At 71.9% G+C, this 55,639-nt stretch carries 51 protein-coding genes and 3 pseudogenes (1 of these 54 cut by a window edge); 34 read left to right on the top strand and 20 right to left on the bottom strand.

The features are described from left to right. The 4 genes from OKJ99_RS33095 to OKJ99_RS33080 form a co-directional block, all read left to right on the top strand. Positions 1 to 333, top strand: the 3' portion of a protein-coding gene (locus tag OKJ99_RS33095; RefSeq protein WP_326021764.1) for a DUF6643 family protein. 111 nt of this gene lie to the left of the window's left edge; the window shows 333 of its 444 coding nt (coding positions 112-444); its start codon lies off the left edge, out of view; it ends in the stop codon at positions 331 to 333. Positions 334 to 409: 76 nt separating this feature from the next. Next, a complete protein-coding gene (locus OKJ99_RS33090) occupies positions 410 to 1,234 on the top strand; it encodes an MOSC domain-containing protein (protein WP_326021763.1) in 825 nt (274 codons plus the stop codon). A gap of 176 nt (positions 1,235 to 1,410) precedes the next feature. Beyond that, positions 1,411 to 2,016, top strand: a complete 606-nt coding sequence (locus tag OKJ99_RS33085; protein WP_326021761.1) for an Rv1733c family protein — start codon at positions 1,411 to 1,413, stop codon at positions 2,014 to 2,016. Positions 2,017 to 2,176: 160 nt separating this feature from the next. Beyond that, positions 2,177 to 4,594, top strand: a complete 2,418-nt coding sequence (locus OKJ99_RS33080) for a right-handed parallel beta-helix repeat-containing protein (protein ID WP_326021760.1) — start codon at positions 2,177 to 2,179, stop codon at positions 4,592 to 4,594. Here the strand turns inward: OKJ99_RS33080 and OKJ99_RS33075 are convergent. After that, positions 4,564 to 7,005, bottom strand: coding sequence for a hypothetical protein (locus OKJ99_RS33075; protein WP_326021759.1), 2,442 nt, complete (start codon positions 7,003 to 7,005; stop codon positions 4,564 to 4,566). The genes OKJ99_RS33080 and OKJ99_RS33075 overlap by 31 nt on opposite strands. Before the next feature lie 237 nt (positions 7,006 to 7,242). On the opposite strand from OKJ99_RS33075, the gene OKJ99_RS33070 reads away from it, so the two are divergent. Both OKJ99_RS33070 and OKJ99_RS33065 read left to right on the top strand, forming a co-directional pair. Further along, on the top strand, positions 7,243 to 8,070 hold the full coding sequence (locus OKJ99_RS33070) for a DeoR/GlpR family DNA-binding transcription regulator (protein WP_326021758.1): 828 nt from the start codon (positions 7,243 to 7,245) through the stop codon (positions 8,068 to 8,070). A 117-nt stretch (positions 8,071 to 8,187) separates the two neighbouring features. Further along, positions 8,188 to 8,670 carry an SRPBCC family protein gene (locus tag OKJ99_RS33065; RefSeq protein WP_326021757.1) on the top strand — a complete coding sequence of 161 codons (483 nt, stop codon included), beginning with the start codon at positions 8,188 to 8,190 and terminating at the stop codon, positions 8,668 to 8,670. A 65-nt stretch (positions 8,671 to 8,735) separates the two neighbouring features. Here the strand turns inward: OKJ99_RS33065 and cds1 are convergent, their stop codons facing one another. After that, positions 8,736 to 9,923 carry an L-cysteine desulfhydrase Cds1 gene (gene cds1 / locus OKJ99_RS33060; RefSeq protein WP_326021755.1) on the bottom strand — a complete coding sequence of 396 codons (1,188 nt, stop codon included), beginning with the start codon at positions 9,921 to 9,923 and terminating at the stop codon, positions 8,736 to 8,738. Positions 9,924 to 10,247: 324 nt separating this feature from the next. Here cds1 and OKJ99_RS33055 point away from each other — a divergent pair, with 324 nt between their 5' ends. Continuing rightward, positions 10,248 to 10,562, top strand: coding sequence for a transcriptional repressor LexA (locus OKJ99_RS33055; protein WP_326021753.1), 315 nt, complete (start codon positions 10,248 to 10,250; stop codon positions 10,560 to 10,562). 206 nt (positions 10,563 to 10,768) lie between these two features. Continuing rightward, on the top strand, positions 10,769 to 11,281 hold the full coding sequence (locus OKJ99_RS33050) for an ATP-binding protein (protein WP_326021751.1): 513 nt from the start codon (positions 10,769 to 10,771) through the stop codon (positions 11,279 to 11,281). Between the two features lie 29 nt (positions 11,282 to 11,310). Here OKJ99_RS33050 and OKJ99_RS33045 read toward each other — a convergent pair whose 3' ends face one another. From OKJ99_RS33045 to OKJ99_RS33035, 3 genes are read right to left on the bottom strand one after another with little or no spacing between them, the layout of a single operon-like run. Continuing rightward, complete coding sequence (locus OKJ99_RS33045; protein WP_326021750.1) at positions 11,311 to 13,872, bottom strand: ABC transporter permease; 2,562 nt, start codon at positions 13,870 to 13,872, stop codon at positions 11,311 to 11,313. Beyond that, positions 13,869 to 14,651 carry an ABC transporter ATP-binding protein gene (locus tag OKJ99_RS33040; RefSeq protein WP_326021749.1) on the bottom strand — a complete coding sequence of 261 codons (783 nt, stop codon included), beginning with the start codon at positions 14,649 to 14,651 and terminating at the stop codon, positions 13,869 to 13,871. Before OKJ99_RS33040 ends, OKJ99_RS33045 begins: the two co-directional genes overlap by 4 nt. After that, entirely contained in the window at positions 14,648 to 14,989 is a 342-nt protein-coding gene (locus OKJ99_RS33035; protein ID WP_326021748.1) for an SHOCT domain-containing protein, read from the bottom strand. The genes OKJ99_RS33040 and OKJ99_RS33035 overlap by 4 nt, the downstream gene beginning before the upstream one ends. Positions 14,990 to 15,251: 262 nt before the next feature. On the opposite strand from OKJ99_RS33035, the gene OKJ99_RS33030 reads away from it, so the two are divergent. The 7 genes and pseudogenes from OKJ99_RS33030 to OKJ99_RS33000 all read left to right on the top strand — a co-directional run bounded on the left by OKJ99_RS33030 (position 15,252) and on the right by OKJ99_RS33000 (position 19,453). Continuing rightward, positions 15,252 to 15,947, top strand: coding sequence for a DUF998 domain-containing protein (locus tag OKJ99_RS33030; protein ID WP_326021746.1), 696 nt, complete (start codon positions 15,252 to 15,254; stop codon positions 15,945 to 15,947). Positions 15,948 to 16,049: 102 nt separating this feature from the next. Beyond that, positions 16,050 to 16,187 (top strand): annotated as a pseudogene (locus OKJ99_RS33025) (TetR/AcrR family transcriptional regulator); the annotation flags it as partial. Positions 16,188 to 16,381: 194 nt separating this feature from the next. Further along, complete coding sequence (locus OKJ99_RS33020; protein ID WP_326021745.1) at positions 16,382 to 16,993, top strand: DUF4352 domain-containing protein; 612 nt, start codon at positions 16,382 to 16,384, stop codon at positions 16,991 to 16,993. 59 nt (positions 16,994 to 17,052) lie between these two features. Next, positions 17,053 to 17,319: pseudogene (locus tag OKJ99_RS33015) on the top strand (DUF4865 family protein); the annotation flags it as partial. Further along, positions 17,319 to 17,468, top strand: a pseudogene (locus OKJ99_RS33010) (phosphotriesterase); the annotation flags it as partial. The pseudogenes OKJ99_RS33015 and OKJ99_RS33010, both read left to right, overlap by 1 nt. An 86-nt stretch (positions 17,469 to 17,554) precedes the next feature. After that, positions 17,555 to 18,151, top strand: a complete 597-nt coding sequence (locus OKJ99_RS33005) for a TetR/AcrR family transcriptional regulator (RefSeq protein ID WP_326021744.1) — start codon at positions 17,555 to 17,557, stop codon at positions 18,149 to 18,151. Positions 18,152 to 18,259: 108 nt separating this feature from the next. Next, complete coding sequence (locus OKJ99_RS33000; protein WP_326021743.1) at positions 18,260 to 19,453, top strand: MFS transporter; 1,194 nt, start codon at positions 18,260 to 18,262, stop codon at positions 19,451 to 19,453. On the opposite strand, the gene OKJ99_RS32995 is transcribed toward OKJ99_RS33000, so the two are convergent. From OKJ99_RS32995 to OKJ99_RS32985, 3 genes are all read right to left on the bottom strand, one after another. After that, complete coding sequence (locus OKJ99_RS32995; RefSeq protein ID WP_326021741.1) at positions 19,440 to 20,699, bottom strand: ROK family protein; 1,260 nt, start codon at positions 20,697 to 20,699, stop codon at positions 19,440 to 19,442. The genes OKJ99_RS33000 and OKJ99_RS32995 overlap by 14 nt on opposite strands. 78 nt (positions 20,700 to 20,777) lie before the next feature. Continuing rightward, entirely contained in the window at positions 20,778 to 21,422 is a 645-nt protein-coding gene (locus tag OKJ99_RS32990; protein ID WP_326021739.1) for an alpha-ketoglutarate-dependent dioxygenase AlkB family protein, read from the bottom strand. Positions 21,423 to 21,501: 79 nt separating this feature from the next. Further along, a complete protein-coding gene (locus tag OKJ99_RS32985) occupies positions 21,502 to 22,353 on the bottom strand; it encodes a polysaccharide deacetylase family protein (protein ID WP_326021738.1) in 852 nt (283 codons plus the stop codon). 296 nt (positions 22,354 to 22,649) lie between these two features. Here OKJ99_RS32985 and OKJ99_RS32980 point away from each other — a divergent pair, with 296 nt between their 5' ends. The 8 genes from OKJ99_RS32980 to OKJ99_RS32945 all read left to right on the top strand — a co-directional run bounded on the left by OKJ99_RS32980 (position 22,650) and on the right by OKJ99_RS32945 (position 31,776). Continuing rightward, positions 22,650 to 24,320: a putative glycoside hydrolase gene (locus OKJ99_RS32980; RefSeq protein ID WP_326021736.1), complete on the top strand. Its 1,671-nt coding sequence runs from the start codon at positions 22,650 to 22,652 to the stop codon at positions 24,318 to 24,320. 174 nt (positions 24,321 to 24,494) lie between these two features. Beyond that, positions 24,495 to 25,082 (top strand): helix-turn-helix domain-containing protein, encoded by a 588-nt coding sequence (locus OKJ99_RS32975; protein WP_326021735.1) that lies wholly within the window; start codon positions 24,495 to 24,497, stop codon positions 25,080 to 25,082. Between the two features lie 142 nt (positions 25,083 to 25,224). Then, positions 25,225 to 26,502 carry an MFS transporter gene (locus OKJ99_RS32970; protein WP_326021733.1) on the top strand — a complete coding sequence of 426 codons (1,278 nt, stop codon included), beginning with the start codon at positions 25,225 to 25,227 and terminating at the stop codon, positions 26,500 to 26,502. 34 nt (positions 26,503 to 26,536) lie between these two features. Further along, positions 26,537 to 27,937 carry an FAD-dependent oxidoreductase gene (locus OKJ99_RS32965; protein ID WP_326021731.1) on the top strand — a complete coding sequence of 467 codons (1,401 nt, stop codon included), beginning with the start codon at positions 26,537 to 26,539 and terminating at the stop codon, positions 27,935 to 27,937. Continuing rightward, on the top strand, positions 27,934 to 29,121 hold the full coding sequence (locus OKJ99_RS32960; protein WP_326021730.1) for a CaiB/BaiF CoA transferase family protein: 1,188 nt from the start codon (positions 27,934 to 27,936) through the stop codon (positions 29,119 to 29,121). The genes OKJ99_RS32965 and OKJ99_RS32960 overlap by 4 nt, the downstream gene beginning before the upstream one ends. Continuing rightward, positions 29,118 to 29,936 carry an enoyl-CoA hydratase-related protein gene (locus tag OKJ99_RS32955; protein ID WP_326021728.1) on the top strand — a complete coding sequence of 273 codons (819 nt, stop codon included), beginning with the start codon at positions 29,118 to 29,120 and terminating at the stop codon, positions 29,934 to 29,936. Before OKJ99_RS32960 ends, OKJ99_RS32955 begins: the two co-directional genes overlap by 4 nt. 32 nt (positions 29,937 to 29,968) lie before the next feature. Then, positions 29,969 to 30,880, top strand: a complete 912-nt coding sequence (locus tag OKJ99_RS32950) for a dihydrodipicolinate synthase family protein (RefSeq protein ID WP_326021726.1) — start codon at positions 29,969 to 29,971, stop codon at positions 30,878 to 30,880. Positions 30,881 to 31,002: 122 nt separating this feature from the next. Further along, positions 31,003 to 31,776 (top strand): SDR family oxidoreductase, encoded by a 774-nt coding sequence (locus OKJ99_RS32945; protein ID WP_326021725.1) that lies wholly within the window; start codon positions 31,003 to 31,005, stop codon positions 31,774 to 31,776. Between the two features lie 18 nt (positions 31,777 to 31,794). Here OKJ99_RS32945 and OKJ99_RS32940 read toward each other — a convergent pair whose 3' ends face one another. The 3 genes from OKJ99_RS32940 to OKJ99_RS32930 are packed head-to-tail and all read right to left on the bottom strand — an operon-like array spanning position 31,795 to position 34,904. Beyond that, the gene (locus tag OKJ99_RS32940) at positions 31,795 to 32,193 is read right to left on the bottom strand and encodes a nuclear transport factor 2 family protein (RefSeq protein WP_326021724.1); all 399 of its coding nucleotides are present in this window, start codon (positions 32,191 to 32,193) and stop codon (positions 31,795 to 31,797) included. A 9-nt stretch (positions 32,194 to 32,202) separates the two neighbouring features. Further along, on the bottom strand, positions 32,203 to 33,729 hold the full coding sequence (locus tag OKJ99_RS32935; protein WP_326021722.1) for a class I adenylate-forming enzyme family protein: 1,527 nt from the start codon (positions 33,727 to 33,729) through the stop codon (positions 32,203 to 32,205). Between the two features lie 56 nt (positions 33,730 to 33,785). Next, positions 33,786 to 34,904 carry an alpha/beta hydrolase gene (locus OKJ99_RS32930; RefSeq protein ID WP_326021721.1) on the bottom strand — a complete coding sequence of 373 codons (1,119 nt, stop codon included), beginning with the start codon at positions 34,902 to 34,904 and terminating at the stop codon, positions 33,786 to 33,788. 126 nt (positions 34,905 to 35,030) lie between these two features. Here OKJ99_RS32930 and OKJ99_RS32925 point away from each other — a divergent pair, with 126 nt between their 5' ends. From OKJ99_RS32925 to OKJ99_RS32915, 3 genes are all read left to right on the top strand, one after another. Beyond that, positions 35,031 to 35,621, top strand: coding sequence for a VOC family protein (locus OKJ99_RS32925; RefSeq protein WP_326021719.1), 591 nt, complete (start codon positions 35,031 to 35,033; stop codon positions 35,619 to 35,621). Between the two features lie 4 nt (positions 35,622 to 35,625). Next, positions 35,626 to 37,128 (top strand): class I adenylate-forming enzyme family protein, encoded by a 1,503-nt coding sequence (locus OKJ99_RS32920; protein ID WP_326021717.1) that lies wholly within the window; start codon positions 35,626 to 35,628, stop codon positions 37,126 to 37,128. A 190-nt stretch (positions 37,129 to 37,318) separates the two neighbouring features. After that, positions 37,319 to 37,987 carry a TetR/AcrR family transcriptional regulator gene (locus OKJ99_RS32915; RefSeq protein ID WP_326021715.1) on the top strand — a complete coding sequence of 223 codons (669 nt, stop codon included), beginning with the start codon at positions 37,319 to 37,321 and terminating at the stop codon, positions 37,985 to 37,987. 10 nt (positions 37,988 to 37,997) lie between these two features. Here the strand turns inward: OKJ99_RS32915 and OKJ99_RS32910 are convergent, their stop codons facing one another. Next, positions 37,998 to 38,849 (bottom strand): class II fructose-bisphosphate aldolase, encoded by an 852-nt coding sequence (locus OKJ99_RS32910; protein ID WP_326021713.1) that lies wholly within the window; start codon positions 38,847 to 38,849, stop codon positions 37,998 to 38,000. A gap of 34 nt (positions 38,850 to 38,883) precedes the next feature. Continuing rightward, positions 38,884 to 39,786, bottom strand: a complete 903-nt coding sequence (locus OKJ99_RS32905; RefSeq protein ID WP_326021712.1) for an SIS domain-containing protein — start codon at positions 39,784 to 39,786, stop codon at positions 38,884 to 38,886. A gap of 157 nt (positions 39,787 to 39,943) precedes the next feature. Between OKJ99_RS32905 and OKJ99_RS32900 the strand changes: the two genes are divergently transcribed. The 3 genes from OKJ99_RS32900 to OKJ99_RS32890 all read left to right on the top strand — a co-directional run bounded on the left by OKJ99_RS32900 (position 39,944) and on the right by OKJ99_RS32890 (position 42,843). Then, positions 39,944 to 40,723: a DeoR/GlpR family DNA-binding transcription regulator gene (locus OKJ99_RS32900; protein ID WP_326021711.1), complete on the top strand. Its 780-nt coding sequence runs from the start codon at positions 39,944 to 39,946 to the stop codon at positions 40,721 to 40,723. Between the two features lie 62 nt (positions 40,724 to 40,785). Further along, positions 40,786 to 42,027, top strand: coding sequence for an MFS transporter (locus OKJ99_RS32895; protein WP_407700814.1), 1,242 nt, complete (start codon positions 40,786 to 40,788; stop codon positions 42,025 to 42,027). A 69-nt stretch (positions 42,028 to 42,096) separates the two neighbouring features. After that, positions 42,097 to 42,843, top strand: coding sequence for a maleylpyruvate isomerase family mycothiol-dependent enzyme (locus OKJ99_RS32890; RefSeq protein ID WP_326021710.1), 747 nt, complete (start codon positions 42,097 to 42,099; stop codon positions 42,841 to 42,843). A gap of 22 nt (positions 42,844 to 42,865) precedes the next feature. Here OKJ99_RS32890 and OKJ99_RS32885 read toward each other — a convergent pair whose 3' ends face one another. The 3 genes from OKJ99_RS32885 to OKJ99_RS32875 form a co-directional block, all read right to left on the bottom strand. Next, a complete protein-coding gene (locus OKJ99_RS32885) occupies positions 42,866 to 43,531 on the bottom strand; it encodes a response regulator transcription factor (protein WP_326021709.1) in 666 nt (221 codons plus the stop codon). Continuing rightward, complete coding sequence (locus OKJ99_RS32880) at positions 43,528 to 44,775, bottom strand: sensor histidine kinase (RefSeq protein ID WP_326021708.1); 1,248 nt, start codon at positions 44,773 to 44,775, stop codon at positions 43,528 to 43,530. Before OKJ99_RS32880 ends, OKJ99_RS32885 begins: the two co-directional genes overlap by 4 nt. 77 nt (positions 44,776 to 44,852) lie before the next feature. Beyond that, positions 44,853 to 45,578: a TetR/AcrR family transcriptional regulator gene (locus tag OKJ99_RS32875; protein ID WP_326021707.1), complete on the bottom strand. Its 726-nt coding sequence runs from the start codon at positions 45,576 to 45,578 to the stop codon at positions 44,853 to 44,855. Positions 45,579 to 45,723: 145 nt separating this feature from the next. Here OKJ99_RS32875 and OKJ99_RS32870 point away from each other — a divergent pair, with 145 nt between their 5' ends. Next, positions 45,724 to 46,176 (top strand): nitroreductase family deazaflavin-dependent oxidoreductase, encoded by a 453-nt coding sequence (locus OKJ99_RS32870; RefSeq protein ID WP_326021705.1) that lies wholly within the window; start codon positions 45,724 to 45,726, stop codon positions 46,174 to 46,176. A 3-nt stretch (positions 46,177 to 46,179) separates the two neighbouring features. Here OKJ99_RS32870 and OKJ99_RS32865 read toward each other — a convergent pair whose 3' ends face one another. Further along, the gene (locus OKJ99_RS32865; RefSeq protein WP_326021703.1) at positions 46,180 to 47,478 is read right to left on the bottom strand and encodes a geranylgeranyl reductase family protein; all 1,299 of its coding nucleotides are present in this window, start codon (positions 47,476 to 47,478) and stop codon (positions 46,180 to 46,182) included. 83 nt (positions 47,479 to 47,561) lie between these two features. On the opposite strand from OKJ99_RS32865, the gene OKJ99_RS32860 reads away from it, so the two are divergent. Then, positions 47,562 to 48,923, top strand: coding sequence for a dipeptidase (locus OKJ99_RS32860; RefSeq protein WP_326021702.1), 1,362 nt, complete (start codon positions 47,562 to 47,564; stop codon positions 48,921 to 48,923). Positions 48,924 to 48,995: 72 nt separating this feature from the next. Next, positions 48,996 to 49,760: an MBL fold metallo-hydrolase gene (locus OKJ99_RS32855; protein WP_326021701.1), complete on the top strand. Its 765-nt coding sequence runs from the start codon at positions 48,996 to 48,998 to the stop codon at positions 49,758 to 49,760. On the opposite strand, the gene OKJ99_RS32850 is transcribed toward OKJ99_RS32855, so the two are convergent. Continuing rightward, positions 49,730 to 50,725 carry an NUDIX domain-containing protein gene (locus OKJ99_RS32850; protein WP_326021700.1) on the bottom strand — a complete coding sequence of 332 codons (996 nt, stop codon included), beginning with the start codon at positions 50,723 to 50,725 and terminating at the stop codon, positions 49,730 to 49,732. The two genes, OKJ99_RS32855 and OKJ99_RS32850, sit on opposite strands and share 31 nt — an antisense overlap. Positions 50,726 to 51,369: 644 nt before the next feature. Between OKJ99_RS32850 and OKJ99_RS32845 the strand changes: the two genes are divergently transcribed. Beyond that, positions 51,370 to 51,786, top strand: a complete 417-nt coding sequence (locus OKJ99_RS32845) for an anti-sigma factor antagonist (protein WP_326021699.1) — start codon at positions 51,370 to 51,372, stop codon at positions 51,784 to 51,786. Positions 51,787 to 51,824: 38 nt separating this feature from the next. On the opposite strand, the gene OKJ99_RS32840 is transcribed toward OKJ99_RS32845, so the two are convergent. Next, entirely contained in the window at positions 51,825 to 52,787 is a 963-nt protein-coding gene (locus tag OKJ99_RS32840) for an ROK family protein (protein ID WP_326021698.1), read from the bottom strand. Between the two features lie 150 nt (positions 52,788 to 52,937). On the opposite strand from OKJ99_RS32840, the gene OKJ99_RS32835 reads away from it, so the two are divergent. After that, positions 52,938 to 53,978, top strand: a complete 1,041-nt coding sequence (locus OKJ99_RS32835) for a LacI family DNA-binding transcriptional regulator (RefSeq protein ID WP_407700813.1) — start codon at positions 52,938 to 52,940, stop codon at positions 53,976 to 53,978. Between the two features lie 100 nt (positions 53,979 to 54,078). Here the strand turns inward: OKJ99_RS32835 and OKJ99_RS32830 are convergent, their stop codons facing one another. Then, positions 54,079 to 55,377, bottom strand: coding sequence for a DUF6986 family protein (locus OKJ99_RS32830; protein WP_326022007.1), 1,299 nt, complete (start codon positions 55,375 to 55,377; stop codon positions 54,079 to 54,081). Positions 55,378 to 55,639 lie beyond the last annotated feature (262 nt).

Here is a 55,639-nt window from a genome sequence, read left to right as displayed (position 1 = left end):
CCGATCCGGGTTCCCTCCGCGTACGACAGCAACAGCCACCTGCCGGCGCTGCCGGCCGCGCTGCCCGCCCTGCCGTCGGCGCACTCCGCGCCCGCGCCGCAGTACGGCTATCCGCACCCGCAGACCGCCCCGATGCAGGCGGCCCCCATGCAGGCGGCGCCGACCGCGTACATCCCGCAGCAGGCGGGCGCCCCGCGCGGCTATCCGGGCCAGCAGGCCCAGCAGCCGCAGCGACCCGCGACCGGCTACGAGGCGATGCGCCCGGCCACGCCGCGGCCCGCCCCCGCGCCGTACGAGGATCCGTACAACCGCCAGCAGTACCGCGGTTACTGACCCGACACGGCCGGAACGCTCCGGCCCACCACAGCAGCCACGGGCGATGTCCGTGGCTGCTGGCAGAATTACCGGCATGTCGCAGCCAGCACTCAGTTCGATCCATGTCCACCCGCTCAAGGCGGTCCGGGGGCACGCTCCGCGCGAGGCCGTCGTGGAGCCGTGGGGCCTGGCCGGAGACCGGCGCTGGGTGCTGGTGGGCGCGGACGACAAGATCGTGACCCAACGGCCGCATCCGCGCCTGGCGTTGGCCGCCGCCGAGCAACTGCCCGGCGGCGGCGTTCGCGTGTCCGCGCCGGGGACGGACGCGCTGACCGTCGCGGTGCCCGAGCCGCGGGAGACGACCACGATCGAGGTCTGGTCGGACAAGGTCGAGGCGGTCCCCGCCGACCGCGCGGCCCACGCGTGGTGGAGTGCGTACCTGGACACCGAGATACGCCTGATGCATCTGGACGACCCGGCGGCCAGACGCCCCATCGACCCGGACTACGCGCGCCCGGGCGAGACGGTCAGTTTCGCCGATGGCTACCCGCTGCTCCTGACGACGCTCTCCTCCCTCGACGCCCTCAACTCCTTGATCGCTCAAGGTGACCACGCCGACGAGGGCCCCCTGCCCATGAACCGGTTCCGGCCGAATGTCGTCGTCTCCGGCACGCCTCCGTGGGCGGAGGACGACTGGTCGCGCATCGCGATCGGCGACGTCACCTTCCGGATCGCCAAGAAGAGCGGCCGCTGCGTGGTCACGACGACGAACCAGCAGACCGCGGAGCGTGGCAAGGAACCGCTGCGCACGCTCGCTCGCCACCGCCGCTTCGGTGACCAGCTCTGTTTCGGCACGAATCTGGTGCCCGAGTCGACGGGCACGGTGCGTGTCGGAGATCCCCTGACGATCCTCGAATAACCGTCATCCGGTCGGGGAACCCGGCGCCGCGACATGCTCGTTGAGAGACAATGGCAGTGTCGGAAGCGCCAGTGAGCAGGGGCGGGCAAGTCGGGTGATGTCGCTCTCTCTTCTCTTCTCCGGCATGCGGGCGCTGCCGTTCGGGGTTAAGACAGACCCGGAAGGGGGTGCAGACCGTGCGAGCGTTGATCGGGCTCTGGCGCTGGCGCCACAATCCGGTGTGCCGCGGGACCGACCTGGCAGAGGCCTGGGTCGCCGTGATCGCACTGTTCCTCATCGTGGTCGCCGCACCGGTGGTCGGCGTCGTCGCGGGCTCCGTGTCGCGTGACGCCCTGTACCGCTCCGTGGAGGAGCAGCGCAGCATGCGCCACGAGGTGACGGCGACCGTGGTGCACAAGGTGGCGCAGCCGCCGCTGGACCCCGACCCGGAGACCTCCACGGCGCGTGACGCGCACACGCGCGTGGTGGCGACCTGGAGGGCGCCGGACGGTTCGCTGCGGCAGGACCGCGTCGTCGCCGCCCTCACCACCCCGCACCGCGGCGACAAGTTCACCGTGTGGACCGACGACCAGGGCCGTGCCGTCGGCCGGCCCCTCGACCGGCCCACCGCCGCCACGCACGCGGCGCTCGCCGGATTCGGTGCGGCCGTCGCCGTCACCGGCCTGGTGGAAGGCACCCGGCGCCTGGTCCTGTGGCGCATGATGCGCCGCCGGTACGCGCGTTGGGACAGCGCCTGGGACATCGCGGGACCCGACTGGGGCAGGACCGGCACGGGCAGCTGACCGCCGTCCACAGGCTCGCCGCTCTGGTCAACTGCCGTGCTCCGCGCACGCTACGGTGGAGCCACCTTTTGGCAGGCAGAGTGCAGGAAGAAGCCAGGAACGGCGCCGCGCGAGGCGCGCACACTTCCTGCGTAGGACGAGGTGGGGGCAGATCAGCGCCATGGCACAGGGCTCGGTCCAGGTGACGCACACCGGCACTTCGCGGTGGCGGCGCCGCACGGGTGAGTACGCGTCGCTGGCAGCCGCCCTGGAGGCGGCGACCGACGGCGACGTGCTGACCGTGGCCCCCGGCACGTACCGGGAGAACCTGGTCCTACGGCGGGCAGTGACGCTGCGTGGCCCCGAGGGCTCCCCCGGCTCCGTGCGGATCGCGCCGGCGGACGGTGTCCCCGTGACCGTACGGGCCTCCGCGACCGTGCGTGACCTGCACGTCGAGGGGCAGGACGCGGCGGCGCCCGCGCTGCTCGTCGAGGAGGGCGCCCCGGAGATCATCGGCGTGCGCGTGGTGACCCGGTCCGCGACCGGCGTCGAGGTGCGCGGCGGCGCCCGGCCCACGGTGCGCCAGTGCACCGTCGACAACCCCGGCGGCATCGGCATCGCCGTGCTCGACGGCGGGGGCGGCGTGTTCGAGGAGTGCGAGGTCGTCGCCGCCGGACAGGCGGGCGTCGCGGTACGTGGCGGCGCGCATCCGCGGCTCGAGCGCTGCCGGGTGCACCACACGTCGGGTTCGGGCCTGTCGGCGACGGGCGAGAACTCCGGCCTGGAGGCCGTGGGCTGTGAGGTGTACGAGGTCAAGGGTTCCGGTGTGCAGATCACCGGGCGGGCGGCCGCGCACCTGACCGACTGCGATGTGCACCGCACGACGGGGGACGGCGTCACGCTCGACACGGACGCGGTGCTCACCCTCGCCGACTGCCGTGTGCACGACGTTCCGGAGAACGCGATCGACCTGCGCTCCCGGTCCGTGCTCACGCTGACGCGTTCCACCGTGAGCCGGTTCGGGCGCAACGGCCTTTCGGTGTGGGACCCCGGCACGCGCGTGGACGCCAACCAGACCGAGATCCACGACAGTACGGGCGACTATCCGGCCGTCTGGGTCAGCGACGGCGCGACCGCCGTGCTCGACTCCTGCCGGGTGCACGACGTGCCGGACGCGCTGTTCGTGCTCGACCGCGGCTCGCGCGTGGACGTCGTCGACAGCGACCTCTCCCAAGTGCGCAACACGGCCGTGTCGGTGAGCGACGGGGCGACCGCGCAGCTCGACGACTGCCGCATCCGCGAGGCCGCGACGGGCGCCTGGTTCCGCGACCACGGCAGCGGCGGCACGCTCGCCAACTGCACGGTGGACGCCACGCAGACCGGGGTGATCGTCACGAAGGGCGCGGACCCCACGATCGAGCGCTGCACGGTCACCTCGCCCGCCGAAGCCGGCTTCTACGTGTCCGCGGGCGGCCGGGGCAGCTTCCACGGCTGCCGGGTCGCGGACAGCGGCGGCTTCGGGTTCCACGTCATCGACGGCTGCCGTACGAGCCTCAAGAAGTGCCGTACGGAGCGGTGTTCGCGCGGCGGCTACGAGTTCGCCGAGGACGGGCCGCTGATCGAGGACTGCACGAGCGACGAGAGCGGCGGCGTGCGCCCCGGCGCGGCGGCGGCCCCTCAGGCGACCGCGCAGGCAGCCGTGCAGACCGCGACGCAGACCGTCGGCCTGCTCAGCGCCGTGCCCGACCAACGGCCCGTGGCGGCGCCCCAGGAGCCCGCGCAGGAGTCCCGCACGTCCAAGCTCGTCCTCGGCGAACTCGACGATCTGGTGGGCCTGGAGAGCGTCAAGCGCGAGGTGCGCGCGCTCACCGACATGATCGAGGTGGGTCGCAAGCGCCAGGAGGCCGGCCTCAAGGCGGCCTCCGTGCGACGCCACTTGGTGTTCACGGGCTCCCCGGGCACCGGCAAGACGACGGTGGCGCGCCTGTACGGCGAGATCCTGGCGTCGCTCGGCGTGCTCGGCCAGGGACACCTCGTAGAGGTCTCCCGGGTGGATCTGGTCGGCGAGCACATCGGCTCCACCGCGATCCGCACCCAGGAGGCCTTCCAACGGGCCCACGGCGGCGTTCTGTTCATCGACGAGGCGTACGCCCTGTCCCCCGAGGACTCCGGGCGCGACTTCGGCCGCGAGGCGATCGACACGCTCGTGAAGCTGATGGAGGACCACCGCGAGGAGGTCGTCGTGATCGTCGCGGGCTACACGGCGGAGATGGAGCGCTTCCTGTCCACCAACCCCGGTGTGGCCTCCCGCTTCTCACGGACCATCACGTTCTCCGACTACGTCCCCGAGGAGCTGCTGCGCATCGTGGAGCAGCAGGCCGACGAGCACGAGTACCGGCTCGCCGACGGGACGCCGGAAGCACTGCTCAAGTACTTCACGGCGCTCCCGAAGGGGCCCGCGTTCGGCAACGGCCGCACCGCGCGCCAGACGTTCGAGTCGATGGTGGAGCGGCACGCGGGCCGGGTCGCCCAGTTCGACGCCCTGGACAAGGACGCCCTCACGCTGCTCTACCCGGAGGACCTGCCGGAGCTGCCCTGAACTTCGGCCTGGGCCTGCTCGCCCTCGGGTCGCTGCTGCGGTACGCCCGGCTTGAGGCGGGCGAGCAGCCGGGCCCGCTCCTCGGCGAAGACCGGGTCGGCCTGATAGTCGCTGTGGCCCAGGATCGGTGCGGGCAGCGGGTGTTCGCCGGTGCGCCCGTAGGCGAGCGGGTCGAGGAGCGCCGCGTGGTCGACCTGCGGGCCGCACTCGCCCCCCAGGTTGATCGGCCCGCCGATGGGGTCGGTCCTGCGGTGCAGATTGCGCCAGCAGTCGACCTGTCGGTGCAGCGAGGCGAGCGCCTCGGGTCCGAACTGGGCCGGGAACCAGCGCCCGTACAGCCGCTCTAGGGGCGATCCGTAGGTGAGCAGTCCGACGCGCTTTCTTACGGAGGGGTGCAGTTGCCAGGCGGCCGCCGCCGCGAGGACGCTGCCCTGGGAGTGTCCGGACAGGATGAGCCGGCCCCCGGTGGCCTGTGTCCAGGTGGCCATGCGCCAGGTCAGGTCGGGAACGGCGCGCTCGGCGTAGCACGGGGGCGCGAAGGGGTGTGCGGCACGCGGCCAGAAGGTGCCCACGTCCCACAGGATGCCGATGGTGCGGCGCGCGGACGCGTCCTTGTAGGCGCGCCGTCCCCAGGTGACGAACAGTATGAAGCCCAGGCCGATGAGCCAGGAGCCGAGCGCCTGCGCGGAGTCCGCCGCCCCCTGGACGACCGCGTACGAGCCCCGGGCGGCGCTGCCCGGCACCTTCCCGGTGGTCCAGGCGCCGACCACGGCGAGCGCGCCGAGCAGCAGCGTCACCGAGGAGACGACGCCGATCATCACCGGCGCCTTGTCGGTGAGGGCGGCACGCGCGCGTGTGCCCGCGATGCGTGACGTACGGGCCGCGTCCGGGGGTTCGGCGGTGCCGCCCGGCTTCTCGTCGAGGTGGTAGTCGACCGCGACCTGGGCCGTCTCGCGCTTCTTGATGCGGGCCGTGCGCAGGGCGAGCGCCCCGCACAGGGCGGCGAGCACGATCAGCAGCGGCGGGATGACGGAGGCCTGCCAGGTGAGCAGCACGGGCGGGCCCTTGATGAGGCCGCTGGTGCCGTCCAGCCAGTCGGCGACGCGCTGCGCCACGCCACCGGTCATCACGCCGCCCAGCGCGCACGCGAGCATCGCGGTGGCGGGTCCGCCGAGGCCGCGCAGCGCGGTGCGCGGGTCGCGGGCCGTGCGGTAGATGGCGTGCGCGACGAAGGCCAGGGCGATCACCAGCGCGCCCTGGGTGAGGACGATGCCACCGAAGCTCGTGTCACCGGGCAGCCGTCCCGAGGACTGCCATCCGGGGCGCGACCAGGCCGCGTACACCATGGTCACGAGGAGCAGGGCGAGCGCCGCGTAGGGCAGGGCGCGCACGACCGTGCGGTCCAGGGTGTCGTCGACCCGGCTCTCGCTGCGGCCGCGGTGTACGACGACGCCGACGACGGCGAGGGTGCCGAGGATCAGCGCGCCCACGACCAGCCAGCCCAGCACGTTCAGCAGGGCCGGGCCTCCGGACGCCCGGTCGAAGCGGGCCGCGGACGTGCCGATGGCCGCGGCCACCGTGAGCAGCGCGGCCGCGGTGTGCGCCGAGCGCAGGCGGGACACCAGACGTCGCCCGTACCAAAAGCCGGGCCTGCCGAGCGCGTTGTCGATCTCGCCGTCGGTGGGCTCGGGCATGTACGGCAGCGGGCGCTGCGTCTCGTACGCGCTCCAGGTGCGGTGCGAGAGGTACCAGAGCAGCACCGCGAGAGCCGTCGGGACGAGCGAGGCGAGCGCGAGGCGGCGGCCGGGCTGGCTCCACCAGCCGCCGCCTCCGTGCGCGTCGACGGAGAGAAAGCCCAGCCAGGCCCGCTGGTCGGCGCAGGCGGGCGTGCCCGCGCACTGCCAGGCCGTCAGGTCCAGGGCGACCTCGCACGCGGCGCCGACCAGCAGCACCGTGAGGGTGAGCGAGAGGAGGCGGACGAGCAGCCCGTAGAGGCGGACGGTGCGGGTCCTGCGGCGGGCGTTGGGGCGCATCCAGTGGGACAGGTTCACCACCATGAAGGGGAGCAGCAGCAGCCACAGCGCCCGTGATCCGTTGCCCGAGGTGAGGTTGCACCACACGTACGCCTCGGGGACGGGCTTGCCCCGGTAGTCGTCGGGGCGCGCTTCCGCGTCGGCGTCCTCGCCTCGCCGGAAGACGGCCGCCGTGTCGTCGCCTGACACCCGCACCGGCTGCGGGTCGTCGAGCATCTCTTGAGGAGTGGTTCCGCCGACTCCGTGGACGAGGAGTTCCAGAGCGGTCTCGTCCGTGGTCGTGGACGGTGGCGCGGAGGGCGCCGTCGCCGGTTCCTCCGCGGTGCCGTTCTGTTGGTCGTGTCCCTGTGTCTGTTCGTGCCCATGCGTCGTGCTCATGTGTCCCCCGTTTCTGAAACACGACCAGGATCTCGGCCCGGCGCCCCCTCGGGCACCCCTCGTCACGGAATCTCCCCGAGGTGCCCCGCCCCATTCACTCCATGTCGCCCCGTCGCGGCGCAGGTCGGCAGCGCGGGCGGTGGTCCCGGTGTCGGTGGCGCGTGCGAGGATGACGAGAAAGCGCTGGCCGGTACGGCGGTGGTGGCAGGCGGGACGAGCCGAAGGGATCCGACGGACGTGAGCGAGAATCAGAACCTGCTCGCGGAGCAGCGCCGCGCCCTGATCATCGACGAGGTCCGTCGGCGCGGCGGCGTCCGGGTCAACGAACTGACCAGGAAGCTCGGCGTCTCCGACATGACGGTCCGGCGCGATCTGGACGCGCTCGCCCGGCAGGGGGTCGTCGAGAAGGTGCACGGCGGCGCCGTCCCGGTCGTCGAGGCCAGCACCCATGAGCCCGGTTTCGAGGCCAAGTCGGGCCTGGAGCTGACCGCCAAGGAGGACATCGCGCGCGCCGCCGCGCCGCTGGCTGCGCCCGGCACGGCGATCGCGCTGTCCGGCGGTACGACGACGTTCGCGCTGGCCAAGGAGCTGCTCGACGTACCGGACCTCACGGTGGTGACCAACTCGGTGCGGGTGGCCGACGTCTTCCACGCGTCACAGCGCGGTGCGGCGTCCCGGCAGGGCGCGGCCACGGTGGTGCTGACCGGCGGGGTGCGCACGCCGTCGGACTCGCTGGTGGGGCCGGTCGCCGACCAGGCGATCGAGGCGCTCCACTTCGACGTGCTGTTCCTCGGGGTGCACGGCATAAGCCCGGAGGCAGGACTGTCCACGCCGAACCTGGCGGAGGCGGAGACGAACCGGCGGCTCGTGCAGTCCGCGCGGCGGGTCGTCGTGGTGGCGGACCACACCAAGTGGGGGACGGTGGGGCTGAGTTCGTTCGCCTCGCTCGACCAGGTGGACACGTTGGTGACGGACGGCGGGCTGCCGGTCGAGGCGCGGGCGGAGGTCGCCGAGCACATGCGGCTCGTGGTGGCCGGGGAGCCCGAGGACGGTGCAGACATCTGACGGTGCGCCAGTTATGGTGGCCGGGACCGGACACCTGGAGCACGTCAACTCGGCTACGGGTGACGCCCGTTGACCCGATGTCGCGTCCGCCGATTCAACTTTGGGGGCTGAACCTTCATGGCACGCCGTCTTCTCCCCGTCGAGCTCGACTTCGTCGACAGTGCGCCGTTGCGGCTCGTGTTCGCCCGTGAGGTGTCGGCCTCCCCGGACGCCGTGTACCGGGCGCTCGCCGAGGATGTCGTCGGATGGCCCCAGTGGTTCTCCGCGGTGACGCTCGCGCGGCCGCTGGACGGTGGGGCGCGGCGGGAGGTCCGGCTCAAGGGTGGGACGCGGTTCCTGGAGACGATCGTCGCCGCGGAGCCCGGTGTCGTGTATGCGTATCGCGTCGACGAGACCAATGTGCCGGGGATCCGGGCGATGGTGGAGGAGTGGCGGATCGAAGGGGTTCCCGGTGGGGGGTCCCGGGTGCGGTGGACGTTTGCGGTGGACGCGCCTGCGGGGGTTCGGGTCGGGATGAAGCTTGGGCGGGCCGGGTTGGGGCGGGCGTTTCGGGGGGCCGTGGAGGCGCTTGACCGGAGGCTTGCGGCTGCGCCCGCGTGAGGGGTGGTTGTTCGTTGCGCCGCGGCGTGGTTGCGCTCTCGGGGCTCCGCCCCGGACCCCGCGCCTCAATCGCCGGCGGGGCTTGATTGGGCGGCCGGGCCTGAGCCAGACCACTCCCCCGTCTCCAGCAAGCGCGTGATCGCGTTCGCGTACGGGGTGATGTCCAGGGCCTGCTGCCTCAGCCAGGCGTCCGAGTAGTACTTGTCCAGGTAGCGGTCGCCCGGGTCGCAGAGGAGCGTCACGACGCTGCCCGTACGGCCCTCGGCCACCATTTCCGCGACGATCTTGAGGGCGCTCCACAGTCCCGTACCCGTCGAACCGCCCGCCCTGCGGCCGATGGCCGACTCCAGGGCGCGTACCGCCGCGATGCTCGCCGCGTCGGGGACCTTCATCATGCGGTCGATGGCACCCGGCACGAAGCTCGGTTCCATGCGGGGGCGGCCGATGCCCTCGATGCGGGAGCCGCAGTCGCTCGTCGCGTCGGGGTTGTCGGTCGTCCAGCCCTCGAAGAAGCAGGAGTTCTCGGGGTCCGCGACGCAGATGCGGGTGTCGTGCTGCATGTAGTGGACGTAGCGGGCGAGCGTCGCCGAGGTGCCGCCGGTGCCCGCCGTGGCGACGATCCAGGTGGGCTCCGGGTAGCGCTCCAGGGAGAGTTGGCGATAGATGGACTCGGCGATGTTGTTGTTCCCGCGCCAGTCCGTGGCCCGCTCCGCGTACGTGAACTGGTCCATGTAGTGGCCGCCGGTGCGGGACGCGAGGGCCGCGGACTCCGCGTAGATCGTCCTGGAGTCGTCCACGAAGTGGCACTGACCGCCATGGAATTCGATCAGGCGGCACTTCTCGGCGCTGGTCGTACGCGGCATCACCGCGATGAAGGGGACGCCGATCAGCTTCGCGAAGTACGCCTCCGAGACCGCCGTCGAACCGCTCGACGCCTCGATGACGGGGCGGTCGGGGCGGATCCAGCCATTGCACAGGCCGTACAGGAAGAGCGAGCGGGCCAGCCGGTGCTTGAGGCTGCCCGTGGGGTGGGTCGACTCGTCCTTGAGATAGAGGTCGATGCCCCACTGCTCGGGGAGCGGGAAGCGCAGCAGGTGGGTGTCGGCCGAGCGGTTGTTGTCCGCCTGCACCTTGCGCACCGCTTCTTTGAGCCACTCACGGTAGCCGGGGTCCGTGTGGTCGACGTCGAGCGTCGGCAGGGGGCCGGAGACCGCGCCCTCGCCCGTGGTCCGGCCTTGTTCCGTGGTGCTCACCGCATGGCTCCTTCACGTCGTACTCGGGCAACGTTCCCGAGCGCCGGTCCGGCGCGCCGAAGACGTGCAGGACACGTCGATCATAAGCACCTTCTGCACGCTTCTCACCTGCATAAACGCATCTTTGAGCACCTCAAAGGCACACCTGGACAGGGCGGGGAACACACGTCCGGGACACCACGGAGGTCCGGGAACGCGTGTACGAGGGGGGCGCACATTCCAATTGCATCGAATACTTCACAGAGCGTCCATATGCGCACTGGTGCTCCTGGCCGGGTGCGTGCAGACTGCACCGCAGACACGCACTCGAGGGGGCGAAACGGCATGGCGGAGCCGGAGTTCACGGCGACGGGCGTGCGCATCGGCCGACGCCTGCGATCACTGACCCGGGCGGGGCAGGTCCGGATCACGGGCGGCAGGCTGGAGTTGCTCACGAGCTACGGGAGCGAGATCGACAGCGCCCCGTTGGGTGAAGTCCGCGCGGGCAGGCCCTGGTTCGGCGCCGAGGACCGGGCGATGGCCGCCGTGGACGGGCGGCGCTATCTGCTACGCCTCGGCGGACAGGGCGGCGAGGCGGGACCACCCACGGCCCGGCGGTTCATCGAGGCCGTGCGCGCCGCCACCTCGCGCACCGGATAGCGCCCCACCCCGCGGCGAGCGACCGGCGAAGTTGCACGCCCACGCCCCCTGAGTCACGCTGGTCACACATCACTACTCAGGGTTTACCGGCGATAACGCTGCGAACCAGCCCGCCGGACACGGAGCGGGCAGTCCTGTCACAGCACGGTCGCACCGCTCGATCCGTTTTCGTCTTCTTCCGGACTCAATTTCGGGGAGTCGTAGCCGTGATCAGCCAGCCGAACAGGCATTGCACGGTGGAGCTCCAAGCCCTGCCGTCGCGGATAGGTCAGGTCCGCAGAATCGTATCGGCGCAGTTGCGCTACTGGCATCTCGATCCGTTGATCGAGATGGCCGCGCTCGGCGTCACCGAACTTCTGACCAACGTCCACCGGCACGCGGAGCCGGACAAGCTCTGCACCGTGGAGATCGAGCTGCTCAGCGGCACGCTCACGGTCTCGGTGCACGACCACGACCCGAGGCTCCCCGAGGTACGGGACGCCGACTCCCTCGCCACCTGCGGCCGCGGACTCGCGATGATCGCCGCGGTGAGCGAGAGCTGGGGCGTGCGGCCGCACGGCGAGGACGGCAAGGTCGTCTGGTTCGCCCTGCCGGCCCCCGCCCCCGCGATGGCCATCGCGCCGTACCCGGTGTACGCGACGCATCCCGCGCGCCGCACGGACACGCACGAGAACAAGGTGTCCCCGCATGCTCCCGCCCGGTCGGCCGTCGCAGGCTGACCGGGCGGTGATCACCGAAGGTACGTCGCTCACTCGGTGGCGATGGCCCGCAGCACGTCCAGGCGTGCCGCCCTGCGAGCAGGGCGCAGGCCCGCGAGAGCGCCCGCGGCGAGCCCGACGAGGGCCACGATCGCCAGCTGGGCCGGCGGCAGCGCGAACGCGAAGGCGCTGTCGCTCGCCCCGTCGGACGCCTCCACCAGGACCCAGCCGAGGAAGCCGCCGAGCACGAGCCCGCCGGCCGTGCCGAACGCCGCGACGAGCACCGACTCCCAGCGGACCATCGCCCGCAGCTGCCCACGGGTCTGGCCGACGGCCCGCAGCAGACCCAGCTCACGGGTCCGTTCGTGCACCGCGAGGGTGAGGGTGTTGGCGATGCCGAGCAGCGCGATGACGACGGCCAGGGCCAGCAGCGCGTAGACGAGCGTGAGCATCATGTCGATGCCGGACGCCGAGGACTGCGCGTACGCGTCACGGGTCTGCACATCCGGGTTGCCGTACGCCGCAGCGACCTTCTCGACCGCCTTCGTGCCGTCGGCCGTGGAGACGCCGTCCTTGAAGGTGACGGAGACCAGCCTGTCGGCGTCCTGCGTACGGTGCGGTGCCCAGGCCTCGCGCGAGATCACGTAGTCGCCCGCGAGCTCGGACTGTCCATAGACGGCGCGGACCGTGAAGGGTTCCTTCTCGCCGTCGGTGAAGGCGAGCCGTGCCGTGTCGCCGACCGCGAGGTGCCGCTTGTCGGCCTCGGCGCGGGTGATCGCGACGCCGTTCTTCCCCAGGTCACCCATCGAGCCACTGACCGTGCCGAGGTCGAAGGCCTTGGCGAGGGCGGCCGGGTCGGTGACGGTGAGGGCGCGCCCCTTGCCTTCGACGTCGGCGACGCCGCTGCCGAGGCCGACCGCCGTGGCCACCTCCGGCCGCTCGGCGATCGCGGGCGCCAGTTTCGGGCTGAGGCCGCTGCCGCCCGCGCCGAACGACGGGGTGGAGACGGCGACGTCCCCCGCGAAGGAACGGTTCACGGTCTGGTCCATGGTCGCCTTCAGTGAGGCCCCGAAGACGGTGAACAGGGAGACCACCGCGACACCGATCATCAGGGCGCTCGCCGTGGCGGCGGTGCGCTTCGGGCTGCGCAGGGCGTTGCGCCGGGCGAGTCCGCCGGTGACGCCGCGCAGCCGGTCGAGCGGCGCGCCCAGGGCCCGTACGGCGGACGTCGACGCGACAGGGCCGAGTACGACGAACGACGCGAGGACCAGCACGGCGCCGATGCCCGCGAGGGTGATCGACGGGGACACCAGGACGCCCATGAGGGTCGCCGCGATCGCGGCCGCGCCCAGCACACCACCGATGACGGCGCGGCGCCGCGAGGCACCGGAGTCGTCGACGGCGCTCTCGCGCAGGGCGGCCAGCGGCGCGGTGCGCCCGGCGCGCAGCGCGGGCAGCAGCGCCGAGCCGACGCACACCACGATGCCGACGGCGAGCGGCAGCAGCATGGACAGCGGGCTGATCACCAAATCCCCTTCGGGGAACGGGAATCCGATGGCGGGGAACAGCGCCTGGAGCCCGGCCGCGATACCGATGCCGCCCGCGAGTCCGGCGGCCGAGGCCACCACGGCGACGGCGGTCGCCTCGACGAGGGTCGCCCCGGCGATCTGCCGGCGGGCCGCGCCGAGCGCCCTCAACAGGGCGTTCTCGCGGGATCGTTGGGCCACGACGATGGCGAAGGTGTTGTGGATGGAGAAGGTCGCGACGAGCAGTGCGACACCGGAGAAGACCAGAAGGAAGGTCGTGAACAGGGTGAGGAACTGGCCGGAGATCATGTCGGTGTTCTCCTGCGCCGACTCCGCACCGGTGATCGCCTCAACTCCCTTGGGAAGACGGCCACTCAGGGAGTCGACGAGCTCCTGCTGACCGACACCGGGTCCCGCCCGCACCTGGATGGTGGACGCCTCCCCCGGCTTCGGAGTGAGGTACTTCTCGGCGTCGGCGCGGGTCATGCCGGTGAAGGTGGTCTGCGCCATGCCGTCCTCACCACCGAAGGTGGCCAGGCCCACGATGGTGACCTTCACGGGATCGGGTGTGCGCAGCGTCGTCGTGTCACCGACCTTCAGATCGCCGGTCTTCGCGGCGCCGCGGTTGACGACGACCTCACCGCTCTTGTGGGGAGTGCGGCCTTCGGCGAGCTGGTACGCGTTGAGCTCGGGGTCGTCGATCCAGTTCCCGGCGAGGGTGGGCGGGCCCTGGCCGCCGATGGGTTTGCCGTGGGCGTCGACGAGTTGTCCCGCACCCTGGATGTTGGGGGCCGCCGCGGCGACGCCCGGCGCCTTCGCCAGATCGTCGGCGAGCGAGGCGTCCACCGGGCGACGGGTGCCCTGGCTCTCGCCGGGGGTGGTGATGACGTTGCCGGAGCGCACGACGGCGTCGGTGCCGCTGCTGGCGCCCGCGAACATCGAGTCGAAGCTCGCGCGCAGGGTGTCGCCCATGACGAGGGTGCCGGCGAGGAACGCGACGCCGAGCAGGACGGCGCTGAACGTTCCGGCGAAGCGCCGCTTGTGGGCGCGCAGCGAGGTGAGGCTGAGGCGGACGGAGGCGTTCATGACGGTTCACCACCACTCGTTGACGTGGTGCCGTCGAACGCCTTCATCCGGTCGAGGACCCGGTCGGCGGTCGGCCGTTCCATCCGGTCGACGAGGCGGCCGTCCGCGAGGAAGACGACCTCGTCGGCGTGGGCGGCGGCGACCGGGTCGTGGGTGACCATGACGACCGTGCGCGAGGCCTGACGGGCCGCGTCGCCGAGGAGTCGGAGCACCTCGCCGCCGGAGCGGGAGTCGAGGTTGCCGGTGGGTTCGTCGGCGAAGACGACGTCGGGCCGGCCCGCGAACGCCCTTGCCACGGCGACGCGTTGCTGCTGCCCGCCGGAGAGTTCGGCGGGGCGGTGGTGCAGCCGGTCGCGCAGCCCGACGACATCGATGAGCGCGTCGAGCCACTCGCGGTCGGGGCGTTCGCCCGCCAGGTCGATCGGCAGCGTGATGTTCTCGGCGACGTTCAGCGTCGGGACCAGGTTGAACGCCTGGAACACGAACCCCACGCGGTCGCGCCGCAGCAGGGTCAGTCGTCGGTCGTCAAGGGAGCCGAGGTCGGTGTCACCGATGTACGCGGCGCCCTCGGTGAGGGTGTCGAGGCCGGCCGCGCAGTGCATCAGGGTCGACTTCCCGGAGCCGGACGGGCCCATGATCGCGGTGAACCGTCCGGCGCGGAAGCCGACGCTCACGCCGTCGAGGGCACGGACGGCGGTGTCCCCGGAGCCGTACACCTTGACGGCGTTGTCCACGCGCGCCGCGAGGGCGGTGGGGGTGAGCGTCGTGGCGGTGCTCATGACGCGCCGCCCTTCGCCTTGTCGTCGGTGCCGTACTGGCCGTAGTGACTGTCGTGCCCGAACTCCTCGTTCAGGACGGTCAGTCGGCGCCAGTACTCGTCCTCGTCGATCTCGCCGGCGGCGAAGCGCCGGCCGAGCACGGCGATCGGCGAGTTCTCGTCGAAGCGGGGGCCGCCGGGCCGGGGGCCGCCGGGGCGCCACGGTCCGCGTCGGCCGCGCCAGACGGTGCGGCGCAGCAGGGTGACGACGCCGACGATGACGGCCGCCCAGATCAGTGGGAAGAACAGGATCCAGGGGCCGGGGCCGTTGCCGGGTCCGAAGTCCGCGAGGGTCTGCATCCGACTCATCTCCTCTTGTTCCGTGGCGCCCGGCCGGTGTGCCGGGCGTCCACTTGTGGTGATGACTCGAGCGTCCCGCCGGGAGGGGGGCGAAGTCGTCGTACGGCCAGCGGCACTGCGCGTACCCCCGCGGGAGTACGTGAGGGGTGTGGGGCTGCTCCCTGCCGCGCGGTCGACCCTGATGCGTGTCAGGGGCCGGGTCAGGGGTGCGTCCGGGGCTGCCCGCATGTGTGCGGGCCCTCCCGGGCTGGAGGATCGGGTCGTGACGAACACTTCGAGACGAGACACCTTCAGCCGGCGGCTCACCTTCGGCCGGCCCGAGGCGCCTGGCCGTCTGCTCGCCCCCGCGGTGTGGACCGCCGTGGTCGTGGCCATGATGGCGGCGTTGCTGGCTCCCCGGGACACCGACCCGGGACTCAGTCAACTGTCCCTCACCGTCAGCGACTTCGCGGCCCTTGACCGCGGTGGACCGATCGAGACCGCCATGGCCTCGCTCGGCCTCGTCTCGCTGCTGCTCCTCGCGGTGGCGAGGAAGCGGCTCCCGGCGGTGCGGGGGCTGCCGTCCGTGCTGCTGGCGATCTGGGGTGCGGGCCTCGTGCTCGCGGCCGTGGTGCCCACGGATCCGCTCACCACGGAGCTGACCGGGTCCGCGTATGTGCACCGCTACGCGTCCGTCGCGGCGTTCGCGGCGCTGCCGGCGGCCGGTCTCGTCCTGGCGGGGCGGCTCACCCCCACGGCGGGGAGAACCGCGCGGTGGCTGCGTGTGCTGTCCCTGCTCGCGGTGGCCGGGGCCGGGGCGATGGCGTACTCGGCGGGGCCGGGCGGGCGGGAGCTGATCGGGCTGGTGGAGCGGGGGATGCTCGGGTGCGAGGTGATCATGCTCGGCGTGCTGGGCCGGTACGTTCAGCGTGTGGGTACCGGGGGCGGGTTCCGGCGGTTGGGGTGGGGTCCGAGGTGAGGCAGTGAATCTGTAACTACTGGTATGCACGGTGACACCATGGCCAGCACCCAGGACCGACTGATCGAGACCACTCGCGAGCTCCTGTGAGAGCGCGGTTACGTGGGCACCAGCCCTAAGGCGATCCTGCGGCGCGCGGGTGTCGGCCAGGGCAGTATGTACCACCACTTCACCGGGAAGCAGGACCTGGCCCTCGCCGCGACCCGGCGCACCGGGGAAGAGATGCGGACCTCGGTCGACCGGCCGTCGCTGTAGAGCGCCACGCAGACACCCTTGTCACACCGGATGATCCGGCGCCTGATCCGAGGCCAGCCCTTCGGCAGGCGCCGCCTGCGCGTACTTCCTGCCCATGCCATTGCGCCTCCCACTCACCGCGCATGCCTTACGCTTGCGCTTCACGCGGCCTGGGGAGGCCGCTGTTTCAGGGGGGTTCTATGGGCACCTACGTTCGTCGTGCCGTCTTACTGGCCGTTCCTGCCGTCCTCGTCACCGTGCTGACGGGATGCTCCAGCGCGGATAGCGACAAGGCCGAGGCGGCGCCCAGTACGACGGTTGAGGCGTCCGCCTCGTTCGACAAGGTGGACGTGGGCGAGCCGACCGAAGAGCCGCAAGCCGCTCCGGCGCCGATGCTTGCCGTCGGGACAAACGGCCCCTTTGACGTCTACGACGACACGGGCGAGACCGTGAAGACGCAGATGAACGTCAAGGTGGAGTCGGCAAAGTACGTGACGGCCACGGACCTCGACACGTCGAACAGGCCGGAGAACGGTCAATACGTCGTCCTCAAGCTGACGTTGAAGAACGTCGGCAAGGCACCTGGAAACTTCGCCGCGTACGGCGCGATGAAGTGGCAGGACACGAAGACTGCACCTCAGGACTGCACCACGCTTGAGGTCGCCGACGGTCCGGAACTCGACACGGAGTACGGGCCGGGCCAGGGAGTGACGGGCTCCGTCGTCCTCGACGTCCCACGCAAGGGCGGAACCGTCACGTACTACGACGGCCCGGGTAAGGGCGCGTTCGCCGTCCTCCTGCCGAAGTCCTGACGTAGCTCAGCCCCGCTCGCGGGAAGTGTCCTCCACGACACGGCTGTTGCATGTGCGTCGGCTCGCCGGTGAACCAGTACGCCCCGTTCCATCCGTGGAACGCGCCGACCGGCATGAACGCCTTCCTCTGGGGCCCTGGATTCCAGGGCATCGTCGCCGACTTCGGGCGCCCCGTCGTCCAGCACTGGACGGGCATCGCGTACGAGGAGGGGGTCGCGGCCACGGCGCTGGCACGGACGGCCGTGCGGCAGCGGACACCGATCGAGGAGGGCACCGACCTCCCGAAACTGACCGCCGAGGCAGTAGAGGAAACATCGCAACTCGCCCCGGGGCGCGCTCGGTGACCGGCGGCCCCGGCATGCCGTACCTCCTGCGCCGGGTGCGCCCACGCCTCGAAGCGGTGCTGGGCGAGGGGGCGGTGGAGCGGATCCTGGTGGACAATCCGGCGCAGGCGTTTTCGGTGGAGTGGCGGTGAGGGGCGTGCGGTCACCCCGGCCCGGTAGGCACCGCTCGTCGGACCGGGTATTGCACCGAGCGATCCAAAACAGGTAGCGTCCCCGTATGGCCCGACCGAGGATGTTCGACGAGGAGCGGGCCCTGGACGCGGCGATGCACGCCTTCTGGGAGAACGGCTACGAGGCCACCTCCACCCAGGATCTGTGTACGGCCACCGGACTGGGGCGCAGCAGCATCTACAACACGTTCGCCAGCAAGCACGATCTGTTCACGCGCTCGCTGACCCGTTACATCGAGCGGATGACGGCGGACCAGATGGCGATTCTGGAGGATGCGGAGCAAGCGCCGCTCGACCGGATCCGGACCTTGTTCGCGAGGACGGTCGACACCGAGGCCGGGACCCGCAAGGACGGCCACAGTCGCGGCTGCCTCACGGTGAACACCACCGTGGAGTTCGCGGGGCGCGATCCCGAGGCGGCGCGCCTGGTGGAGCGGGACCTCGACGTCCGGCTCGCTGCCTTGCGGTCCGTGATCGCGGCCGGGCAGACCGACGGTTCGATCACCTCGAAACGACCGCCGGAGGAACTGGCGCGCTTCCTCAACACCGTTGTCGGCGGGATGCGTGTCGCCGGACAAGGGGGCGCCGACCGCGCCACCCTCGACGCCACGGCACAGATCACTCTGGACGCCCTCACCAACTGACCCCCACCCCCACACCTTCGGCGCCGCGGTTGAGCGGCCCGACCCAATTAGCCATGCCCTGATTTTGTACTGACCCATCCAAAATAAACGTTTCCCGGAAGGACACCCATGCCACGCGCCGTATACGTCCTGGCCCTCGGCATCTTCGCCATGGTCACCAGCGAGTTCGTCGTCGCCGGCCTGATGCCGCAGATGGCGGACGGTCTTGACGCGACGATCCCGCAGATCGGATATCTCATCACCGCCTTCGCCACGGCCATGGCGTTCGGCGGGCCGTTTCTGACCGTCGCACTGCTGAAGGTGCCTCAGAAACGGGCCCTGATGGTGTTGTTCGCGGTGTTCCTCGCGGGCAACGTGCTGGCCGCGACCGCGTCCACGTACGCGGTGATGCTGGTGGCCCGGATCGTCACCGGAGTCGCCTCGCAGGCCTTCTTCGGTATCGGTCTCGCCATGTGCGCGCAGGTCACCCGGCCCGAAGTGCGTGGCCGCGCCGTCTCCGTGGCGCTCAACGGGCTGATGCTCGGCACGCTGCTCGGGCTCCCGCTGGCCACGTTCATCGGTGACCGGTCCGGCTGGCGCGCCGCGTTCTGGGCGATCTCGGGGATCACGGTGCTCGCCGCGGTGGCGACGCTCGTCGGGGTGCCGGATGTTCCGAAGGATGAGGGGGCCGGCCAACTACGGGCGGAATTCGGAGTGTTCCGCTCTGCACGGCTGTGGTTCACCCTCTCGACCAGCACGCTCGTGATCGGCGCGACGTTCGCCGCGTTCAGCTATCTGGGCCCGATCCTGACCGAGATCTCCGGGTTCGGCGCGGGCACCGTGCCGCTCTTGCTGGTCGCCTACGGGGCGGCGACCGTCATCGGCAACGCGGTGACGGGACGGCTGGCCGACCGGCACACGCTGACAGTGCTGCTGGCCGGGCTCGCCCTCAACTCCCTCTTCCTTCTGGGGTTCGCACTGTTCGCGCAGGTGAGCGCGGCAGCCGTGGTGTGCATGCTGGGCATCGGTCTGGTGGGTGTCACCATGAACCCGGCGATGGTGGTGCGCGTGCAGCGCAGGGGGAACGCGGGAGCACTGGTGAACACCGTGCACTCCTCGTTCATCACGCTCGGCATCGTCATCGCCACCTCGGTGGGCGGTGTCGTCATCGACGCGTACGGGCTGCGGGCGCCGCTGTGGGTCGGCCTGGCGCTCGCGATCGCCGGGATCGCCTCGCTCGTACCGGATCTGATGGCACGTAGGAACGAGGCGGCGGTGCGGCAGGAGCCGGTCGTGGAGCCCGCCGCCGTCACCCCCCGCTGAGCGCCCCCAGCGGGTCGTCGAGGACCGGTTGCCAGGCCAATTCCGCTGCGCCCACCAGGCTGTTGTGGTCCAGCGTCGAGGCCAGGATCGGGACGCTGCCGCTGCGGCCCCACAGGCTGCGGTCCGCCACGACCGCGCGCAGGCGTTCGGGGTCGGCGTCGAGGAGGGTGCGGTGGAGGCCGCCGAGGACGATGCGGTCCGGGTTGAGGATGTTGACCAGGCCGGCGAGGCCGAGGCCGAGGCGGTCGATGAGGAGGGCTGTCGCCGCGCGGACGTCCGGGTCGTCCTTCGCCTCGGTCAGCAGGCCGCGTGCCTGGGACAGGAGCGAGCCGCCGGGGTCGGGGACGCGGCCCGCGGCCGTGACGAAGGCGAGCGGGTCGGCCTCGACGTCCAGGCAGCCGCGGCTCCCGCAGTGGCAGGGACGCCCCTCGGGGTTCACCGTGAGGTGGCCGACTTCCAGGGCGAGGCCCGAACTGCCGGTGTGCAGGTGGCCGTCGAGGACCAGGGCGCCGCCCACTCCGCGGTGACCGGTCGCCACCAGCAGCAGGTCGCGGGCGCCGCGTCCCGCGCCGTGGCGGTGCTCGGCGAGCGCGCCCAGGTTGACGTCGTTGGCCGCGAACGCCGGGATGTCCAGGCCCGATTCGCGTACGCAGTCGGTGAAGATCTGCCGCACCGGCGCGCCCACCGGCCAGGCCAGGTGGAGGGGGTTGAGGGCCGTGCCGTCGGGTTCGGCGACCGCGGAGGGGACGGCGAGGCCCGCGCCCACGCAGCGTCGCCCCGTGGTTTCGAGGAGCCGGACGCCCGCCTCCACCACCGAGCGCAGTACGTCCGCCGGGTCCGGGTCGATGATCTCGCAGCCGGGCGTGGTGGCGACGATGCCGCCGCCGAGGCCGACGAGCGCCGCCCGGTAGCCGTCGGAGTGGACCTGTGCCGCGAGCGCGACCGGTCCTTCGTCGGCGACGGAGAGGCGGTGCGAGGGGCGGCCCTGCGAGCCTGAGGCGGCGCTGGGCTTCGCGTCGATGCGGATGAGGCCGAGCGCCTCCAGCTCCGCGGCGACGGCACCCGCGGTCGCGCGGGTCACACCGAGCTCAGCGGTCAGCACGGCGCGCGTGGGCGCCCGCCCGGTGTGGACGAGTTCGAGCGCGGGACCGAGCGCGCTGCGCCCCCGCTCCAGACGTGGTGGCCGCCCGGCCGCATCGCCCGCCGTATGGCCCCCGGTCCCGGAGGCCGCCTTGCCGCCGCCCATCAGCAACTCCTCGCCCTGATCACGCTCAGGAATGGTAGCCGCTGAACGCCCCGCCGCCGATCCGTGCGCCCACCCTCCCTACAAGCCGCTGACCCGCAACGTGATGTTGAGCCGCCCGCTCAGGCCGAGCCCGGGCGGCGCCGTCCCCGGCTCGGTCCTCGGCACCCCGTGGTAGGCGAACCGCGAGTCGCCGCCGAAGACGAACAGATCCCCGCTGCGCAACTCGACGTCCGCGTACGGCTTCGTACGGGTCTCGGTGTTGCCGAACCGGAAGACGCAGGTGTCACCGAGGCTCAGGGACACCACCGGCGCCGCCGATCTCTCGTCGCGGTCCTTGTGCATGCCCATGTGGGCGTCGGTGTCGTAGTAGTTGATCAGGGCGATGTCGTAGGGGTCGGTGCCGTGTCCGTCGCCGTAGGCCGCCGCGACGGCCCGTCGGCCGAGCGCCGCCAGCTCGTCCGGCATCGGCTTCACCGGCTCCCCGTCGCCGTCGACGGCGGTGCGCGCGTATCCGTACGGGTACCAGTGCCAGCCGAGTCCGAACTGCCGCACGCTCATCCGGCCCCCGCCCGGCAGCCGCACATCGCGCAGGCCCGCGGGTGGGCGTGCCCACGTGCGGCACAGCTCGACCAGGTGCCGCTGTTCGTTCTCGTCGAGCCAGTCGGGGACGTGGACGGCGCCTGGGGCGAGCTCCTTGCGGTCGCGGGCGAACAGTTCGTTCATGGGTTCCAGTGTTCCCGAAGACACGTGATCCGGTGTTCCCGAAGACACCGGGCCCGTGCGGCTCGGTGCGGTGCGCGGCTCAGTACGGTCGGAGGTCTCCCTTCGGCGCCGTCTTCCCCGGCCGCGCTCCCGTGTCCTTCGGGTACGAGACGTGGTCCGGGTCGCCGTCGGACGTGTAGCGCGCGAGCTTCCCCGCGGACAGTTGGCCGAGCCAGTGTGCGGAGCTGTAGTTCGCGTCCTTGCCCTTGGCGGGCGCCGAGCGGATGCGCGGGATCGCGGCCGGGTCGAAGGAGTCCGCGTACGGGGAGGGGGCCGGGTTCGCGCCGACGAGGTAGACGCCCCGGTTCTTGTACGCCGTGCCGGACGCGCTGCCGGTGAGGGCGAGGTCGGCGGGTTCGGGCTGGATGCCGTACGGGAGGGCGAGGGAGCGGACGTCCGTGCCGGGGACGTCGCGCACGATGGAGCGCTGGCCCTCGGCGATCTGGGCGCGCGCCTTGGCGGTGCCGCTCTGCGCGAGGTTGGCGTGGTCGAGGGTGTGGTTGCCGATCTCGAAGCCGTTCTTCTTCAGCCAGGTCAGGGCCTTCTTCTGGCCGGTGGCGGCGAAGGCGTCGCCGTTCACGAAGAGGGTGGCGCGGGCCTTGAAGCGCGGATGGTCGCGGGCGACGGCGCGCAGGACGCCGATCGCGGAGTTCTTGGTGGGTTGCCCGTCGGCGCCGAGGCGGAGCTGGCTGTCGGTGGAGTCGTCGAAGGTGAGGACGACCGGGTGGGCGCCGGCCGGGATGTCGATGTGCCCCGTCTCGTAGTCGCCCGCCGTCACGGGCACGTACCCCTCGCGCACGAGGCGTTCCAGTTCGGCGCGGAGGTCCTCGGGTGTCCGGTCGTACGCGCTCTTGGGGCGGTTGAGAATCTGGTGGTACATGAGCACGGGCACGGCGCCCAGCTCATTGGCATGGACCTTGTCGGGCGCCGGAGGTTTGGCCGGTTTCGCTGCCCCGGAAGGGTGTCCGGGCGTCGGGGAACGGGAAGCCTGCCGGTCACCGGCGGACTGCGGAGTCTTGGTCCCGTCATTCGGCGCATCGCTCCCGGTACCGCCACAGGAGACCGCGGCCATCGCAAGGACCAGCGCGGATACGGCAGTTGTGCCGGATCGGTGAACACGAAGTAGACGGTGAACACGAGGTAGACGCAGTAGACCACGACGCACGAGACCTCCTGGAGGATCTGCTGATGCGGCTCGACTGGAAGAACTGGCTCCGCTCCCCCACCTCCCGCACATCCGGTTCCGCTTCCGACCCTGCGGCCAGCGCTTCCCCGGCGGGCTTCCCGCGCAGACGGCCGGTCATCCTCGTCTGCGTACTGCTCGCACTGGTTCTCGCCATAGGCGGCACACTCTCGCTACGTGCCGCACACGGAACGACGCTGAACCTCGTCGGCCTGCCGAACGACGGCAAGCTGGGCGCGCAGCTCCTGCGCACAGGGGAGTTCGAGGTCACCGGCGGCGAAGGCGACGAACTCAAGGGCGCCAAGGTCACCCTCGACGGCAAGCCCCTGCGGACGCGGGCGGCGCACGGCAGCGCCAGCGCCCTCTCCGTCGGCCTGGGGGACGTCAAGGACGGCACGCACGAACTGCGTGTCACCCAGCCCGGTTCCTGGCCCACCGGTGACACCGAGGTCGTCCGAAAACTGACCGTCGACACCGAGGCACCCCGCCTCAAGGTGGCCGACACCAAGGCGGACGGCTTCCGCGAGCCCGTCACCGTCAGGGGCACGGCGGCCGGCGCGCGGAAGATAACCGTCGCGGGGCGCACGGCGAAGCCCGCGAAGGACGGCGCCTTCGCGGTCCGGCTCCCGCGTCCACCGGGACGTACGACGGTCACCGCGACCGACGCCGCGGGCAACACAGCCCGCCACGAGGCCGAACTCACCGTGCACCGGCCACTGTTGCGGGCCGTGCACGTCAGCGCCCAGGGCTGGGCCTCCGACGCGCTGCGCAAACCGGTCATGAAGCTGCTGAAGCAGAAGAAGATCAACGCCGTGCAGCTCGACATCAAGGACGAGCTCGGCGAGATCGGCTACGCCTCGAAGGTGCCGCTGGCGAAGAGCGTCGGCGCCGCCAAGGGCTATTACGACGCGAAGAAGGCCATCAAGGAGATCCACGCCGCGGGCGGCACGGTCGTCGGCCGCATCGTCGCCTTCCGCGATCCGATCCTCGCCACCAAGTCGTGGAAGTCCGGGCACCGCGACCGTGTGGTGCGAACCCCGGGCGGGGGTGCCTACAACGGTGGCAGCTACGGCCAGTTGTCGTTCACCAACTTCGCGAACAAGGAGGTCAGGCAGTACAACATCGACCTGGCCGCGGAGGCCGCGAAGCTGGGCTTCGACGACATCCTCTACGACTACATCCGCCGCCCCGACGGTCCGATCCGCAAGATGTCCTTCCCGGGCCTCGGTGACACCACGCCCGAGCGGTCCGTCGCCGATGTCGTCGGCGAGACCCGTGCCGCCGTCCGCAAGCACAACGCGTTCCTCGGTGTCTCGGTGTTCGGCATCGCCGTCGACCGGCCGAAGGAGATCGCCCAGGACGTCGGCCTGCTCGCGCAGGAGGCCGACTACATCGCGCCGATGATCTACCCCTCGCACTGGGCGAAGGGCGAGTACGGCGTCTCCGACCCCAACTCCCACCCGTACCCGATCACCAAGCGCTCCCTCGCGGCCTTCGCGAAGAAGACCCGGCACACCGACGCGCAGATCGTCCCCTGGATCCAGGACTTCTCCCTCGGTGTCTCCTACGGCGACAAGGAGGTCCGCGCCCAACTCGACGCGGCCCGCTCCGACGGCATCAAGGGATTCCTGCTGTGGAACCCGGGGGTTCAGTACCACGGGGGTGCGCTGGACTGAGGCACGGGCGGGGCCCCTCGGCCCAGCCTCTCCCTCACCTCTCCCCTTTTCATCATCCTGAAGAATTTCAACATGCCCCTTGTCGGGCGCGGCGTCGTGCAGTTGAATCGTCGTAGAGCCCGTCGGTGTCCGCACCGCGCGGGGACGCCCGACCCGGCAGAGGCAGGTACGTCCATGAGTGAGGCCAAGCCCGATGTGGACGCCCTCGTCGCCACCGTGGGACTTCAGGTCAGGGCGGCCCGCAAGCAGGCGGGACTCACTCTGGACACGCTCAGCAAGGCGGCCGGTGTCAGCGTCGGCCTCATCAGCCAGGTCGAGCGGGGCAAGGGCAACCCGTCCTTCGCCACGCTCGCCCAGATCGCGCACGGCCTGGACATCCCCATCGGCCGCCTCTTCCACCTGGCGGACCAGGTCTCGCCCGTGGTGCGCCACGACGAGCGGCGGGTCCTCGACTTCCACGGCGCCGCCGAACTGACCGGCGCGCGCTACGAGTTGCTCACGCCGACCCTGAGCGGGGCACTCGAATCCATCTGGGTGGAGACCGAGCCGGGACACGACACGAGCGACACCCCGTTCCGGCACAACGGCGAGGAGTTCGGCATCGTGCTGAGCGGCGTCAAGGACGTCTACCTCGACGGCGTCCGGCACCGCCTGTACCCCGGCGACTCCATCACGTACTCCAGCAGCGTGCCGCACTGGTACGCCAACCCCGGTGACGAACCGGCCAGTTCGGTCTGGGTGATCACCCCGCCCACCTGGTGAGTCCCGCCCCTCTTCGAACCCGATAGCAGAACACACCCCACCGGACGCGCACACCGCAGCGCGCGCCCGTCATCCGCGCACGCCCGATCCTCGACCAGCGAGGTGCCTGATGGCATCGCTTTTGCAGAGATCCCCTGCCCGTGTGCCGGTCTCCACCCGTCGTGCCCTGCTCGCCCTCGGCGGCGGAAACGCCGTCGAGTGGTACGACTGGATGGTCTACGGCCTGCTCGCCTCCTCCATAGGCCCGCAGTTCTTCCCCTCCTCCAATCCCCTGTCCTCCACGATGTCCGCGCTCGCCGTCTTCGCCGTCGGCTTCGCGGCGCGCCCGCTCGGCGCCGTCGTCTTCGGCCGGATCGCCGACCGGGCGGGACGCAAGGGCGTGATGCTCTTCTCGATCGGCTCGATGGTGTCGACCAGCCTGGTCATCACCGTGACCCCCACCCACGCCGCGATCGGCACCTGGGCGGGCGTGATCCTCCTCCTGTGCCGCATCGTGCAGGGCGTGTCCACCGGCATCGAGGCCCCGCTCAACTCCACGTACGCCGTGGAACTCGCCCCCGAAGGACACACCGCACGGTTCGGCGCGATCATGGGCATGTACGTCCAAGTGGGCATCGTGGGCGCGTCGTTGGTGTGCTTCGGCGTCAGCTCGGTGATGAGCCAGGACGCGCTCGACTCCTGGGGCTGGCGCATCCCCTTCGCCATCGGCGCGCTCGCCGGAGGTGTCTTCCTGTGGCTGCGCAGGGCGCTCCCGGAGACGCTGGAGAGCCCCCATGACGACACGGACACCAAGGACGATGCCGAGGACGCGGCGCCCGCGGGACCGTGGGCCGAGCTCGCCCGACGCAAACTCGCCCTGCTCACCATCGTGTTCGTCGTCGCGGGCGCCCAGGCCATCAACTACACCTGGACCACGGGACTGCCCAACCTGGCCCGCACCACCCACCACGAGGACAGCTCGGCCGTCTTCGCGATCACCACGCTCTCCGGAGTCCTGGTCGGGTGTCTGTACCCGCTGGTGGGGCGGATCGCCGACCGCTCGCGGATCTCCCGTACGTTCTGGATCTCGCGGCTCGCCACGGCCGCGCTCGTCTTCATCGTCCTCGTGTACCAGGGCCCCGGACTCACCCGGTTCACCGTGGTGATGCTGCTCGGCGCGCCCGTCCTCGCGTTCACGATGGGCCTGTACAACACGGTCGCCGCCACGCTCATGCCCATGCACTGCCGGGTCACCGGCGTCGGGATCGGCTACGCCGTCGGCGTCGCGGGCTTCGGCGGCACCGCGCCCTACGTCCTGCTGTGGTTCCAGGACCACGGCGCGGCCGCCGCGTTCCCGGTGTACGTGGCCGTCCTGTGCCTGCTCAGTGTGCTGCTCTACCGGCTCGCCTTCGCCCGCGGCGCGGTCCGCGCCGGCGACTGACCGCGGCCACCACCCTCAACGTAAGGACATCGCTGTGCCTGTAGCTCCCCCTGCCCTGACGGGCGACCGCATCGCACTCGAAGCGGTCGAGGCCCCCGTCGTCCAGCGCTCCGACGTCGTCGTCGTGGGCGGCGGCCCGGCCGGTGTCAGCGCCGCTGTCGCCGCCGCGCGGACCGGCGCGAGTGTCACGCTGCTCGAACGCTATGCGGCGCTCGGCGGGCTCGCGTCCGGCGGCATGGTCCTGGTGCTCGACGACATGATCAACGGCGACGAGATCACCGTGACCGGCGTCGTCGACGAGTACGTGGAGCGGATGGCCAAGCTCGGCCTCGCCGTCTATCCGCCCGTCGAGGACCGCTACTCCTCACCCGAGATGTGGGCCAAGTGGGGCCGCTGGGGTTCCTTCGACTTCCACCAGCACACCAACCCCAAGCCCATCTGCTACGCCGTCGCGTTCGACCCGGACGGCTGGAAGCGGGTCTCCAACGACCTGGTGCGCGAGAGCGGTGTCACGCTGCGGCTGCACAGCTGGTTCTCCCGGCCGATCGTCCAGGACGGCGTGCTCAAGGGCGTCGTCTGCGAGACCAAGTCGGGGCCGCAGGCGGTCATGGGTGATGTCGTCATCGACACCACCGGAGACATCGATGTCGCCTCCCGCGCCGGCGCCGCCCACACCCTGGGCAGCTATCTCACCACCCTCGTCTTCCGGCTCGGCGGCATCGACACCGACGCCGCCGAGCGCTACGAGCAGGAGCATCCGCGCGAGGTCCGCGCCATCAACCGCAAGATCAAGCGGATGCTGGGCGGCGCCTGGGAACTGTGGTGGCTCAAGACACCGATCCCCGGCGTGGTGTGGTGCAACTGCCCCCACATGACCGGCTTCGACGGCACCGACCCGGTCTCCCTCACCGAGGCCGAGTTCGAGGCGCGGGACCGGATCGCGACCGCCCTCGACACCATCCGCCAGGAGCTGCCCGGCTTCGAGAAGGCGTACCTGCTGGACGTCGCCGAGCAGATGGGCGTACGTCAGACCCGCCTCCTGGAAGGCGAGTACGTCATGACGAAGGACGACATCACGGCGCGCCAGCACTTCACGGACTCCGTGGCCCGCGGGCGCGACTACTACTACCCGTACCGGTCGCTTCTGCCGCGCGGCGTCGACCAGTTGGTCGTGGCGGGCCGGCACTATTCGGCCACCCCCGACGCGCAGAAGATGTCGCGGGAGATCCCGCCGTGCATGGCGATGGGGCAGGCGGCGGGCATCGCCGCGGCCACCGCCGTCGAGCAGGGTGTGCTCGTACGCGATGTGGACCCGGCCGTGATCCAGCGCCGGATGCGCGACCAGGGGGCCGACCCCGGCGACGTACCCGCCGAGAACGCCACCGCCGCCACCACCGCACCGTCCTCGCAGCCTTCTCAGGAGGCCCTCGTATGACCACCACCCAGCCGCTCACGGGTGTCACCGTCCTCGACTTCACGCAGGTCTTCATGGGCCCTTCGGCGACCCAACTGCTGGGCGACTATGGCGCCGACGTCATCAAGGTCGAGCGTCCGGGGACCGGTGACATCTCCCGCACGTCCATCCCGGACGAGGCCGGGCTCGACAACCCGATCTTCCTGTCGATCAACCGGAACAAGCGCAGCATCGCCCTCGACACCCGCACCGAGGAGGGCCTCGCGGCGGTCCGCGAGCTGGCACGCACGGCCGATGTCGTCGTCTCCAACTTCCGCGCGGGCGTCATGGAACGACTGGGCCTCGGCTACGAGGACCTCAAGTCCCTGAATCCGCGCGTGATCTGGGCGTGCGGCACCGGCTTCGGCAGCTCGGGACCGTACGCGCACAAGGGCGGCCAGGACGCCGTCGCGCAGGCCTTCAGCGGGGTGATGTGCCGCAGGCCCGCCGACGACGACCCGGTCGGCCTGTACGCCACCACGCTCTGCGACTACACCACCGGCATGCATCTGCTCCAGGGCATCCTGCTCGCGCTGCTGCACCGCGACCGCACGGGAGAGGGGCAGCGGGTCGAGGTGTCGATGTACGACTCGATGCTGCACATGCAGATGCAGGAGGCCTGTCAACAGCTCAACAGGGGGTCCGAGATCAACTGGGCGGCGATGCCGCTGACCGGTGTCTTCCCGACCACGGACGGCGCGGTCATCTTCGTCGGCGGCTTCCGGGACAACGCGCTGCACCACATCAGCATCGCCCTGGAACTGGACGAAGACCTGTCCCTGCGCCCCGAACTCGCCACGCTCGACCAGCAGTTCGCGGCTCGACCCGAACTCCAGGAGATCTTCCGCGCGGCGGTCGCGGAGCGGTCCACCGAGTACTGGGTCAAGCGCCTGGAGGAGCAGGACATCCTGTGCGCCCCGGTGCGCAGCCTCGCCGACGCGCTCGCCGACGAGCAGACCGCCGTCAACGAGATGATCGTCGAGATGCGGCACCCGGTGGCCGGCACGATCCGCGCGCTCAACGCGCCCATCAAGCTGTCGGCGGCCGAGGCGACGGTCCGCCGTGTACCGCCCCGCCTCGGGGAGCACGGGGACGAGATCCTGGAGTCGCTCGGCTACGACGCCGAGCGGATCGCCCTGCTCCGCGAGAAGGGAGTCCTGCGATGAGCGCGACCCCCTCCGAGACACCTCCGGTCGACGAGATCCGCTTCGAGCGGGACCGGGAAGGGCATCTCGCCCGCGTCACCATCGACCGCCCCGCGGTCCTCAACGCCCTTGACACCAAGGCGACTTCGCGGCTGAACGACATCTGGTCCGAGATCGAGTCCGACCGCGACATCCGCGCCGTGGTCGTCACCGGAGGCGGTCCCCGTGCCTTCTGCACGGGCGCCGACATGTCCGCCGACGCGGCCCCCAAGACGGGCCTCGAATACTGGGCCGACCTCGACCCGAACGGCTTCGGCGGCCTCGGCCTGCGCACCACGCTCGACGTCCCCGTCATCGCCCGTGTCAACGGCTACGCGCTCGGCGGCGGCATGGAGATGGTCCTCGGCTGCGACATCGTCATCGCGGCCGAGCACGCCCAATTCGGCCTCAGCGAACCGCGCGTGGGCCGCATCCCGCTCGACGGCGGCGTGTTCCAGCTCCTGCACCGGCTGCCGCACACCCAGGCGATGGGCCTGCTGCTGACCGGGCGCCGCGCACCGGCCGCCGAGCTGCACCGGATGGGCCTGGTCAACGAGGTGGCGGCGGAAGGCGAGTTGGACGCGACGGTCGAGCGGTGGGTGGACGACGTGCTCGCCTGCGCGCCCACGTCCCTGCGCGCCATCAAGCAGATGGTGCAGCGCGCGGGCCATCTGCCGCCCCGCGAGGCCCATGCGATGCGGCTGCCCGCGCTCACCGCGGCCCTCGACAGCGAGGACGGCGCCGAAGGTGTGCGCGCCTTCCGCGAGAAGCGCAGGCCGCAGTGGCCGGGCCGCTGACACACCACCACGTACGAAAAGGAGCGCTCGACATGACACATCACCTTGCGCCCGGTGTCTGGGGTGTGGTGGCCACCCCGTTCGCGGGTCCTTCCCTCGACGTCGACGAGGCCTCGCTCGCCCGTCTCGTGCGCCACTACGCGGACATCGGCACCAGCGGCCTCACCGTGCTCGGCGTCTTCGGCGAGGCGGCCCGGCTGGACGCCGCCGAACGCCGCCGGGTGCTCGACACGGTCGTCGCCGCGGTGGACCTGCCGCTCGTCGTCGGTGTCACCGCGCTCTCCACGGCGCCCGCCATAGAGGAGGCCGAGCAGATCCGCGCGGCGCTCGGCGACCGGCTCGCCGCGCTCATGGTGCAGGTCAACTCGCCCCGGCCCGAGGTGGTCACCGAGCACCTGGGCGCCGTGCACAAGGCGACGGGCGCGCCGATCGTGGTGCAGGACTACCCGGTGAGCAGCGGCGTGCGGATCACGACGCCCGATCTCGTGACCGTCGTACGGGAGTTGCCTTCGGCGGCGGCCGTCAAGGCGGAGGCGCCGCCCACGCCGGCGGCCGTCGCCGCGCTGACCGGGGCGCTCGACGTGCCGGTCTTCGGCGGGCTCGGCGGCCTCGGCCTGCTCGACGAACTCGCGGCGGGAGCGGCCGGCGCCATGACCGGATTCTCCTGCCCCGAGGGCCTGTTGGCCTGCGTCGAGGCGTATCGCGTCGGCGGCTACGAGGCGGCACGCGCGGCCTACGCGCCGTATCTGCCGCTCGTCAATTTCGAGGCGCAGGCGGGCATCGGCCTGGCCGTCCGCAAGGAGGCGATACGCCGCCGGGGCCTGATCGAGGCGTCCGGGGTGCGGCCACCGGCGCCCACGATGCCGGCGGCGCTGGGCCCGCAACTGGACCGGCATCTGGCGGCCACGCCGGGCGCGTTGGCCTCGGGGGAGGAAGTGCGCTGATGGGGATCGTGAGGCAGGGCCCGAGCACATTCGGCACCGCGCCGACCACCGGGCCCGGACACGGCACAGCACAACGCCCGCGCGGCCATCGCCGCGCGGGCCGACTGGCGGAGGTGCGCTGAATGGACTTCGGGATCAAGGGGCGTGTCGCCCTCGTCGCCGCCTCCACCGGCGGCCTCGGCCGCGCCGTCGCCGAGGCGCTCGCCGCCGAGGGCGCCCGGGTCGTGGTGAGCGGGCGGCGGGGCGAGCAGGCGGCCGAGGTCGCCGCCGGGCTGCCGGAGGCCGTCGGCGTCGCCGTGGATCTGCGGACGCCGGAGGGGCCACAGCGGCTCGTCGACGCGGCGCGCGAGGCGTTCGGGGCGCCGGACATCGTGGTGCTCAATGGTCCGGGGCCGCCGCCCGGCGCCGCGGCGGACACCGGCGGCGACGCGTACGCGGCCGCCTTCGACACCCTCTTCCTGGCCCAACAGCGGCTCGTGGAGCTGACGTTGCCCGCGATGCGCGCGAACGGCTGGGGGCGGGTGCTCGCGGTCGGCTCCAGCGGGATCGCCGCGCCACTGCCCGGGCTCGCCGCGTCGAACGCGGGGCGGGCCGCGCTCGCCGCCCACCTCAAGACCCTCGCGGCGGAGGTGGCGGCGGACGGCGTGACCGTGAACCTCCTGCTGCCGGGGCGCATCGGCACCGCGCGGGTGGCGGAGCTGGACGCCGCCAAGGCCGCACGGCTCGGGCGCACCCCCGAGGAGGTCGCGGCGGAGTCGCGGGGCACGATCCCGGCGGGCCGCTACGGCGAACCCGCCGAGTTCGGCGCCGCGGCCGCGTTCCTGTGCTCGGCGCCCGCCTCGTACATCACGGGAACGGCGCTGCGCGTCGACGGCGGACTGGTGCGCGGCCTGTGACTGTGACGCCCGGTCGGGTCAGCCGGAGTGGGCCTCCCGTGCCGCTCGGATGGTGGCGCGGTGGGCGGAGTCCAGGTACTCGTCGATGCGGCTGATCCGGCCGTCCTTGATCCGTACGTACATGGCGGCGTGCAGCGTCACCGCGGCGCCTCCGGGCAACGTGCCGTGCAGGACGTGCTGTTGGAGGACGCCGTCGTCGAGACGGGCGCGCCGCACGATCTCGTAGCGGAGGTCGGCGACCGTGCGGTGCAGGCCCCTCAGTACCTTGAGGTTGTCCTCCACGGACTGTTCCACGAGGTCGTCGTTGTGCCAGATGACCGCGTGCGGCGCGTACAGGGAGCGGACGGTGTCGATGTCGCCGGCTTCGATGGCGGCGAAGAACCTGTCGATGAGCTGGTCGATGAGCTGGTCGTCCATGGGCACTCCTCAGGAGGGCTGGGTGGTGCGGCGGCTGCGCAGCTCGCGCTTGAGTACCTTGCCGGTCGTGGTGCGGGGCAGTTCCGCGGTGAACTCGACGCTGCGGGGACACTTGAAGTGGGCCAGGTGCTCACGGGTGAAGGCGACCAGGTCCTCCGCCGTCGGTGTCCGCCCCTCGGCCGGTACGACGACGGCGTGCACGGCCTCGCCCCAGCGGGCGTCGGGGCGGCCCACCACGGCGGCCTCCGCGACGTCGGGATGGCGCGCGAGGACCGCCTCGACCTCCGCCGGGTAGACGTTCTCCTCGCCCGTGATGATCATGTCGGTGGCCCGGTCCAGGATGGTCAGGTAGCGGTCGGCGTCGAGCCGGGCGATGTCGCCTGTGCGGTACCAGCCGCCGTCCGTGAAGGCCTCGGCGGTGGTCTCCGGGGCGTTCCAGTAGCCGTTGAACAGGCAGTCGCCGCGGATCAGGAGCTCGCCGGGGGTGTCCGTGGCCACCGGCCGCCCGTCCGGGCCGACGATCGCGACCTCCCAGCCGAAGGAGACCCGCCCCGCCGTGGCCAGGCGCGGGTTGTCCGGCTGGTGGTCCTCGGGCGCCAGCAGGCTGATCATGCTCTGGCTCTCGGTATTGCCGTAGATCTGCCGGAACCGGCAGCCGAAGGTGGCAAGGGCCGCCTGGAGCGAGGTCGGGGTGATGGGTGCGGAACCGTAGGCGATCTCCACGAGGCTCGACAGGTCGGGGGCGCGGTCACGGCGGCGTACCTCGGCGACGAGCATGTCGACGATGGAGGGGCCCGCCGTGAAGAACTGGATGCGTTCACGCTCGACGGTGTCGATCGCCGCCGCGGGGCGGAACGCCGTGGGGATCACCAACGTGCCCGCGGTGAGGAACACTTGGAGGGCCTGGCCGAGGCCGCCCAGGTGGAAGAGCGGCATCAGTTGCAGGTGGCGCGCGCCCGCGACCTGGTCGCCGATCTCCAGGGCGAAGGCGGCGACGCTGGTGACGAGGGCCCCGTGGCGCAGCGGAACCGCCTTGGGCCTGCCGGTGGTTCCGCTGCTGTGCACCAGAGCCATGACGGCGTCACCACGCAGCCGCTCGACGGGCCGGGCGGGCGGCGGCGCGTCCAGGGAATCGCCGTCGCGCCACCCCTCGGGGAGCGGGCCGCCGCCGATGCGGATGCGCAGGGGGAGGTGGTGAGGCGCGGCGAACTCCGCGTCGGCGGCGACGGCCACCGGCTGGAGAAGTTCGAACACTCCCCTCAACTCCCCTTTCGATAGGCGCCAGTTGACAAGGGCCGGGATGGCGCCGACCCGCATCAGCGCGAAGGAGTGGACGAAGAAGTCCGCGCTGTTGCGCGCGATCACCGCGACCACGTCGCCGGGTGCGACGCCCGCCCGCGCCCAGCCACCGGCCCGGCGCTCCACCGCGGCCAGCAGCTCGGCGTAGGTGAGACGGGTCCCCCGGTCGTCGATCAGTGCGGGAACGTCCGGGCGTGTGGTGGCCCGCCATTCCAGGACATGGATCCAGCTCTGCATCCGTGCGCCTCCATCCGACTACGTACGGCTTCATCCGGCTGCGTACGCGTGTGGTGTCACGGCGTGCGCTGCGCCACCCAGTTCGCGACCAGATCGGCGGCCAGGGACCGGGTGTCGTCCGGCTCCTGGAGGTAGTGGTCGGACTTGACGGTTTCGAGGCGCTTGTCCGGAGCGGCGAGATGGCGGAACAACGCGTCCGCGTCGCTGTCGTACACGCAGGCGTCGGCGGTGGCGTGCACCACGAGGGACGGCACGGTGATCCTGGCCAGGTGCGGGGCGGCGATGCACTGCGAGGTGCGCAGGCTCCACATCGACAGCCACGTACGCAGCGTGGAGAGCGTTCCGATGCCGAACATGCCGTAGTTGGCGCGGGCGGGCTCGCCCAGATAGCACCAGTTGGGGCGGCGGTCCGACGGCTCGATGGCCGGGTCGATCATCCGCAGGTCGGCCCAGGTGCGGTGGAGTTGGAAGAGCTGGTCGCGGGCGCGCGTGCCACGCAGCGCGTCGAGCCGTTCGAGTGCCCAGTCGGTGATCCGCTCGTTGCGGGCCCGCTGCGCCGCCCGGTAGCGCCGCTGGAACTCCTCGTCGTACGGGGCCGGATTGCGCGGGCCGAAGGGGTCGAGGTCCGGGTCGACGGAGAGGGCGTCGGTCTCGTCCGTGACCGAGGGGTCCATCCAGTTCGTGAGCACCTCGGGCCGTCCGGAGTGCGCGGCGAGGGCCACGAACAGGTCGCCCTCGTCGAGGTGTTGGATGGCCTCCACTGGGCGGGCGCCCGCCGTGGGAAGCACGTTCGGCTCGACCGCCTGCGACTGGTAGGCCGCCATCAGGGAGCCGCCGCCGGAGTTGCCGAGCAGGACGACACGCTCGACGCCGGCGACCTCCTTCAGCCAGCGCACCCCGACGCCGATCTCCGCCAGCGCGTGGTCGAGAAGGAAGTACGGCTCGTTCCCTCGGAAGCGGGTGTTCCAGCCGAGAAAGCCGTAGCCGCGCTCGGCGAGATACGAGGCCAAGTAGTGCTCGGAGAAGTCCACGTTGTAGTGGGTGGCGATGAACGCGGTGGTCGGCCGGTGTCCCTTGGGGCGGTGGTAGATGCCCTGACAGGGGTGGCCTCCCGCCCCTGCGCGCCCCACCAGCGGCGATGCCAACCCGACGAATTCCCTGGTGATTTCCTGCACTGCGCTGCCTCCTCTGACGAGAACGGCTGACAAGAACGGCTGATGCGTCGGCACCCTAGCGCAGTTCTGAATCTGAGTTTAGATTCAGAACAGGATTCACCGGTCGACGACAGGGAGGTCCGGCCCATGACATGGCGGAACCCGAAGTACGAGTTGGGCGGGGTCAACCATCTCGCCCTGGTGTGCGCGGACATGGAGCGCACGGTGGACTTCTACACACGAGTCCTCGGCATGCGCCTGATCAAGACGATCGAGTTCCCCGGCGGCGCCGGGCAGCACTTCTTCTTCGACATGGGCGGCGGCAACGCGCTGGCGTTCTTCTGGTTCGCCGACGCGCCCGACGCGGTGCCGGGGGTGTCCCGGCCGGTGACCGTGCCGGGCATCGGCGAGTGGACCTCGGCGGTCGGCACCATGAACCACGTCGCGATCAACGTCCCCGAGGAGCGGTTCCTGGAGTACCGCGCCAAGCTCAAGGAGGACGGCGTCCGGGTCAGCCCGGTCATCGACCACGACGACAGCGAGGACGGGTACGCCGAGAAGCTGCACGACGGCGTCTTCGTGCGGTCCTTCTACTTCCAGGATCCGGACGGCATCCTGCTCGAATTCGCCTGCTGGCGCCGGGAGATGGGTGCACCCGGCGATGTCGCCCACACGCCGATGACCGCGGCCGACCGGGTCACCCCGGCCACCCCGGCCACCCCGGCCACCGCCGGCTGACCCGGTGCCGGCCTGGCAGCACGTACTGGACTGGCGCGCCGCGCACGACGCCGACCGGGTCGCGCTCAGCGACGACCGGGGCCGTGAACTCGGTTACGCGGAGCTGGCGGACGCGGTGGAGCGCGAGGCGGCGCGCCTGGCGGCGGCCGGGGTGGCGCCGGGGGACGTGGTCCCGCTGCTCGCGCACAACAGGGTCGAGTGGGCGGTCACGCTCTTCGGCCTGCTCCGCGCGGGGGCGCTGCCCGCACCGGTGAACTGGCGGCTCGCGGCACCTGAAGTGGCCGTGCTGCTCGATGTGATGAAGCCGCGTCATGTCGTAGCGGACAAGGCGGGTTCCCAACTCATGGGCGACGTGGACGGGTTCGGCGGCGTAGTTCTCCCGCTGGCACTGGACACTCCGGCCGGGTCGACGGCCCCCGTACGTCCCCACGAACGCATGCTGACCTCCGCCCCCTGCGCGCTGCTGCACACCAGCGGCACGACAGGGCGGCCCAAACTCGTACCGGTCACACACGAGATGCTGACCTCGGCGGCCACCTTCATGTCCCTGGAGGTGCCGGAGGCCGTGCCGGGCGCCCGCCACCTGAGCGCCCTGCCGCTGTTCCATGTCGCGGGGCTCGTCAATCTGGGCTACGCCCTGTTCACCGGCGGCCATCTGCATCTGCTGGACGGCTTCGTGGCGTCCCGGTTCGTGGACGAACTGTCCGCCCGCCGTGTCCAACTCACCCAGCTCGTACCGACGTTGGTGGACGCGGTGACGGCGGAGGTGGCCTCGCGCGCGACACCGCCCGACCTGTCCGCCCTGGTCGAGGTGGTGTACGGAGCGTCGGCCATCCGGCCCGAGGTACTGGAGCGGGCCGTCACCACGCTGGGCTGCCGGTTCCGGCAGGCATACGCGAGCACCGAGACGGGACCGCTGCCGATCAGCTCGCTGGCGCCCGCCGACCACGACGTGTCCCGCGGGCGCCTCGCCACGGCGGGCCGCCCCTCCCTGGGCTGGGAGATACGGCTCGGCGAGCACGACGAGGTCCAGGTGCGCGGGGCGGCCCCCTTCCCCGGCTACTGGAACGATCCGGACGCCACCCGCCAGGTGCTCACCGCCGACGGCTTCTACCGCACCGGGGACATCGGGGCGATCGACGACGAGGGCTACCTCACGCTCGTCGACCGGCTCAAGGACATGATCGTGTCCGGCGGCGAGAACGTGTACCCGGCGGAGGTTGAGGCGGTGCTCGCGGCGCATCCCGCGGTCCGCGAGGTCGCGGTCATCGGCGTTCCGCATCCGCGCTGGGGCGAGACGGTGCACGCGGTGGTCGTTCCCGACGACGGGGAGGGCGGGTTCGCGCCCGAGCCGTTCCTCGCCTGGGCGCGGGAACGGCTGGCCCACTTCAAGACGCCGACCGGAATCACGGTCGCCGCACACCTCCCGCGCAACGCCACGGGCAAGGTGCTGAAGGGGCCGTTGCGGGAGCCGTTCTGGGCGGGGCACGCTCGCCGGGTGTCATGACCGCGGGTTCGGGGTCGGCGGGGCCCGCTGAGACCGGTACCTGCCCGGAAAAGTGTCGCAGTTATACGTACAACTGCGACACTTTTCCGGGCAAGTACCCCACCAGCGCCCCCGGGCGCACCCCACGCTGCGGGTCGGCGCCGATCACCGACCGGATAGCATCGCGACGGCGAGAGGGGGAGGCAGCAGCATGCGCAGACACACCGTCAGGCCCGCGCGCAAGGCGACGACCACGGCCCGGCCGGGTGCCGAGCGCGCGACGAAGGCGACCCGGAAGGGGCGGGAGACGGACGAGGCGTTCCGCGCCGCGGCCCGGACCGTGTTCGCCAGGGACGGCTATCTCAACTCCCGGATCAGCGACATCGCGGCCGAGGCCGGCAAGTCGGTGGCGTCGTTCTACAACTACTACGACACCAAGGCCGACCTGCTGGCGGCGCTCGCCGAGGACTTCCACCACGAGGCCTCCGAGCTCACGAAGCGCCCCTACCGCGCGGGCCTCGCACCCCAGGAGGCGCTGCGCGAGGCGGTGGGCGCGTTCTGGCACACGTACCGCAGGCACCGCGGTGAACTCGTCGGGGTGTTCCAGGCGTCGATGCTGGAGGAGGAGTTCCGCGACCGGTGGCTGGCGATCCGCGCCGAGGGCACCGGGATGATCGCGGCCGAGATCCGGCGGGCGCAGCAGGACGGGTACTGCCCCGGGTCCGACCCCCAACTGACGGCGTCGGCCCTTTCGGCCATGCTGGAGCACTCCTGCTACATCTGGATGGAGCACGGCGACAGCGGGACCGCGGCGGACGAGGAGCGCGCCATCGACGCGCTCGCCACGATCTGGGTCAAGTCCATCTACTGGCGGCCGTGAGGCGGCCCCTTCAGCCGCGCACCACCCCGATGAGTTCGCTGACGGTGCGCACCATCGCCTCGCGCGCCACCCCGAGGTACTTGCGCGAGTCGACCGCTTCCGGGTGGGCGGTGAGGAACTCGCGGATGGCCGTGGTCATCGCGATGTTCAGAGCCGTGCCCACGTTGACCTTGGCGATCCCGCCGCGGACGGCCGCCGCCAGCTCGTCGTCGGGCACGCCGGACGAGCCGTGCAGCACCAGCGGCACGTCGAGGCCGCCGGCGAGCCTTTTCAGCAGGTCGTGGTCGAGGGACGCCGTGCGGGTGGTCATGGCGTGCGAGGAGCCGACCGCGACGGCGAGCGCGTCCACGCCCGTGCCGGTGACGTAGGCGCGGGCCTCGCCGGGGTCGGTGCGGGCGCCGGGCGCGTGCGCGTCCAGCGGCGCCGCCCCGTCCTTGCCACCGACCTGGCCCAACTCCGCCTCCACCCACAGCCCGTTGGCATGGCCCCAGTCCGCGGCGGCGCGGGTCGTGGCGAGGTTCTCGTCGTAGGGCAGGCGCGCGGCGTCGTACATCACCGAACCGAACCCGGCGTCGGCGGCCTGCCGAAGGAGCTCGTCGCTCTGTACGTGGTCCAGGTGCAGGCCCACGTCGACGCGCGCGCCCTCGGCCGCCGCGACCGCGGCGCGGGCCAGCGGCAGGAGGCGGCCGTAGCGGTAGCGGACGGCGTTCTCGCTGATCTGGAGGATGACGGGGGCGTCTGCCGCTTCGGCGCCCGCGACGACCGCCTCGATGTGTTCGAGGGTGATCACGTTGAACGCGGCCACGGCGCCGTGCCGGGCCGCCGCCGCGCCGACGAGGGTCCCTGTTGCTGCGAGGGGCACTGCCCCTCCCTTCTCAAGTCCTGGACCGGGCAGGTCAGTTGGCGTCGAGGATCACCGAGCGAGTGAGGTGGCGCGGGCGGTCCGGGTCCAGCTCCCTGCGCGCCGCGACGGCGACCGCGAGGCGCTGGGCGCGGACCAGTTCGGCCAGCGGGTCGAGACGGCCCTCGATCCAGAGCCCGCCGGTCGCGGCGACCTGCTCGGCAAGGCCCTCGGGCGCCTCGCCGAGCATCCACGTCGCGGTGCCGGAGGTGGTGATGCTGATGGGTCCGTGGCGGTACTCCATCGCCGGGTACGCCTCGGTCCACGACAGGGACGCCTCGCGCATCTTCAGCGCCGCCTCGTTCGCGAGGCCGACCGTCCAGCCGCGGCCGAGGAAGGTGAACTGCTCGCAGTCCACGAGGCCTTCGGGCAGCGGCTCCGCGAGCGCCGTGCGCGCGTCGGCGACCGCCTGCTCGGGGTGCAGGCCCAGGTGCGCGCGGAGCAGCGTGAGGGCGGTGGTGGCGAAGCGGGTCTGGACGACCGACTGTTCGTCGGCGAAGTCGAGGACGACCAGGTCGTCCGCGGCGTCCGCGATCGGGGTGGCCGGGTCGCCGGTGATCGCCGTGGTGCGGGCCCTGCCCCGGTGGGCGGCGAGGAGGTCGAGGACCTCGGTGGTGGTGCCGGACCGGGTCAGCGCGATCACGTGGTCGTAGGACCGGCCGGCCGGGAACTCCGACGCCGCGAACGCGTCGGTCTCGCCGTGGCCCGCCTGCTCGCGCAGCGCGGCGGCGGCCTGTGCCATGAACCACGAGGTGCCGCAGCCGACGATGGCGACCCGGTCCCCCGCGGCGGGCAGCGCCGCCTTGTGCCGGGTGGCGAGCCCCGCGGCCCGCGTCCAGCACTCCGGCTGGCTGTTCAGTTCGTTCTCGACGTGGCTTTCCTTGTGGACGTTGCTCATGCCGTGCCCCCACTCCGCGGTTGGTCACGCCTCTGGGGGCGCGCTCACTGATTGCGTGTTCCTGCAAGATATAGCCAGCTTTCGCGCACAATCAAGCATTAGTGCGCATGCCAGTTAAGGTCGTGCCACCGAACCGAACGAGGAGTTGGAGCCGCCGATGTCCCGCGACGCCCGCTGGAAGTCACTCCTGGAACTGCTCGTCGAGCGCGGGCGCCTGGATGTGGAGGACGCGGCGAGCGAGCTCGGCGTCTCGGCCGCGACCATCCGCCGCGACTTCGACGGGCTCGCCGAGCAGCAGATGCTGGTGCGCACCCGCGGCGGCGCCGTCGTGCACGGCGTCAGCTACGAACTCCCGCTGCGCTACAAGTCGGCGCTCGGCGCCGCCGAGAAGCAGCGCATCGCCAAGGCCGTCGCCGAACTCCTCACCCCGGGCGAGGCGGTCGGCCTCACCGGCGGCACGACGACGACGGAGGTGGCGCGGGCGCTCGCCGCCCGGCCCGACTTCGCCTCCGGGACGCCCGCCCTGACGATCGTCACGAACGCGCTCAATATCGCCAACGAACTCGCGGTGCGGCCCCAGTTCAAGATCGTGCTCACCGGCGGGGTCGCGCGCCCGCAGTCGTACGAGTTGATCGGCCCGCTCGCCGACGGCGTGCTCGGCCAGGTCACACTGGACACGGCGGTGCTCGGCGTCGTCGGCCTCGACGTCACGCACGGCGCGTCCGCGCACGACGAGGCGGAGGCGGCGATCAACCGGATGCTGTGCGAGCGGGCGGAGCGCGTGGTGGTCGCGGCCGACTCCAGCAAGTTGGGACACCGGGCATTCGCGCGGATCTGCGACGTGGCACAGGTGGACATCCTCGTCACGGACACGGCGGCGGACGCGGCGACGCTGGGGCGGTTCGAGGAGGCGGGGGTGCGGGTGCTCACCGTGTGACCTACACACATCTGCGGACAACCCCCTTGTTCGGCCACGGAGTCCCGCTCTAACCTGACTTTGTGCCGCTACTAAACAAACTCGGGTCCGTCAGCGCCGACGACCCCCGCGCCGCGTCCCTGGCCCGGCTGCGCCTGGCCATCACCGCGTTCTTCGCGCTCGACGGCTTCGTCTTCGCCGGCTGGGTGGTGCGCATCCCCGCCGTCAAGGAGCAGACCGGGGCGTCCGCGAGCGGCCTCGGCCTCGCGCTGCTCGGCGTCTCGGCCGGCGCCGTCATCACGATGATGCTGACCGGGCGGCTTTGCCGGCGCTTCGGCTCGCACGCGGTGACCGTCGCGTGCGGGGTGCTGCTCCCGCTGACCGTGATCCTGCCGCCGCTCACGCACTCACCCCTCACGCTCGGCCTCGTCCTGCTGGCGTTCGGGGCGGCGTACGGCGGCATCAACGTGGCGATGAACAGCGCCGCCGTCGATCTGGTCGGCGCCCTCGGCAGGCCGATCATGCCCAGCTTCCACGCCGCGTTCAGCCTCGGCGGCATGGTCGGCTCGGGCCTCGGCGGACTGGTCGCGGCGCACCTGACACCCACCAAGCACCTGATGGCGATCGCCGCGATCGGCCTGGTCGTCACGGCGTGCGCCGCCCCGACGCTGCTGCGCCACTCGGCGCCGGGCTCCGTGGACCGCAGGCCCGAGAACGAGCACGAACACGCGACCTCGCCCGACAACACCCGCGACCGGACGCGCCCCCGCATCGACAGCCGCACCCGCCTCCTCGTCCTGGTCTTCGGCCTCATCGCGCTCTGCACGGCGTACGGCGAAGGGGCGCTTGCCGACTGGAGCGCGCTGCACATGGAGCAGGATCTGCACGCCCACCCCGGCATCGCGGCGGCCAGCTACTCCTGCTTCGCGTTCGCCATGACGATCGGCCGGCTCACCGGCACGGCCCTGCTCGAACGGCTCGGCAGGACCCGCACGCTGGTGGCCGGCGGCCTGACCGGCGCGTTCGGCATGCTGCTCGGCTCGCTGGCGCCCACGGTGTGGCTCGCACTCCTCGGCTTCGCGATCACCGGGATCGGCCTCGCGAACCTCTTCCCCGTCGCGATCGAACGAGCCGGGGCGCTCGCCGGGCCCACGGGCGTCGCGGCCGCGTCCACGCTCGGCTACGGCGGCATGCTGCTCGGCCCGCCCGCGATCGGCTTCATGGCGGACTGGTTCTCACTGTCCGCGGCGCTGACGAGCGTGGCGCTGCTGGCCGCCGTCGCGGCCACGATCGGCTTCGCCACGCGCCGGGTGGCGACCACGTGACCGCATGACCACTTGACGTGTGATCAATCGACTTGCGCACGCGGGCACTTCGGGCGGCAGACTCTGCGTATGCAGATTGCCGAACACATTCGAATCGTGGACGACGAGGGCCAATTGCTGGCCACGGCGGCCGAGGAGGCGGGCGTCGACGCCAAGGTGTCGACGTGCCCCGGCTGGCAGGTGCGGGATCTTCTACGTCACCAGGGGGCGGTCCACCGCTGGGCGACCTCGTACGTGGCGGAGGGCCTCCAGGAGCGCCGCCCCTTGGAGGACCGCTCCGACCTGGACGGCGCCGAGCTGCTCGCCTGGTACCGCGAGGGCCACCGCCGACTTGTCGACACTCTCACGAACGCACGGCCCGATGTGGACTGCTGGGCCTTCCTCCCGGCCCCCTCGCCGCTGGCGTTCTGGGCCCGCCGTCAGGCGCACGAGACGGCGGTGCACCGCGTGGACGCGGAGTCGGCCCTGAACCGGGCCACGCACGGGGAACCCGACCCGATCACCCCGGAGTTCGCGGTCGACGGCATCGACGAGCTGCTCACCGGATTCCACGCCCGGGGGCGCAGCCGGGTCCGCTCGGACGTGCCCCGGACCCTGCGCGTTCGGGCCACCGACGCCGGCACGGACGCCGTGTGGACGGTGCGCATCACGCAGGATCCCCCGGCCGCCGAGCGCGGCGCCCCGGGCGAGGCGGAGTGCGAACTGTCCGGCCCCGCGGCGCGCTTGTACCTGGCACTGTGGAACCGACTGCCGTTCCCCGAGGTGACCGGGGACCGAACGCTCGCGGCGTTCTGGCGGGAGCGCTCGGGGGTCTGACAGTGCGCCGGGGTTGCCGGTCTCAGCCCAGCCACCCCGGCCGTACAAGACCCGACTCGTAGGCGAGGACGACCAGTTGGGCGCGGTCGCGGGCGCCCAGTTTAACCATCGTGCGGCTCACATGGGTCTTCGCGGTGAGCGGGCTGACGACGAGGCGGCGGGCGATCTCCTCGTTGGACAGGCCGATGCCGACGAGCGCCATCACCTCCCGCTCCCGCTCGGTCAGTTCGGTGAGCGGGGCCACGCCCCCGGGCTCCTTCGAGCGCGCCGCGAACTCGGCGATCAGGCGCCGGGTGACGCCCGGCGAAAGCAGCGCGTCACCGTGCACCACGGCCCGTACGGCGCGCAGCAGTTCCTCCGGCTCGGTGTCCTTGACCAGGAACCCGGAGGCCCCGGAGCGGATCGCCTCGAAGACGTACTCGTCGAGTTCGAAGGTGGTGAGCATGACCACCTTCACCGCCTCCAGGTCCGTGTCCTCGCCGATCCGGCGGGTCGCCGCGAGGCCGTCGAGCAGCGGCATGCGGATGTCCATGAGCACGACGTCGGGGCGCAGTTCGCGCACCAGGCGCACCGCCTCCTCGCCGTCCGCCGCCTCGCCCGCGACCTCGATGTCGCTCTGCGCGTCGAGCAGCGCCCTGAACCCGGCGCGGACGAGCGACTGGTCATCGGCGAGCAGTACGCGAATCAAGGCGATGCCTCCCGGTTCGGGGTGGTGAGCGGGAGCCGTCCGACGACGCGGAAGCCTCCGTCGGCGCGCGGGCCCGCCTCGATCGTGCCACCGAGCGCGGCGGCGCGCTCGCGCATTCCGGCGAGCCCGTTGCCGCTGCCGCCCGCGTCGGCGTGGGTCGCGGGCCCGTCGTCGTCGACGGTGAGCGTGATCGCGCCGTCCCCGTACGACAGTTGTACGCGCGCGTGGCGCGACCCCGAGTGCCGTACGACGTTGGTGAGCGCTTCCTGCACGATGCGGAACGCGGCGAGGTCCGCGCCCGGCGGCAGCGCGGCCCGCGGCCCGTCGGTGGTGACGTCGACGGTGAGCCCGGCGCCCGCCGCCTGGTCGACGAGTTCCGGGAGGCGGTCGAGGCCGGGCGCCGGGGCGCGGGGCGCCTCGCCGGGGGCCCGGAGGGTGTCGAGGACCTGCCGCACCTCGCCCAGCGCCTCCTTGCTCGCGCTCTTGATGGTGGTCAGCGCGGTGCGTGCCTGCTCCGGGTCGGTGTCGAGCAGGGCGAGCCCGACCCCCGCCTGCACGTTGATCACGGAGATGGAGTGCGCGAGCACGTCGTGCAGCTCGCGGGCGATGCGCAGGCGTTCCTCGTCGGCGCGGCGCCTGGCCGCCTTCTCCCGCTCCACGCGCGCGTGCTCCCACTGTTCGCGCCGCACCCGCGCCAGTTCGGCGATCGCCATCACCGCGAGCACCCAGGCCGCGACGATGCCCTCCTCGCCCCAGCCGGCGGGCCCGTCGCCGGCCGGCGGCAGATACGCGTACAGCCAGTGCCCGATGAGCAGATGCCCCGCCCAGAGCACCCCGGCGGCCGCCCACGCCGCCCACCGGCGCCCCGCCACGATCGCGGAGAAGCACGCGATGGCCACGAGCAGGAACACCGGCCCGTACGGATACCCGGCACCCAGGTACACGGTCACGCACGCCGCCGTCCCGAACGCGACGAGCACGGGGTGCCGCTGCCGCCACAGCAGCAGGGCTCCCCCGGCCAGCATCAGCAGCCGCGCGAACACGTCCAGATCCGCGCGCTCGCCCGCCTGCCCGTGCGCGGCGAAGTTCGTCCCCACGAGGACGAACGCGGTGACGAGCAGCGTGGACCGCCACGGCCACCGCCCGTCGCCTTCGGCGGACCCGCGCCCCCAACGGGCACGCAGCCACGGTGGCCCGCCCCACTGCCGGGGCGGACCACCGTCACGTACGCGCTGCTCGTCCATGCCGCCACGCTAAGCGCCGGGGCGGCGTCGGGCGTCCGCCGTGCGAGGTGATCACGCGTACTTCCCGGGGAGTACGGCTACGCGGTGAGCCCGACGTCCCTGGCGAGCCGCGACACGGTATGGGCGAAGAAGGCCGAGCGGTCCTCGACGACTCGGTTGAACTGGCCGAACAGCTCGAAACCGACGAGCCCGAAGAGCTGCGCCCACGAGGCGACCAGCGCGGCCACCACCTCCGGCGGCAGGTCCGGCGCGAGGTCGGCGGCCATGCGCTCGGCCTCGGCCCGCACCGCGTCGGAGAGTGGGGGCGGTGTCACGCCGCCGCCCTGGTGCGCGTCGCGGACGATCCCGATGAGCAGCTGCCCGACGCGCGCGGCGGCCCGGACCGTGCTGTCCGGAGCCGTGTATCCGGGCACGGGGGACCCGTAGATGAGGGCGTACTCGTGCGGGTACGTCAGGGCCCAGTCCCGCACCGCCCCGCACACGGCGCTCCAGCGCTCAGTGGCCGACGACGTCCGGACGAAGCCGACATCGGCATGCTCGGCGGCCTCGCCGAGGGCGTCGTACGCGTCGATGATGAGCGCGGTCAGCAGGTCGTCACGGCTGGGGAAGTAGCGGTACAGGGCCGAGGAGACCATGCCGAGCTCGCGGGCCACGGCGCGCAGCGAGAGCTTGGCCGCGCCGTCGACCGCGAGCTGTCTGCGCGCCTCGTCCTTGATGGCGGCGGTGACCTCCTGCCGGGCTCGGGCGCGGGCTCCTTGGGCGGCACTTGGGGTTCGTGGGGGTGTGCTGCGGCTCGTACTCATGGTTCGAGTGTTCCACGGATACGGAGCGGTGCACACATTGCGGTGCGCCGCTCAAAAAAGAGAGCACTGCTCTTGCTTTGGATCACCGAACCGGTACACACTGCTCTCAAGCGAGAGCACCGCTCACACTTTCCTGGAGGACCTCATGTCCGCGTCCGTACACGTTCAGAAGCCCGGCTGGTTCACCGTGAATGTCATGAACCGGGCCGTGGCGTGGATGACCCGCCGAGGCCTCAGTGTCTGGGGATCCCGTGTCCTCGCCGTCCGGGGCCGCAAGAGCGGCGAGTGGCGCACCACCCCGGTCAACCTCATGACCGTGGACGGCTCGCAGTACCTCGTGGCCCCGCGCGGCCACGTCCAGTGGACCCACAACATGCGGGCCGCGGGCGGCGGGGAACTGCGCCTGGGCAAGCGGGCCGACGCCTTCACCGCGGTCGAGGTCACGGACGACGACAAGCCCGCCCTGCTGCGCGCCTACCTCAAGCGCTGGAAGGCGGAGGTCGGGGTGTTCTTCAACGGGGTGGGGCCCGACTCCCCCGAAGCCGAACTGCGCCGGATCGCGCCGGACCACCCCGTCTTCCGCATCACGTTCAAGTGACCTTCAGCGGTCGAGACGCGACAGCGCCCGCCCCGCCATCGGATGCGTACGCACGAGCTCGCCCAGGGAGGACGAGCCCCGCGTGATCCTCGCGAACGCGTTCCACGCGGGGCGCAGCGAGGTGAGCGCCGCGTGCAGCAGTCCCGGCTTGCGCTCGAAGACCGCCAACATGCTCTTGCCGACGGCCATTTCGACGCCGAGCCCGGCCTTGACGGCGAACGCGTAGTTCAGCGCCTGGCGCCGCGCGTCCACCGCGTCGTGCGCCTCGGCGACGCGCACCGCCCACTCCCCCGCGAGCCGCCCCGAGCGCAGCGCGAACGAGATGCCCTCCCGGGTCCACGGCTCCAGGAGTCCCGCCGCGTCTCCGCACACCAGGACGCGGCCGCGCGAGAGCGGCGAGTCGTCGGCACGGCAGCGCGTCAGATGCCCGGACGAGATCGACGGCTCGAAGCCGGCGAGCCCGAGCCGCGCGATGAAGTCCTCCAAGTAGCGCTTGGTGGCGGCCCCTTCGCCCTTCGCCGAGATCACGCCCACGGTGAGCGTGTCGCCCTTCGGGAACACCCACCCGTAACTGCCGGGAATCGGCCCCCAGTCGATGAGGACCCGCCCCTGCCAGTCCTCTGCGACGCTCCGCGGAACGGGGATCTCCGCCTCAAGACCCAGGTCGACCTGGTCCATCTCCACGCCGACGTGCGCCCCGATCCGGCTCGCGCTGCCGTCGGCGCCGACCACGGCCCGCGCCAGGATCGTCCCGCCGTCCTGCAGCCCGACCGCGACGGTGCGCCGGTCGGGCACGGCGCTGCCGTGCTGCTCGACGCTGGTCACCGTGACACCGGTGCGCAGTTCGGCGCCCGCCTTCTGGGCGTGCTCGACGAGCTGGGCGTCGAACTCGGGCCGGTTGATGAGCCCGAACAGCATCGTCTTGGAGCGCCTGGTGCGGGTGTACCTGCCGTTCAAGGAGAACGTCACCGCGTTGATCCGGTCCTTGAACGGCAGCGCGAAGCCGGGCGGCAGCGCGTCCCGCGAAGGGCCGATGATGCCGCCGCCGCACGTCTTGTAGCGGGGCAGTTCGGCCTTCTCCAGGAGCAGCACCCGACGCCCCGCGCTCGCGGCCGCGTACGCGGCGGAGGCCCCGGCCGGTCCCGCGCCCACGACGACGACGTCCCACACACTCCCGGAGGGCCCGTCGTCGCCCGTCTCGTTGCCGTCCGTGCCGTCCGTCGCCGGATTCTCGCTGCTCACGATGGTCTGCTGCTCCCGTTTCGGCCATCTTGGAATGCCTGCCGCACCTGTCCCAGGCATCCTACGGCGGGCAGTGCGTCAGCCCCCTGTGGGAGGATCTTCCGCACACCCTGCACAACGTCGCACCTACGAGGAGCGTGCCCATGTCGCCGCATCCGATCGCCGAGACCGTCGCCTCGCTCATGCCGAGGGCCAAGGCGGAGCTGACCGAACTGGTCGCCTTCAAGTCGGTGGCGGACTTCGAGCAGTACCCGAAGAGCGAGAGCGAGGGCGCCGCCAACTGGGTCGCCGACGCACTGCGCACCGAGGGATTCCAGGACGTCGCGCTGCTCGACACCCCGGACGGCACGCAGTCGGTGTACGGATTCCTGCCCGGCCCCGCGGGCGCGCCCACGGTGCTGCTGTACGCGCACTACGACGTGCAGCCGACGCTGGACGAAGCGGCGTGGGTGACGCCCCCCTTCGAGCTGACGGAGCGCGCGGACGGCCGCTGGTACGGGCGCGGCTCGGCCGACTGCAAGGGCGGCGTGCTCCTGCACCTGCTGGCGATCCGCGCGCTGAAGGCGAACGGCGGGGTCCCGGTCAACGTCAAGGTGATCGCCGAGGGTTCGGAGGAACAGGGCACGGGCGGCCTGGAGCGCTACGCTGAGCAGCACCCCGAACTGCTCACCGCCGACACGATCGTCATCGGCGACGCGGGCAACTTCCGCGTCGGCCTGCCCACCGCGACGGCGACCCTGCGCGGCATGACGCTGGTCCGCGTCCAGGTCGACACCCTCGAAGGCAACCTGCACTCGGGCCAGTTCGGCGGCGCCGCCCCGGACGCGCTGGCCGCCCTGGTCCGCGTCCTGGACTCGCTGCGCGCCGAGGACGGCTCGACGACGATCGACGGCCTGGACTCCGCCGAGTCCTGGGACGGCCTGCAGTACGACGAGGAGGCGTTCCGGGGGGACGCGAAGGTGCTCGAAGGGGTCGGCCTGATCGGCTCCGGCACGATCGCGGACCGCATCTGGGCGCGCCCCGCCGTCACCGTCCTCGGCATCGACAGCCCGCCGGTCGTCGGCGCGACGCCGTCCGTGCAGGCGGGCGCCCGCGCGCTGATCAGCCTGCGCGTCCCGCCGGGCACCGACGCCTCCGAGGCCACGAAGCTCCTCATGGCGCACATCGAGGCGCACACCCCGTGGGGCGCCCGGGTACAGGTCGAACAGGTCGGCCAGGGCCAGCCGTTCCGCGCGAACACCGCGAGCCCCGCGTACGCCGCGATGGCCGACGCCATGCGGCAGGCGTACGACGGCCAGGAGATGCAGTACGCGGGCCAGGGCGGCTCGATCCCGCTGTGCAACACGCTCGCCTCGCTCTACCCGGAGGCGGAGATCCTCCTCATCGGCCTGAGCGAGCCGGAGGCCCGGATCCACGCGGTCAACGAGTCGGTGTCCCCCGAGGAACTGGAGCGCCTCTCGGTGGCGGAGGCCCTGTTCCTGCGGAAGTACGCGGCCGCCAACTGACCTCGCGCCACCCGTCTCTGCCCTGAGCCAAGTCGTACGCGGCTCGGGGCACGGGGCTCGTACGGTCGCGGCATGGCTGCCTCCGACACGTACCCGATCACCGAGACCATCGACGTCACTCCCCGGCTCCGACTGCTGCGGTTCGCCGTCGGCCAGGCGTATCTCTGGCGCGACGGCGCCGAGTTGACGCTCATCGACGCGGGCGCGGTCGGCGCCGCACACCCCATCGCCGAGGCCGTACGCGCATGGGGGCACGAACCCGGCGACGTACGGCGGATCGTGCTCACGCACTTCCACGAAGATCACGCGGGCGGGGCCGGGGAGTTCGCGCGGCTGAGCGGGGCCGAGGTGCTGGCGCACCGGCTCGACGCCCCGTATGTGCGTGGCGAGGCGACGGGTCCCGAGCCGGTCCACGAGGACTGGGAACGCCCGATCCACGCGCAGGCCAAATCGCTGCTCCCGCCACCTCCCGCCGACCCTGTGCTCCCTTACTGCGTAAGGGAGTTGGACGACGGTGACGTGCTCGACTTCGGCGACGGGGCGCACGTGGTCGCGGCGCCGGGGCACACCGAGGGGTCCCTCGCGATCCACCTCCCGCACCACGGCGTGCTGTTCACCGGCGACGCGATCGCGGCATCACCGCTGGACGGCCAGGTGATGCTCGGCGTGTTCAACCTGGACAAGGAGCGGGCGATCGCCTCCTACCGGCGGCTCGCCGCACTCGACAGCGAGGTGGCCTGCTTCGGGCACGGCGACCCGGTGGTCGGCGGGGCGGGCGCGGCACTGCGGGCGGCGGTGGCGCAGGCTCACCCCACCGGCACTCCGGCCTCCAGGTAGTGGGCGGCGCCGCGTTCGCGCGCCCTGAGGGCCCAGCGCAGCCGCTCGAAGCGTACGGGCGGGAGCAGTACGGACGCCTCGCTCTCCGTCACGAAGCGCCATGCGCGCAACTCCGGTCCCGGCAGCAGCACTTCGCTCGCCCGCGAGCCCGAGAGCCGGCCGCCGTCGAAGAGGAGGCGCAGGCCGCCGTAGGCGGGCGGCACGGGCGCCTCCCAGTCGACGACCAACAGCCGCGGCACGTCGTCGAGTTGTATCCCGGTCTCCTCCGCCACCTCGCGCACTCCCGCGCGCGCGGGCGCCTCGCCCGCCTCGACGACACCGCCGGGAAACTCCCAGCCCGGCTTGTACGTGGGGTCGACGAGCAGCACCCGGTCCTCGTCGTCGAAGAGCAGCACTCCCGCGGCGACCGTCTCGGCGGTCGGCTCGGGTGTCTGCACGATGTCGCAGGACGGCGCGTCCCCGGTGCGCAGGGCGGCGGCGATCCGGACGGCGGTCTCGTACGGGGACAGGACGCCGGTGTCGACGGGGTAGGCGTCGGCGGCGAGCCAGCCGGCGAGCGCGGCCCGGTATGGCTCGATGTCGGCGGGGGCCTCACCCGCGGGGTCACGGGCGCGCAGGATCGTTTCCCCAGGAGCAAGAAGCACATGGCACACAGGAATCCGCCGGGCCGCGAGCCCACCGAAGACCTCGTCGCGATACTCCTGGCGCAGCAGCCCCATCGGCACCACCAGCACGCCCCCGAGTTCGGCGAGGAGCGCCGCGGCGGTGTCGACGACGAGGCGCCGCCAGATCGGCAGGTCCTGATAGGCGCTCACCTCGGCGAGCCGCTTCGCGGGCAGCAGCCGCTCCAGCTCGCCGTCGATCGCCTCGGGCTCGAAGAGTGTGCAGTCGGGGATCAGGTCGATCAACTCCCGCGCCGCGGTGGTCTTCCCCGCGCGGGACGCCCCGTTGATCCAGACGATCACGGTTCCCCCTCATTCATCGGCCCCCTGTGGCTTGCCCGCAACACCCTGCCACGGAAACCAGCCGCTGATGAGGGGGTCGATGTATATGCCAGCGACCCCACGGCCCGCCCGGGTCCGCTCCGGGGCCCGCCGTACGGAGAGCCCGCCCACCGCCCAGGGAAGTCGCGGCAAGCGGGCTTTCCGTACCAGGCGGTCGCACGCCATGACACCGCCCGCGCGCTCCGGGAATCGGGGGGAACCCCGGAGACGCACGCGGGAGACCCGAGGGCCGTATGACGCCCACCGCTGCCCGACGGTCGACGAACGGCCCCGATCATGACCTCCCGCGCGTTCTTCGAGCCAGTCAAGCGCGCCCCGGCGATGGGCGACACCGTGTGTGCGCGTCCGGTGACGGTGCGGAGTTCACACGGGGTGTGAAGCGAACACACAGGTAGCGTCCATAGTGGAACAGCACTGGACGTCAAGCGATTTCGGGGATATTCACCCCTTCAAGTGATGTAAGCCGCTTGGGAATCGTTACGCCACCACGGCGAGGGAACCCTCCGGCTAGCGTGATCGCCCAGGCACCCCGGACCCCGGTGACCTCGTTCCGCCCGCCCGGCGTCAGATTCGAATCCGGCCGGGCTCGTGACCCGGGGGGCCAGATGCTACAGACCGGACAACAGGACTGCGCTTTCGGCGTTTTCGGAGCCATCGACATCACGTCCGCGCCCGAGGACGACACCCCCGCGCCCCGCCTGCGCATCGTCGGGGACTGCGTCGTGGTCGAACTCTCCGGCGAGGTCGACATCCTGACGTTCCACCGGATGTCCCCGCTCCTCAACTCGGTGGCCGCGGGGCCCTACCGCGTGATGGTCGTCGACCTGACCGGCACCACGTTCTTCGACTGCTCTGGCCTCAGACTCCTGGAGCGCGCCGCACACAGGGCCGCCCAGCACGACGGCCGCGTGACCGTGGTCTGCCGCCACCGCCTCACCCTCCGCCTCATCGCACTGGGCGGCCTGACCGGGCTGCTGGCGCCGGCCTGGACGGTGGGCGAGGCGGTGCGCCGGGACCGGTAACCGCCGAAGGGTCGCACCGCGGCAGGCCCACCGGCACCTCAAACCGCCTGCCGGCGCACCCCGTTCACGCCCGGACCCACGCGCAGCGCCGCTGCCGCCGCGCCCACGAGCCCGGCGTCCGTGCCCATCGACGCCGGGGCCACCGTGAGCCCCTGCACGAAGGACAGCGTGGCGTAGTCCCGCAGCGCGCGACGCAGGGGCGTGAACAGGACGTCGCCCGCCTTCGCCACGCCACCGCCGATCACCGCGATGTCGATCTCGACGAGCGTCGCCGTCGCCGCGATGCCGGCCGCGAGCGCCTGCGCCGCGCGCTCGAAGGAGGCGATCGCCACCGGGTCACCGGCGCGGGCCGCACGGGCCACCGCGGCGGCGGTGGCGTCGCCGTCGGCCCCCGGCCGCCAGCCCTCCGCGAGGGCGCGGCGGGCGATGTTGGGGCCGCTGGCGATGCGCTCGACGCAGCCGCGCGCGCCGCACGGGCAGGGGTCGCCGTCGAGGTCGACGCTGATGTGGCCGATGTGCCCGGCGTTGCCCGTCGGCCCCGGGTGCAGCTCGCCGCCCAGGATCAGGCCGCCGCCGACACCGGTCGACACGACCATGCCCAGCGCGTTGTCGTGGCCCTGGGCCGCGCCCTGCCAGTGCTCGGCGGCCGTGATCGCCACGCCGTCGCCGATCAGTTCGACGGGCAGCTCGCCGGTCACCGCGCGCACCCGGTCGACCAGCGGAAACCCGCGCCAGCCCGGCACGTTGACCGGACTGACCGTGCCCCGCGAACGATCCACGGGCCCGGCGCTGCCGATACCCACGGCGCGCACCCGGGGCCACGGCGCGGAGGCCGTCAGCTCACCGAGCACCTCCTCCACGGCGCCCATCACCGTCTCGCCGTCCTCCTGCGCGAGGGTCGGTCGCTGCGCCCGCAGAAGGAGGCGGCCCCGGTCGTCCACAAGGGCACCGGCGATCTTGGTGCCGCCGATGTCGAGCGCGGCGACGAGGTCCATGTGCATCAGTGTCAGTTCCCCCGGAACGGCAGGTCGGATGGGCGGCTGCGAGTCGGCAACCGATCAGTGATGGACAGTCTCTCCCGCATCTGACAACGTTGTCCAGGCCCTATGCTCGACGCCACACGCCGGGACGACAGGACAGGACAGCGCACAGTGGACCGTACCGCCCGCCGTACCGAGAACCGCTACGGCAACCGACCGACCATGAAGGACGTCGCCGCGCGGGCCGGGGTCGGCCTGAAGACGGTCTCCCGCGTCGTCAACGCGGAGCCGGGTGTCACCGAGGACACCGAGCGCCGCGTACAGGAGGCGATCGCCGCGCTCGGCTTCCGGCGCAATGACAGTGCACGCGTCCTGCGCAAGGGACGTACGGCGAGCATCGGGCTCGTCCTGGAGGATCTGGCCGACCCGTTCTACGGACCGCTCAGCCGCGCCGTGGAGGAGGTCGCGCGGGCGCACGGGGCGCTGCTGATCAACGGGTCGAGCGCCGAGGACCCGGAGCGGGAGCAGGAGTTGGTGCTCGCGCTGTGCGCGCGGCGCGTGGACGGGCTCGTCGTGATCCCCGCGGGCGTCGACCACCAGTACCTGGAGCCGGAGATCGCGGCCGGTGTCGCGACCGTCTTCGTGGACCGGCCCGCCGGGAAGATCGACGCGGACGTGGTGCTGTCCGACAACTTCGGCGGCGCGCGCGGCGGCGTCGCCCACCTGATCGCCCAGGGCCACCGCCGCATCGGCTTCATCGGCGACCAACCCCGCATCCACACGGCGGTCGAGCGCGTGCGCGGGTACCGGGCGGCCATGGAGGACGCCGGGCTCGCCGTCGACGACCGGTGGGTGTCGCTCGGTGCCACCGAACCCGAGCGGGTGCGGCGCGCGGCCGAGGACATGCTCACGGGCCCCGATCCGGTCACGGCGATCTTCTCGGGCAACAACCGCGTGACCGTCACCGTGATCCGCGTCCTGGCCGAACGGGAGCGGCCCGTCGCCCTCGTGGGCTTCGACGACATCGAGCTGGGCGACCTGCTGAAGCCGGGCGTGACGGTGGTGTCCCAGGACGCGGCACAGCTGGGCCGCACGGCGGCGGACCGCCTCTTCCTGCAACTGGACGGGGCGGCGCTGCCACCCGAGCGGATAGAGCTGACGACCCGCCTGATCCAGCGCGGCTCGGGGGAGATCCCGCCTTCGAGCCCCTGAGGCGTTTGAGCGGCGGGGTCCGGTTCCCGCCGCGGACGCGAACGCACCGCTGCCCTCCCCCGGCCGTCCCCGGGGAAGGGCAGCGACGAACCGTGGCGCCCTACTCGGCCGTGGCGGTCAGGTCACCGCGGCGCGGGGCCGAGTAACCCTCCAGGTCGGCGCGGGTGAGGCCGGAGCGGCGGGCGACCTCGGCGACGTCGAGCGCGCCGCAGTCGAGGCCGCGCAGCAGGTAGCCGGCGAGGGCCTTCGCGGTGGCGGGCTCGTCGGCGATGTCGCCCTCGGCCTGGCTCGCGTAGGCGGACAGGCGCGCGGCGGCGGCCTCGAAGCCCTCGCGGTAGAAGGCGAAGACGGCGGCGTAGCGCGTCGGGATGTGGCCCGGGTGCATGTCCCAGCCCTGGTAGTAGGCGCGGGCGAGGGCGCGCCGGGTGAGGCCGAAGTGCAGGCGCCAGGCGTCGTGGACCTTGGCGGTGGAACCGACGGGCAGCACGTTCGTCGAGCCGTCCGAGACGCGGACCCCGGTGCCGGCGGCGGCGACCTGCATGACCGCCTTCGCGTAGTCGGCGGCCGGGTGGTCGCTGGCCTGGTACGCGGCGGAGACGCCGAGGCAGGCGCTGTAGTCGAAGGTGCCGTAGTGGAGGCCGGTCGCGCGGCCCTCCGCCGCCTCGATCATGCGGGCCACCGTGGCGGTGCCGTCGCTGCCGAGGATGGACTGGCTGGTCTCGATCTGGATCTCGAAGCCGATCCGGCCTGCCTCAAGACCGTGCTGCTTCTCGAACGCCTCCAGGAGCCGCACCATGGCGGTGACCTGCTCCGGGTACGTCACCTTCGGGAGGGTGAGCACGAGGCCCTCGGGCAGCCCGCCGTGCTCCATGAGGCCGGTGAGGAAGATGTCGAGGGTGCGGATGGCGCGGTCGCGGACCGCCTCCTCCATGCACTTCATGCGGATGCCCATGTACGGGGCGGCGGTCCCGTTGGCGTACGCCTCGGCGATGACGCGGGCGGCGCGGGCGGCGGTCTCGTCCTCGTCGGCGTCGGAGGCGGGCCGGTAGCCGTCCTCGAAGTCGACCCGCAGGTCCTCCACCGGCTCGCGCTCCAGCTTCGCGCGTACGCGGGTGTAGACCGGTTCGGCGAGCTCCTCGCTCAGGCCGAGGACGGCGGCGAAGGAGGCGGCGTCCGGGGCGTGCTCGTCGAGCTGCGCGAGCGCCTTGTCGCCCCAGGTGCGAATGGTCTCGGCGTTGAAGGCATCACCGGGGACGTAGACCGTGTGGACGGGCTGACGGGTGCCGGGGTCTCCCGGGTAGCGGCGGGCGAGCTCCGCGTCGACCGGGGTGAGTGAGGCGCTGATGCCCTCGCTGACCGCGCCTGCGAGGCTCGTCGACACCTTCTCCTGCTGACCCATTCGTGCACTCTCCATATGCTCGATGTTTCCACTTCACGGAATCAACAATCCGTATAGCGAAGTTAACCGTCGGCGTGATCGGCGTCAATGGGCCATTTTCGTCGTCCCGCAGGTCGTCCCGGCACGCGGACGGGGCCGCGCGGTGCGAACACCACGCGGCCCCGTCGACATCGGAACTGTCTCAGCCCTTGCGGGTCTTGACCTCTTCGGTCAGGGCGGGGACGACGTCGAAGAGGTCGCCGACGACGCCGTAGTCGACGAG

Origin of the sequence: Streptomyces endophyticus, assembly GCF_035798155.1 — a bacterium.
In the GTDB taxonomy this organism is placed as follows: Bacteria; Actinomycetota; Actinomycetes; order Streptomycetales; family Streptomycetaceae; genus Streptomyces; species Streptomyces endophyticus.
Note: the sequence above shows the minus strand (reverse complement) of the source record. Positions and strands in the feature narration are given on the sequence as shown.

What these genes read in the sequence shown, in the direction of transcription:
- OKJ99_RS33090 (WP_326021763.1), top strand. Translation starts at nt 410, where the DNA reads ATGTCGCAGCCAGCACTCAGTTCGATCCATGTCCACCCGCTCAAGGCG.
- OKJ99_RS33080 (WP_326021760.1), top strand. Translation starts at nt 2,177, where the DNA reads ATGGCACAGGGCTCGGTCCAGGTGACGCACACCGGCACTTCGCGGTGG.
- OKJ99_RS33075 (WP_326021759.1), bottom strand. Translation starts at nt 7,005, where the DNA reads ATGAGCACGACGCATGGGCACGAACAGACACAGGGACACGACCAACAG.
- OKJ99_RS33065 (WP_326021757.1), top strand. Translation starts at nt 8,188, where the DNA reads ATGGCACGCCGTCTTCTCCCCGTCGAGCTCGACTTCGTCGACAGTGCG.
- OKJ99_RS33055 (WP_326021753.1), top strand. Translation starts at nt 10,248, where the DNA reads ATGGCGGAGCCGGAGTTCACGGCGACGGGCGTGCGCATCGGCCGACGC.
- OKJ99_RS33045 (WP_326021750.1), bottom strand. Translation starts at nt 13,872, where the DNA reads ATGAACGCCTCCGTCCGCCTCAGCCTCACCTCGCTGCGCGCCCACAAG.
- OKJ99_RS33040 (WP_326021749.1), bottom strand. Translation starts at nt 14,651, where the DNA reads ATGAGCACCGCCACGACGCTCACCCCCACCGCCCTCGCGGCGCGCGTG.
- OKJ99_RS33035 (WP_326021748.1), bottom strand. Translation starts at nt 14,989, where the DNA reads ATGCAGACCCTCGCGGACTTCGGACCCGGCAACGGCCCCGGCCCCTGG.
- OKJ99_RS33020 (WP_326021745.1), top strand. Translation starts at nt 16,382, where the DNA reads ATGGGCACCTACGTTCGTCGTGCCGTCTTACTGGCCGTTCCTGCCGTC.
- OKJ99_RS33005 (WP_326021744.1), top strand. Translation starts at nt 17,555, where the DNA reads ATGGCCCGACCGAGGATGTTCGACGAGGAGCGGGCCCTGGACGCGGCG.
- OKJ99_RS33000 (WP_326021743.1), top strand. Translation starts at nt 18,260, where the DNA reads ATGCCACGCGCCGTATACGTCCTGGCCCTCGGCATCTTCGCCATGGTC.
- OKJ99_RS32995 (WP_326021741.1), bottom strand. Translation starts at nt 20,699, where the DNA reads ATGGGCGGCGGCAAGGCGGCCTCCGGGACCGGGGGCCATACGGCGGGC.
- OKJ99_RS32990 (WP_326021739.1), bottom strand. Translation starts at nt 21,422, where the DNA reads ATGAACGAACTGTTCGCCCGCGACCGCAAGGAGCTCGCCCCAGGCGCC.
- OKJ99_RS32980 (WP_326021736.1), top strand. Translation starts at nt 22,650, where the DNA reads ATGCGGCTCGACTGGAAGAACTGGCTCCGCTCCCCCACCTCCCGCACA.
- OKJ99_RS32975 (WP_326021735.1), top strand. Translation starts at nt 24,495, where the DNA reads ATGAGTGAGGCCAAGCCCGATGTGGACGCCCTCGTCGCCACCGTGGGA.
- OKJ99_RS32960 (WP_326021730.1), top strand. Translation starts at nt 27,934, where the DNA reads ATGACCACCACCCAGCCGCTCACGGGTGTCACCGTCCTCGACTTCACG.
- OKJ99_RS32955 (WP_326021728.1), top strand. Translation starts at nt 29,118, where the DNA reads ATGAGCGCGACCCCCTCCGAGACACCTCCGGTCGACGAGATCCGCTTC.
- OKJ99_RS32950 (WP_326021726.1), top strand. Translation starts at nt 29,969, where the DNA reads ATGACACATCACCTTGCGCCCGGTGTCTGGGGTGTGGTGGCCACCCCG.
- OKJ99_RS32945 (WP_326021725.1), top strand. Translation starts at nt 31,003, where the DNA reads ATGGACTTCGGGATCAAGGGGCGTGTCGCCCTCGTCGCCGCCTCCACC.
- OKJ99_RS32940 (WP_326021724.1), bottom strand. Translation starts at nt 32,193, where the DNA reads ATGGACGACCAGCTCATCGACCAGCTCATCGACAGGTTCTTCGCCGCC.
- OKJ99_RS32935 (WP_326021722.1), bottom strand. Translation starts at nt 33,729, where the DNA reads ATGCAGAGCTGGATCCATGTCCTGGAATGGCGGGCCACCACACGCCCG.
- OKJ99_RS32925 (WP_326021719.1), top strand. Translation starts at nt 35,031, where the DNA reads ATGACATGGCGGAACCCGAAGTACGAGTTGGGCGGGGTCAACCATCTC.
- OKJ99_RS32915 (WP_326021715.1), top strand. Translation starts at nt 37,319, where the DNA reads ATGCGCAGACACACCGTCAGGCCCGCGCGCAAGGCGACGACCACGGCC.
- OKJ99_RS32905 (WP_326021712.1), bottom strand. Translation starts at nt 39,786, where the DNA reads ATGAGCAACGTCCACAAGGAAAGCCACGTCGAGAACGAACTGAACAGC.
- OKJ99_RS32900 (WP_326021711.1), top strand. Translation starts at nt 39,944, where the DNA reads ATGTCCCGCGACGCCCGCTGGAAGTCACTCCTGGAACTGCTCGTCGAG.
- OKJ99_RS32890 (WP_326021710.1), top strand. Translation starts at nt 42,097, where the DNA reads ATGCAGATTGCCGAACACATTCGAATCGTGGACGACGAGGGCCAATTG.
- OKJ99_RS32880 (WP_326021708.1), bottom strand. Translation starts at nt 44,775, where the DNA reads ATGGACGAGCAGCGCGTACGTGACGGTGGTCCGCCCCGGCAGTGGGGC.
- OKJ99_RS32875 (WP_326021707.1), bottom strand. Translation starts at nt 45,578, where the DNA reads ATGAGTACGAGCCGCAGCACACCCCCACGAACCCCAAGTGCCGCCCAA.
- OKJ99_RS32870 (WP_326021705.1), top strand. Translation starts at nt 45,724, where the DNA reads ATGTCCGCGTCCGTACACGTTCAGAAGCCCGGCTGGTTCACCGTGAAT.
- OKJ99_RS32865 (WP_326021703.1), bottom strand. Translation starts at nt 47,478, where the DNA reads ATGCCTGGGACAGGTGCGGCAGGCATTCCAAGATGGCCGAAACGGGAG.
- OKJ99_RS32860 (WP_326021702.1), top strand. Translation starts at nt 47,562, where the DNA reads ATGTCGCCGCATCCGATCGCCGAGACCGTCGCCTCGCTCATGCCGAGG.
- OKJ99_RS32855 (WP_326021701.1), top strand. Translation starts at nt 48,996, where the DNA reads ATGGCTGCCTCCGACACGTACCCGATCACCGAGACCATCGACGTCACT.
- OKJ99_RS32845 (WP_326021699.1), top strand. Translation starts at nt 51,370, where the DNA reads ATGCTACAGACCGGACAACAGGACTGCGCTTTCGGCGTTTTCGGAGCC.
- OKJ99_RS32840 (WP_326021698.1), bottom strand. Translation starts at nt 52,787, where the DNA reads ATGCACATGGACCTCGTCGCCGCGCTCGACATCGGCGGCACCAAGATC.
- OKJ99_RS32830 (WP_326022007.1), bottom strand. Translation starts at nt 55,377, where the DNA reads ATGGGTCAGCAGGAGAAGGTGTCGACGAGCCTCGCAGGCGCGGTCAGC.